Below are 57671 nucleotides of genomic sequence, written 5' to 3' on the forward strand. Positions count from 1 at the left end.
CCGGGTGCGCACCTGAGGGCTCTCGTCAGAGAGCCCTTTTTCGTTCAGAGGCGTCCTGCCGACTTCAGGGTGAGGTACGCGTCCGCCAGGGCGGGGGCCAGTTCGCCGGGGGTCGCGTCGACGACGGTGACTCCGTGCCGGCGGAGTTGTTCGGCGGTGCGATGGCGTTCCGTCTGGGCCCGTGCGGCGGCCGCGGCCTCGTAGATCGCCTCGGCGCTGCCGCGGGATGCTGCCATGCGGGCGATGTGGGGGTCGGCCACGGACGCCACCAGTACGGTATGGCGCTGGGTGAGCTGTGACAGAACGGGCAGGAGGCCCTCCTCGACGGGAGCCGCGTCGAGCGTCGTCAGCAGGACGACCAGAGAGCGGCGTGGTGCCGTACGCAGGACCGCTGCGGTGAGGCCGCGGGCGTCCGTTTCGAGGAGTTCCGGTTCCAGGGCGGCCATTGCGTCGACCAGGGAGGGCAGGACGTCTCGGGCCGTGCGGCCCTGGACGAGAGCGCGGACGCGGCGGTCATAGGCGAGGAGGTCGACGCGGTCGCCGGCGCGGGACGCCAGGGCGGCCAGCAGGAGAGCCGCATCCATGGCGGCGTCCAGGCGGGGCGCGTCGTCGACGCGGGCCGCGGAGGTACGGCCGGTGTCGAGGACGAGAAGGATGTGGCGGTCGCGTTCGGGGCGCCACGTGCGGACGGCGACCGCGGTCTGGCGGGCTGTCGCACGCCAGTCGATGGAGCGGGTGTCGTCACCGGGCACGTACTCGCGGAGACTGTCGAACTCGGTGCCTTCACCGCGTTGCAGGGTGCTGGTGCGGCCGTCGAGCTCCCGCAGGCGGGCGAGTTTCGAAGGCAGGTGCTTGCGGCTGGTGAACGGCGGCAGGACACGGACCGTCCAGGGGACCTTGTGGGCGCCTTGGCGGGAGAGGAGACCGAGAGGGCCGTAGGAGCGGATCGTGACGCGGTCGGCGTGGTGGTCGCCGCGGCGGGTGGGGTGCAGGCGGGTGATGACGCGGCGGCGCTCGCCGGCGGGCACCGTGAGGCGGTGGCGGGAGGCTGCGGTCTCGGTGCCCGGGTGCCAGCTGCTGGGGGGCCAGGCGTCGCGGAGGACGGCGCGCAGGGGGCGTGAGGAGGGGTTGGTGACGGTGAGGGTGATGTCGGCGGGGTCGCCGAGGCGTGCCGAGGTGTCGCCGGAGCGGGTCAGGAGCAGGCGTCGTACGGGGGCCGCGAGGGCGTAGTCGCAGGCGCAGGCCAGGGCCAGGGGCGCATTGACGGCGAGGATGCCTGTCCAGCTGGGTGCCCAGAGGCCGACGGGCAGGGAACCGAGGGCCGCGAGGAGGGCGGTGCGTCCGGTGAGGGCCATCAGCGGGGGGCCGGGACGTGGGTGAGGATCGCGTTGATCACGGAGTCGGCGGTGACGCCTTCCATCTCGGCCTCCGGACGGAGTTGGACACGGTGGCGCAGGGTGGGCAGGGCGAGGGCCTTGACGTCGTCGGGGATGACGTAGTCGCGGCCGGTGAGCCAGGCCCAGGCGCGGGCGGTGCCCAGGAGGGCGGTGGCGCCCCGCGGTGAGACGCCGAGGGCGAGGGAGGGTGACTCGCGGGTGGCGCGGCACAGGTCGACGACGTAGGCGGTGATGGCGGGGGAGATGGCCGTCTTCGCGACGGCGGTGCGGGCGGCCTCCAGGTCGGCGGCGCTCGCGACGGGGCGCACGCCGGCGGCGCGCAGGTCGCGCGGGTCGAAGCCCTCGGCGTGACGGGTGAGCACGTCGATCTCCTCCCGGCGTGAGGGGAGGGGGAGGGTGAGTTTGAGGAGGAAGCGGTCCAGTTGGGCTTCGGGCAGGGGGTAGGTGCCCTCGTACTCGACGGGGTTCTGGGTGGCGGCGACGAGGAACGGCTCGGGGAGCGGGCGGGGGGTGCCGTCGACGGTGACCTGGCGTTCCTCCATGGCTTCGAGGAGGGAGGACTGGGTCTTGGGCGGGGTGCGGTTGATCTCGTCGGCGAGGAGGAGGTTGGTGAAGACCGGGCCGGGCTGGAAGGAGAACTCGGCGGTCCGGGTGTCGTAGACGAGGGAGCCGGTGACGTCGCTGGGCATCAGGTCGGGGGTGAACTGGACGCGTTTGGTGTCGAGTTCCAGTGTGGCCGCCAGGGCGCGTACGAGCAGGGTCTTCGCCACGCCGGGGACGCCTTCGAGGAGTACGTGGCCGCGGCACAAGAGGGCGACGACGAGGCCGGTCACGGCGGGGTCCTGGCCGACCACGGCCTTCGCGATCTCGGCTCGCAGGGCCTCCAGAGAGGCGCGGGCCCCGTCCGGGTCCCCGGTGTTCCCGGCGTTGTCAGTGGTCGGGGCCATCATGGACGGCGTACCTCTCTTTCGAGGGCGTCGAGTCGGTCGGCGAGGGAGACGAGGGCCGCGTCGTCGCTGGGCGGCGGGCCGAAGAGGAGGGAGTTCAGGGGCTGTCCGCCGGTGCCGAGGTGGGCGGACAGGGCGGTGACGAGGGCTTCGGGCGTGTGGGCGCGGGCGGCGGGGACGCCGACGAGAGGGGCGAGGCGGGTGCGGGTGCGGGAGCGAAGAGCGTCAGCGGCGCGGTCGCGGGCGTCGGCCTGGTGGTAGAGGCGGGCGCGGCCTTCGACGGTTTCGCCGGCGCGGATCACGACGGGGAGCTTCTCGGGGACGAGTGGGCCGAGTCGGCGTGCCCGCCACGAAGCGGCGAGGGCTGCCGCGACGAAGAGTTGCAGTGTGCCCCAGAGCCAGCCGGACGGGATCAGGTCGAAGAAGGTCTTCTCGTCGTCGGCGGTGGCTGAGGGGTCGGACAGTGAGGGGAGGTACCAGACCAGGTGCGGGCGGGAGCCGAGGAGTTGCAGGGCGAGGGACGCGTTGCCCTCGTCGGCGAGTCGCTCGTTGTGCAGGATGTCGGGCGCGCCGAGGACGACGGTGTCCCCGTCTCCGGTGGTGGCGGGCAGGCGCAGCACCGTGGCGAGCCGGACGCTGGGGTAGCAGAGGTCGGCGTCGAGGCGGGTGGTGGTGTAGCGGATGCCTCCGGTGTCCGCGGCGCCGGCGCGGCGGGCGGCGGGCAGGTCGCAGTCGGGGGAGAGGGTGGAGGTGCGGCTGGTGACGGGGTCGGCGGTGACGCCGGGGGCGAGGCTGCCGACGGACGGGCTGCCGGGCGCGACGAGGACGGTCCGGCTGCCGGACGTGGCGTACGCGGTGTGCAGACGCGCCTGCTGGTCCTCCGTCAGCTGGTCGGGCTGGGCGACGAGGAGGGTGGTGTCGGGGGCGGCCGCGGCGCGGGCCTCGTCCAGGGTGGTGACCACGCGGGTGGTCACGCCCCGGTCGGCGAGGAGTTCGGCGACGGCCAAGCTGCCGTAGGGGGTGGCGGACCGCGGATCGAGGGCACCTTCACGCTCGCCGGAGCGTACGACGGCGAGGGCGACGGCGGCGGCCAGCAGCACGGCGACGGCGAGGACGACGCCTCGCGCGCGCGTCCACCTCTGGCGGGCGGTGGGGGATGCCGAGGTCGGGGACGCCGCCGGGCGGGGGGAGAGCGGGGGGCCGGTGGTGGTCACGGGGCGGCGTCCCCGTGGGCCCGGTGGGTGGTGGCGGTGCCGGTGGTGAGGTGGGGTCTGGCGCGTTCGAGGTCGTGGTCGAGTTCGGCGATGCGCCGGTACCGCGGTTCGTCGGCGGCGCGGCCGCCGTATGTGACCTCGTCGAAGTCGTGGGCGGCGGCGCGCAATCGGTCGGCGTGGTCGGGCAGGGCGCGGCTCGCCTCGGCGGCGGCCTCGTCGGCGGTGCGGCCGGGGCGGGCGTCGAGGAGTGCACGTTCCTCCAGGGCGCGGACGATCGCGCGCACGGTCTCCTGGAGGGCTTGGTTCCAGTTGCCCCGGGCGGCGTGCTCCCCGGCGGCCGCGCGGTGCTGGGCGGCGCTGCTCGGGCGGTGGCCGAACAAGGCGGTGGCGGAGACGGGCCGGCGGCGGGGTGTGCCCAGCCGCCACCAGAGGGCGGCCAGTACGGCGGCGACGGCCAGGACGACCACGACGAGGCCGACCGCGCCGCCGGGTGTCGCGGACGAGGCGGAGTCGAGCAGGTCGCCGACCCAGTCCCACAGCGTGTCGAGGGCCCGCTCGAACAGGCTCGGGGCGTCCTCGTGGTATCGCCGCTCGGCCAGTTCGCGGCGGGCGGCCTCCCGCGCGGGGTCGCGTGGGACGGTCAGGGGCGGTCCGTCGTCGTCGGCGGTCCCGGACAGCGGGCGCACGACGGAGAGAGGGCGCACGACGGACAGCGCGTGCGCGGTGTGGCCGGCGGGCAGGAAGGCGCTCAGGGCGAGGTCGGTGGCGTGGGAGAGCAGTGCCGTGGCCGTGTCGGACACGCCGGGCAGCGGCCCTGGGCGCGCGTCGCGGGCGGTGTGCAGCAGGGCCCGGACTGCTGTGGCGGCCGGGCCCTGCGCCGCCGGTGCGGCGGTGAGCACTCCCCCCGTCACGCTCACCGCATCAGCTCCGTGGACTCGGGCCGGCAGCGGCGGCGCCGGGGTTCTGGACGCCGGCGGAGCGGGCCAGGTCCAGGTCGAGGGCCTCGCGGCGGATGCGCTGGTCGATGTAGAGCAGCACCGTGACGCCGGCCGTGATCGGGAAGGTGATCGTCGACCCGATCACCGAGCCGATCCCGCTGATGACGAGGTAGGTCCAGCCCAGGTGGGCGTCGGTGTCGAAGAAGGCACCGACGCCTCCGTCGCCCGCGGCGGCGCCGGCGAGGGAGAAGGGCACGATGACGATCATGGCGACGAGGTTGGCGATGACCGCGGCGAGCAACTGGATGCCCAGGACGCGCCACCAGGAGCCGCGCACCAGCTTCGCGGAGCGGATCATCGCCTTGCGGATGCTCTGCTTCTCGAGCATCAGCGCCGGCGAGGCGAGGGACAGGCGGACCATCAGCCAGACCGCGACGACGAACGCGCCGATCAGGCCGAGGGCGGTGATACCCGCCCCCGCCTGACCGGCGCCCGCGAGAGCCAGGAGGATGCCCGGGAGCGCGCCGACCAGGAGGACACCGGAAAGGATCAGCACCAGCAGGGCGATCAGCCCGAACAGCCTGGGCAGCCGGGGGCGGGCGTCGCGCCAGGCCTCGGCGACCGTGACCGGCCTGCCGAGGACGGCCCGGCTGGTGACGGCGGTGAGCAGAGCGGTGGCGATGACATTGCCGATCACGGTGATCAGCATGACGGCACCCGAGCCGAACAGCGCGTCCCGTGCGGCGGCGAGCCGCTCGTCCAGGGTGGCGCCGGCGTCGTTGAGGGCTGCCGAGCCCGCGACGTCGTTGAGGACCAGACCCTGCAGCAGGACGACGACGCCCTCGATGACGACGGCCACGGTCAACGAGATACCGAGAACCGTGCGCCAGTGCGTGCGCATCGTGGAGACCGCGCCGTCGAGGATCTCGCCCACGCCGAGCGGGCGCAGCGGGATGACGCCGGGCTTGGCCGCGGGCGGCGGACCGCCCCAGCCCGCGCCCCAGCCGGAGGCGCCGTAGCCCGGAGGGCCGCCGGACGGGCCGTAACCGCCAGGGCCCGCCGGGGCGCCCCAGCCGTGGCCGCCCGCCGGGCCTGCCGGGGGCGGGCCACCCCACCCGGGGCCCGCGGCAGCCGGGGGCGTCGGAGCCTGGCCGGGCCCCTCCGGGCCCGCGGGCGCACTCCACTGCCCCGCCGGAGGCTGCTCCTTCGACCACTTCGAGCCCGGATCCGGCGACGCGGCCCCGGACCGCCCGGCGGACTGCTCGCCGGGCTGCTCCGGAAGCTGCGCGGCGTCGGGGCGCTCCACGGGCTCGGCAGGGCCGGACGGCTGCGGCCGCTGCCCGTCGGACGGGGCGGATCCGGGCGAGGCCCAGCCCGGAGTGTCGTTCATCGTCGCTCCTTCACGGTGCCCGTCCGCGGTCGCGGCGGCAGTTCCGCAGCCATCGTGCCATGGGCCGGTCATCAGGCAACCTGCCGCTGTCCGGCCTGCAGACCTTCAATAGTTCACCGGACAGGGGGCAGACTGGCCGCATGGCTGATCAGTACGCGCAAACCGGCGAGGGCGAGCGGCCCACCGAGATCCCGGTCATCCGCTGGGAGGAGCCACCCGAAGGCCCCGTGGTGGTCCTCCTGGACCAGACGAGACTGCCGGCCGAGGAGGTCGAGCTGGTCTGCACCGACCCGTCCGCGCTCGTGGAGGCGATCCGCTCGCTCGCCGTTCGCGGGGCGCCACTGCTGGGCATCGCCGGCGCGTACGGGGTCGCGCTCGCCGCCGCGCGCGGCTTCGAGGTCGAGGAGGCCGCGACCGCACTGACCGAGGCCCGGCCCACCGCCGTCAACCTCGCCGTCGGCGTGCGACGCGCCCAGACCGCGTACCGGACGGCGTACACCCGCGACGGCGACCCCCGGCAGGCCGCCGAGGCCGCACTGGCCGCGGCCCGGCAGCTGCACCGGGAGGACGCCGAGGCGAGCGCCCGCATGGCGGCGCACGGGCTGGCCCTGCTGAACGAGCTGCTGCCCGGCGGCGGGCACCGGATCCTCACCCACTGCAACACCGGATCGCTCGTCTCGGGCGGAGAGGGAACGGCGTTCGCGGTGGCCCTCAACGCACACCGGACGGGACGGCTGCGACGCCTCTGGGTGGACGAAACGCGTCCTTTGCTGCAAGGTGCTCGCCTGACGGCGTACGAGGCGGCGCGCAGCGGCATGGCGTACACCTTGCTGACGGACAACGCCGCGGGCTCCCTGTTCGCGGCCGGAGAGGTGGACGCGGTGCTGATCGGCGCGGACCGCATCGCGGCCGACGGTTCGGTGGCGAACAAGGTGGGCAGCTATCCGCTCGCCGTGCTCGCGCGCTACCACCACGTGCCGTTCATCGTGGTCGCCCCCGTGACGACGGTGGACCCGCAGACGCCCGACGGGGCGTCGATCGAGGTCGAGCAGCGCCCCGGCTTCGAGGTGACCGAGGTCACCGCACCCCAGGTCGCCGTGACGGGGCCCGGAGGCGGTACACCGGTGGCACCCCTGGGGACCCAGGCGTACAACCCGGCGTTCGACGTGACGCCACCCGAGCTGGTGACGGCGATCGTCACGGAGGAAGGCGCAGTGTCACCCGTGACCGCCGAAGCTCTCGCCGAGCTGTGTGCCAGGTCACGCCAGGTTTAACGATGAGCTAATGGGATGATGTCGTTTATGAAGGGAAGAGTCCTTGTCGTCGACGACGACACCGCACTGGCCGAGATGCTCGGCATCGTGTTGCGTGGTGAAGGTTTCGAGCCGTCTTTCGTAGCCGACGGCGACAAGGCGCTGGCTGCCTTCCGTGAGACCAAGCCCGATCTGGTGCTGCTCGACCTGATGCTGCCTGGGCGGGACGGCATCGAGGTCTGCCGTCTCATCCGGGCGGAGTCCGGCGTGCCGATCGTGATGCTCACGGCCAAGAGCGACACCGTCGACGTCGTCGTGGGCCTGGAATCCGGCGCCGACGACTACATCGTCAAGCCGTTCAAGCCGAAGGAACTCGTCGCCCGCATCCGCGCACGGCTGCGCAGGTCCGAGGAACCGGCGCCGGAACAGCTCGCCATCGGCGACCTGGTCATCGACGTGGCCGGGCACTCCGTGAAGCGGGACGGACAGTCGATCGCGCTGACGCCCCTGGAGTTCGACCTGCTGGTCGCACTCGCGCGCAAGCCGTGGCAGGTGTTCACCCGCGAGGTACTCCTCGAACAGGTCTGGGGCTACCGGCACGCCGCCGACACCCGGCTGGTGAACGTCCATGTCCAGCGGCTGCGCTCCAAGGTCGAGAAGGACCCGGAGCGCCCCGAGATCGTGGTGACCGTGCGTGGCGTCGGTTACAAGGCCGGACCGAGCTGACATGGCCGGGGACAGTGCCGTTTCGGCCCCCGGCCGGTCCGGGGAACGTCCGGGGCGGCCTGTCGGCCGGAAGAAGACCGGCACCCGCCGGCAGCGCCTCGCAGCGGGCGGACTGCTGCAGGGCGGAGTGCAGGGCAGCCCCGTCCTGAGGCTGCTGCTGCGCTGGGTGCGCCGCCCCCTGCTGCCGCTCATGCGGCTGTGGCGGCGCAACCTCCAGCTCAAGGTCGTCGCCACCACCCTGCTGATGTCCCTGGGCGTCGTGCTGCTGCTGGGCTTCGTCGTCATCGGCCAGGTACGCAACGGGCTCCTGGACGCCAAGGTCAAGGCCTCCCAGAGCCAGGCCACCGGCGGCTTCGCCGCGGCCAAGCAGAAAGCCGACGAGGCGGCGACCGCCGCAGCCGCCGACGGCGCCCCCTCGGACGAACGCTCCTCGCAGAACGTCATCGAGTGGATGAGCGCCCTCGTGTCATCGCTGTCCAGCGGCGGACAGGGCGCCTTCGAGGTCGTCACCCTGCCCCCCGGCGACGACAGCGGCGGCGGCCGCGGCCCCCGCACCTCCAACGGCGTCGCCCCCAACAAGAGCGTGCCCGCCAACCTGCGCGAACGCATCAACAGCGGAAACGGCGCCGCCCAGAGCTACACCCGCATCATCTACCTCGACCCCCACAAGCCGTCCCAGCCCGCCCTCGTCATCGGCAAACAGGTCAACGACCCCAACGGCGACCCCTACGAGCTGTACTACCTCTTCCCGCTCACCCAGGAGGAGAAGTCCCTCAGCCTCGTCAAGGGCACCCTCGCCACCGCCGGTCTCTTCGTCGTCGTCCTCTTCGGCGCCATCGCCTGGCTCGTCGTACGCCAGGTCGTCACCCCCGTCCGCATGGCCGCCGGAATCGCCGAACGGCTCTCGGCCGGACGCCTGCAGGAACGCATGAAGGTCACCGGCGAGGACGACATCGCACGCCTCGGCGAAGCCTTCAACAAGATGGCGCAGAACCTGCAGCTGAAGATCCAGCAGCTGGAGAACCTGTCCCGGATGCAGCGCCGGTTCGTCTCCGACGTCTCGCACGAACTGCGCACCCCCCTGACCACCGTCCGCATGGCCGCCGATGTCATCCACGAGGCCCGCGAGGACTTCGACCCCGTCACCAAGCGGTCGGCGGAACTCCTCGCCGACCAGCTCGACCGCTTCGAGTCGCTCCTCGCCGACCTCCTGGAGATCAGCCGCTTCGACGCCGGAGCCGCCCAGCTCGAAGCCGAACCCATCGACCTCAGAGAAGTCGTACGGCGCGTCGTCGGCGGTGCCGCACCGCTCGCCGACCGCAAGGGCACCACCATCCGCATCACCGGCGACCAGCAGCCCGTCGTCGCCGAGGCCGACGCCCGGCGCCTGGAACGCGTACTGCGCAACCTCGTCGTCAACGCCGTCGAACACGGCGAGGGCAAGGACGTCGTCGTCAAACTCGCCGCGGCCGGCGGAGCGGTCGCCGTCGCCGTCCGCGACTACGGCGTAGGGCTCAAGCCCGGCGAGGCCACCCGCGTCTTCAGCCGCTTCTGGCGCGCCGACCCGGCACGCGCGCGCACCACCGGCGGCACCGGCCTCGGACTGTCCATCGCCCTGGAGGACGCCCGCCTGCACGGCGGCTGGCTGCAGGCGTGGGGCGAACCCGGCGGCGGCTCCCAGTTCCGGCTCACCCTGCCCCGGACCGCGGACGAACCCCTGCGCGGCTCCCCCATACCCCTCGAACCCAGGGACTCGCGCCGCAACCGCGGACTCAGTGACGCCGGCCTGCCCCACGGCGGAGAGAAGACCGCCACCCTGCCCCTGAAGACGGCCGGCGAACACCTCTCACCCGCCCGGACACCGCTCGGCCCCCGCACCGCGGGTGCCGCCCCCACCGCCGACCCCACGGCGCTGCCCGGCAACGGCGCACGCGTGGTGCCCCGGCCCACCGCGACAGCACAACGACAGCACGGCACACCCGCCGCCGACGCGGCACACCAGGAGCCCCCCGACCGCGGCGACCGCGAGCACAGCGCGGCGGAGGCCTCCGACGACCAAGGGGAGGACTTCCGTGGGCGCTGACCGCCCGACGCGAGACCGGCGCGCCGCGGCCGGCGCCAGGCACGCCGCACGCGCCGCCGCATGCGCCGCGCTCGGAGCCGCACTGCTGGCCGGATGCGCCTCCATGCCCGACAGCGGCGACCTGCGCGGCGTGGAGTCCACCCCCAAACAGGACAGCCAGGTCCGCGTGTTCGCCCTGCCGCCCTCCGAGGACGCACCGCCCTCCGCGATCGTCCAGGGCTTTCTGGAGGCCCTGACCAGCGACGACCCGCACTTCTCCACCGCCAAGCAGTACCTGACCGGCGACGCGGCACGCACCTGGCGGCCCGAACTGTCCACCACCGTGCTCCTCGACGGCCCCGAGGCCGTCGCCGACCGCACCGGAGACCAGGTCGACGGCACCGACTACGCCTTCACCCTCACCGGCACCCGCCTGGCCACCGTCGACGCCCAGCAGTCGTACACCGCCACCCCCGGCGACTACAGCCAGGCCGTGCACCTCACCCGCGACAAGCGATCCGGGCAGTGGCGCATCGACGCACTGCCCCAGGGCGTCGTCATGGGCAAGTCGGACTTCCAGCGCAACTACACGTCCGTCGACAAGTACTACTTCGCCTCCAACACCACGGACGGCACCGCCCGCCAGCCCGACGCCGTCGCCGACCCCATCTACGTGCGCCAGCGCGTCGAGCCCATGACCCAGGTCGTGCGCTCCCTGCTCGGCGGCCCCGCCATCTGGCTGCGACCGGTCGTCCGCTCCAGCTTCCCCACCGGGACGGCCCTGCAGAAGGGCACCGACACCCTCACACCCGACGACCAGAACAAGCTCACCGTGCCCCTCAACGACAAGGCCGCCGGAGTCGGGCACGGCCGGTGCGACGAGATGGCCGCCCAACTGCTGTTCACCCTCAAGAGCCTCAGCCCCGCCGTCGAAGAGGTCGAACTGCGCGCCGGCGACAAGAGGCTCTGCTCGCTCAGCGCGGACCGGGCACGGCTCGTCGCCGACCGCGGCTCCGACGCCCGCGCGGACTACCTGTACTTCATCAACGGCGAGCACCGGCTTGTCCGCATGGCCAACACCGACAGCAGCCACAAGGCGGCCGAACCCGTGCCCGGCGCCCTCGGCCAGGGAATCCGCGCACTGCGCTCGGTCGCCGTCACCCGCGACGAGCACGTGGCGGCCGGAGTCACCCTCGACGGCAGCGCCCTCTACGTCGGCTCCCTGGTCACCGGCAGCACCCTCGGCGAACCCGCCCTGCGCAGCCACGGCGTCACCGAGAACGACCGCCTCACCACCCCCAGCTGGGACGCACAGGGCGACCTGTGGGTCGCCGACCGCGACACCGCCGCACCCCGGCTGTACGTCCTGCCCAAGGGCACCCGCGCCCCCGTCACCGTGCGCACCCCCGGTCTCGACGGGCGGATCGACGCCGTGAGGGTCGCCGCCGACGGGGTGCGGGTGGCGCTCGTCGTCGCCAAGAACGGCAAGCAGTCCCTGTTCATCGGCCGGATCGAACGCGACACCAAGAGCGGCGAGGAGGCGGCCGTTGCGGTCCAGGAACTGCGCTCCGCGACACCGGAGCTGGAGAAGGTCACCGCCATGTCCTGGGCGGGCGACAGCCGGCTCGTGGTGGCCGGACAGGAGTCCGGCGGCGTGGAACAGGTCCAGTACGTGCAGTGCGACGGCTCGATCCCCGAGGGCAGCACCCTGCCCGGGCTCACCGACGTGCAGAGCATCGCCGCGTCCGCCGACAGTGAGACCCCGCTGTTCGCCACCTCCGAGGACGGCCTGCTCTGGCTGCCCGGCGGCAGCGGCTGGAGGACCCTGAAGCAGCCGGCGTCAGCCGTCTTCTACCCCGGCTGACCTGCGAGGCCATCAGCCACCACCGAGCCCCCTGAAGCCTTTCCACAGGGGGCTCGGGAGTTTTCCACAGGGGTGGTGGCCCCCGCCGCCGCACGGCACATTGGACCCCGTGAACGGCGTACGGCAATGGTGGCAGGACCTCACCGACCTCATGCTGCCGGGCGAGTGCGGAGGCTGCGGACGCCCCCGCACCGTGCTCTGCCCCGCATGCCGGGCCGCGCTCGGCGGATCCCTGCCACGCCGGGTGCGGCCGGTGCCCGAGCCACCGGGACTGCCCGCCGTGTACGCGGCGGCGCCCTACACCGACGCGGTGCGCGCGATCCTGCTCGCACACAAGGAACGGGGCGCCCTGGGGCTGGGGCGGGCGTTGGGGGAGGCGTTGGCGGGGGCTGTGGGGGTGGGGGTCGGGGAGGGCGGGGAGGGGGAGGGGCCCCCGGCAGGACCCCCGAGCGCTCTCCTCCTGGTCCCCGTCCCCTCCGCCCCCCGCGCCACCCGTTCCCGCGGCCACGACCCCACTCGCCGGATCGCGCTCGCCGCCGCCGGTGCGTTGCGGCGGTCGGGGACGGCGGCGCGGGTGGCGGCGGTGCTGCGGCACCGGCGGCCGGTCGTGGACCAGTCGGGGCTCGACTCCCGGCAGCGGTTGGGCAATGTGGTGGGGGCGCTGGGGGTGACGGCGGCGGGCAAGCGGGTACTGGCCGGTGGGCGGGTGGTGCTGGTCGACGACCTGGTGACGACGGGTGCGTCGCTCGCGGAGGCCGCGCGGGCGGTGCGGGAGGCCCTGACGGATGTGTACGACGGGGCTGCGGGGGGAGGCGTAAAGGCGAGGTCCGCGGTGCTCGGTCCGGGCGCCGGGCAGGGGCCGCGGGGCCGGTGGCGAACCGCCGGCTCCGGCGGTCCCGGTGGCGGCGAACGGGCTGGTCGCGGCGGGATCGGCGTGGTGTGTGCCGCGGTGGTGGCCGTGTCACCGGATTCTTTCCTGAATAAACCGGAACTGAGTGTGAAGTCGCGTCGTTGCAGGTAATGAGAAGGGGAATTCACCTGAACGGAGGTACGCCGCGGTAGAGGGTGACGACATCCGTCCGGGCGAGATATGTTCGGTTGTGAGGGAAAGCCGCAGGCCACACCTCTCAAATCCGAATGCCGTGCTGTGGTGGTGGGTAATCACCCGCAGCATCGGGGGTGGAGATCGCGCCCGTGGGGGAGGAGGAGGTGGAAGTCACCGAGTCCGAGGCTCCGGTGCTCACCGGAGTCTGGTGCGAAAGGGAGATGCTCCGCCAGGGTTGCGGAGTGATCCGGGAACGGAGTTCTGCGTGGACATCGTCGTCAAGGGCCGCAAGACCGAGGTGCCCGAGCGGTTCCGCAAGCACGTGGCCGAGAAGCTGAAGCTGGAGAAGATCCAGAAGCTCGATGGCAAGGTGATCAGCCTCGACGTCGAGGTGTCCAAGGAGCCCAACCCCCGGCAGGCGGACCGGAGTGACCGAGTGGAGATCACGCTCCGCTCCCGCGGTCCGGTGATCCGGGCGGAAGCGGCGGCCAGTGACCCGTACGCGGCACTCGATCTGGCGGCGGAGAAGCTGGACGCCCAGCTGCGCAAGCAGCACGACAAGCGGTACACGCGGCGCGGCGCGCGTCGGCTCACGGCAGCGGAGGTCGCCGACCACGTCCCGGGTGTGGCGACGCTCAACGGCAACGGTCACGCCCTGGTGGGTGAGGAGCCGGAGGGTGTCCCCACCAAGAAGATCGGTTCGCTGGAGATCCAGGGCGAAGGTCCCCTGGTGGTCCGCGAGAAGACGCATGTGGCTGCCCCGATGACGCTCGACCAGGCCCTCTACGAGATGGAGCTGGTCGGACACGACTTCTATCTGTTCGTCGACTCCGAGACCAAGGAGCCCAGTGTCGTCTACCGGCGGCACGCATACGACTACGGCGTGATCCACCTCCGCACGGACACGATGGTCACGCAGGCGCACGCACCCGAGTCCGGGGGCGTGCTGGGCGGCTGAATCGCCCCGGTGACGGTTTGAGCGGTGCCCCTGGAGCGCGTGTGCGCCCCCAGGGGCACCCGTGTGCGCCCCCTTCGCGCCCCGCTCTGTCACCGTGGTGTCGTCCGGGCATGGAATCATGGCCGCAGCGGCCCAACCGGTGGGCCGTGGCCTTGCGTTGGCGCTGGCACTGGACCCACGGCCACAGCCTTCAGGGGGAGGAACGATGGTGGACAGCTTCGGACCGATGCGGGACGGTGACGCCGACGGTGGTGTCCCCGGCATGGGCCCGGGCGCGGGCACGGACACCGGTGCGGGTTCTTCGCGCGAGGAGCCGATCCGGGTCCTGGTCGTGGACGACCACGCCCTGTTCCGCCGTGGTCTGGAGATCGTCCTGGCTGCCGAGGAGGACATCCAGGTGGTCGGTGAGGCCGGGGACGGTGCGGAGGCGGTGGACAAGGCGGCGGATCTGCTGCCGGACATCGTCCTGATGGATGTCCGCATGCCCAAGCGGGGCGGGATCGAGGCGTGCACGTCCATCAAGGAGGTGGCCCCCAGCGCGAAGATCATCATGTTGACGATCAGCGACGAGGAGGCCGATCTCTATGACGCCATCAAGGCGGGGGCGACGGGGTACCTCCTGAAGGAGATCTCGACGGACGAGGTGGCCACCGCGATTCGCGCGGTGGCGGACGGCCAGTCGCAGATCAGTCCGTCGATGGCGTCGAAGCTGCTCACCGAGTTCAAGTCGATGATCCAGCGCACCGACGAGCGGCGGCTGGTGCCGGCGCCGCGGCTCACGGACCGTGAGCTGGAAGTGCTCAAGCTGGTGGCGACGGGGATGAACAACCGGGACATCGCCAAGGAGTTGTTCATCTCCGAGAACACCGTGAAGAACCATGTCCGCAACATCCTGGAGAAGTTGCAGCTGCACTCCCGGATGGAGGCGGTGGTGTACGCGATGCGGGAGAAGATCCTCGAGATCCGGTGAGGCGGGCCGGCGGGCGGCCGGTCAGGTGAGCAGGTGCGTGAGTTCCCGGGTGAGGGGTGCGCGCAGGGCTTCGTCGACGCGTTCGACGCGTACGTCGGTGCAGTCGACCCAGCCGGCGGCTTCGACGAGGGCCCGGGCGAGGGCGGGGACGTCCTTGGCGTGGCGGAGGGTGATCTGTCTGGCGACGAGGGTCCTGCCTTCGCGGGCGGGGTCGACGCGGCCGACGAGGTGGCCGCCGGCCAGGACGGGCATGGCGAAGTAGCCGTGGACCCGCTTGGGTTTGGGGACGTAGGCCTCCAGGCGGTGGGTGAAGCCGAAGAGGCGTTCGGTGCGGGCGCGGTCCCAGATGAGGGAGTCGAACGGGGACAGCAGTGTGGTGCGGTGGCGGCCGCGCGGGGGTGTGGCGAGGGCGGCGGGGTCGGCCCAGGCGGGTCTGGTCCAGCCTTCGACGGTGACCGGGACCAGGCCGGAGTCGGCGATCACGGCGTCGACCTGCTCGCCTTTGAGGCGGTGGTAGTCGGCGATGTCCGCGCGGGTGCCGACGCCGAGGGACTGTCCGGCGAGGCGGACCAGGCGGCGTAGGCATTCGCGGTCGTCGAGGTCGTCGTGGAGGAGGTGCTCGGGGACGGCGCGTTCGGCCAGGTCGTAGACGCGTTTCCAGCCACGGCGTTCGACGCAGACGACCTCGCCGTACATGAGGGCGCGTTCCACGGCGACCTTGGTGCCCGACCAGTCCCACCAGTCGCTGGTCTTCTTGGCGCCGCCCAGTTCGGTGGCGGTGAGGGGGCCTTCGGCGCGGAGTTGTTTGACGACCTGGTCGTAGACCCCGTCGGGGAGAGTGTGGTTCCAGTGCGGGCGGTCGCGGTAGGCGCGGCGGCGGAAGGCGAAGTGGGGCCATTCCTCGATGGGGAGGATGCAGGCGGCGTGGGACCAGTACTCGAAGGCGTGGGTGTCCTTCCAGTAGGCGTCCTCGACGGTGGCGCGGCCTATGGCGCCCAGGCGGGCGTAGGGGATGAGTTCGTGGGAGCGGGCGAGGACGGAGATGGTGTCGAGCTGGACGGCGCCGAGGTGGCGCAGGACGCCGCGGGCGCCGGCTCTGCGGTCGGGGGCGCCGAGGAAGCCCTGGGCGCGGAGGGCGATACGGCGGGCCTCGTCCGCCGAGAGCGTGGTCGTGGGGCGCGGGGTCGTCATGAGTTCGCACGATAGGCGCTGGGACTGACAGTGGGCGACGAGCTGGGGTTTTCCTGGTGAGGGCGGTAAGGGGTGGGGGAGGGCAGGCCGAGGTCGCGAGGGAGGAGGGAGGCGATCCAGGCGTCGGTGCGGGTTCCTTTGTTGGTGAGGGCGCTGCGGAGGGTGCCTTCGAGGCGGAATCCGGCGTTCTCGGCGACCGCGCGGGAGGCGGTGTTGCCGGCTTCGGCCCGCCATTCGACGCGGTCCACGGCGAGCCGGGTGAAGGCCCAGTGAGCGGCGGTGCGGGTGGCTTCGGTGGTGTAGCCGTTTCCGCGGTGTTCCTTGGCGGTCCAGTAGCCGATCTCGACGGTGCCGGGGGAGCGCACGGTGAGGCTGAGCAGCCCGGTCAGGGTGTCGTCGGGGAGGAAGACGCCGAAGGTGTACAGGGTGCTCGTGGCCCAGCCGTCGGGTGCCTGTTGTTCGATGAAGGTGCGGGCGTGTTCGAGGTGGTAGGGGGAGGGGATCGTCGTCCAGCGCCGGATGTCGGGGTCCTGGGCGGCCGTGTACACCGCGTCGGTGTCGTGCGGGGTGAGCGGGCGCAGGACGAGGCGGTCCGAGGTCAGGGTGACGGGGTCCATCGGGCGATTGTGCGCGGGGGTGTGCGGTGGCGCCATCGTTTTGCGGTGCGTGAGGGCGTGATCACAATTCGCGCAATTCGGCCGGTGGATGCGGCACCATTCGGGCGGCCCGTCCGTTGTCCTGTCAGAAGCGGTCGGCGAAGCGGTGATGGAGCGGTTGCGCGGCCGTGTGCGGTCCTCGTGGCGGCAGGCCTCCCGGCGCGGTGGGGTCCTCGCATACGATGGCCGTTGCTCAACAAGTCGAATCGAACCGACCGTCCCAGGCCCGACCGGCAAGGAGACCAACCCCCGTGTCCGTCCTCTCGAAGATCATGCGTGCAGGCGAAGGCAAGATCCTGCGCAAGCTGCACCGCATCGCGGACCAGGTCAACTCCATCGAAGAGGACTTCGTGGCCCTCTCCGACGCCGAGCTGCGGGCCCTCACCGATGAGTACAAGCAGCGGTACGAGGACGGGGAGAGCCTCGACGATCTGCTCCCCGAGGCGTTCGCGACGGTGCGTGAGGCCGCGAAGCGTGTCCTCGGCCAGCGTCACTACGACGTGCAGATCATGGGTGGGGCCGCCCTGCACCTCGGTTACGTGGCCGAGATGAAGACCGGTGAGGGCAAGACCCTCGTCGGCACCCTGCCGGCCTATCTGAACGCGCTGTCCGGCAAGGGCGTGCACCTGATCACGGTGAACGACTACCTGGCCGAGCGCGACTCGGAGATGATGGGCCGGGTCCACCGGTTCCTGGGCCTGAGCGTGGGCTGCATTCTGGCGAACATGACGCCGGCCCAGCGCCGTGAGCAGTACGCGTGCGACATCACGTACGGCACGAACAACGAGTTCGGTTTCGACTACCTGCGCGACAACATGGCGTGGTCGAAGGACGAGCTGGTGCAGCGCGGTCACAACTACGCGATCGTCGACGAGGTCGACTCCATCCTGATCGACGAGGCCCGCACGCCGTTGATCATTTCGGGTCCGGCGGACCAGGCGACCAAGTGGTACGGCGATTTCGCCAAGCTGGTCAAGCGCCTGAAGCGCGGCGAGGCGGGCAACCCGCTGAAGGGCATCGAGGAGACCGGCGACTACGACGTCGACGAGAAGAAGCGCACGGTCGCCATCCACGAGTCGGGTGTCGCCAAGGTCGAGGACTGGCTGGGCATCGACAACCTGTACGAGTCGGTGAACACGCCGCTCGTCGGCTACCTGAACAACGCCATCAAGGCCAAGGAGCTCTTCAAGAAGGACAAGGACTACGTCGTCATGGACGGCGAAGTCATGATCGTCGACGAGCACACCGGCCGTATCCTCGCGGGCCGCCGCTACAACGAGGGCATGCACCAGGCGATCGAGGCGAAGGAGGAGGTGCCGATCAAGGACGAGAACCAGACGCTCGCCACGATCACCCTCCAGAACTTCTTCCGCCTCTACAAGCGGCAGGACCACGCCGGCAAGGAGGTCCCGGGCCTGTCCGGCATGACCGGTACGGCCATGACCGAGGCCGCGGAGTTCCACCAGATCTACAAGCTCGGTGTGGTGCCGATCCCGACCAACCGGCCGATGGTCCGCGCTGACCAGTCGGACCTGATCTACCGCACCGAGGTCGCGAAGTTCGAGGCCGTCGTCGACGACATCGCGGAGAAGCACGAGAAGGGCCAGCCGATCCTGGTCGGCACCACCTCCGTGGAGAAGTCGGAGTACCTCTCGCAGCAGCTCAGCAAGCGCGGCGTCCAGCACGAGGTGCTGAACGCCAAGCACCACGAGCGTGAGGCGCAGATCGTCGCCCAGGCGGGCCGCAAGGGCTCGGTGACGGTGGCCACCAACATGGCCGGCCGTGGTACGGACATCAAGCTCGGCGGCAACCCCGAGGACCTCGCGGAGGCGGAGCTGCGTCAGCGCGGCCTCGACCCGGAGGAGCACATCGAGGAGTGGGCGGCGGCGCTGCCGGCCGCGCTGGAGCGGGCCGAGGCCGCGGTCAAGGCCGAGAAGGAAGAGGTAGAGGCGCTCGGCGGCCTGTACGTGCTGGGCACCGAGCGGCACGAGTCGCGGCGTATCGACAACCAGCTGCGCGGTCGTTCCGGCCGTCAGGGCGACCCGGGCGAGTCCCGGTTCTACCTGTCGCTGGGCGATGACCTGATGCGGCTGTTCAAGGCGCAGATGGTCGAGCGCGTGATGTCGATGGCGAACGTGCCGGACGACGTGCCGATCGAGAACAAGATGGTCACGCGGGCCATCGCGTCGGCGCAGTCGCAGGTGGAGACGCAGAACTTCGAGACGCGTAAGAACGTCCTGAAGTACGACGAGGTGCTCAACCGGCAGCGCGAGGTCATCTACGGTGAGCGGCGCCGCGTCCTGGAGGGCGAGGACCTGCACGAGCAGGTGCAGCACTTCATGGACGACACGATCGACGCCTATGTGCAGGCGGAGACCGCCGAGGGCTTCCCGGAGGACTGGGACCTGGACCGGCTGTGGAGCGCGTTCAAGCAGCTGTACCCGGTGAAGGTGACCGTCGAGGAGCTGGAGGAGGCGGCGGGCGACCGGGCCGGTCTGACCGCCGAGTTCATCGGTGAGTCCATCAAGGACGACATCCACGAGCAGTACCGGGCGCGGGAGGAGCAGCTCGGCTCGGAGATCATGCGTGAGCTGGAGCGCCGGGTCGTGCTGTCGGTGCTGGACCGCAAGTGGCGTGAGCACCTCTACGAGATGGACTACCTCCAGGAGGGCATCGGCCTGCGCGCGATGGCGCAGAAGGACCCGCTGGTGGAGTACCAGCGTGAGGGCTTCGACATGTTCTCCGCGATGATGGACGGCATCAAGGAGGAGTCGGTCGGCTACCTGTTCAACCTGGAGGTCCAGGTCGAGCAGCAGGTCGAGGAGGTTCCGGTCGAGGACGCCAAGCCGGTGGCCGACCTGGAGAAGCGGGACGCCGTGCCGGCGCAGGCGGGCGGGCGTCCGGAGATCCGGGCGAAGGGGCTGGACGCGCCGCAGCGCCGGAACCTGCACTTCTCCGCGCCGACCGTGGACGGCGAGGGCGGCACCATCGAGGGTGACTTCGCCGGTGACGAGGAGCCGGTGCGTTCCGAGGCGGACGGGCTCACCCGTGCCGAGCGCCGCAAGCAGGCCCGGGGCGGTCGGCGCCGCAAGAAGTAGGGCGTGTGGCGGCGCTCTCGGGTAGCGGGGCGCCGCTGCGGCGTCGTGGACGTGCTGAGGGGCCGGTCATCCCGTTGGGGGTGGCCGGCCCCTCGGCGTGCGGCCGGGGGTGACGGTTCGGACGTCCGGCCGTTCGGTCCCGCCGGGCTCGGTGGCCGGTTCCGCTGGGCGGGGCTGCCGGTCCCGCTGATGGTGCGCGATGGCCGGCGATGTGCGGTGGCTAGTCGTCGTGCGGGGCGGGGTGGCGGCGGGGGCCGCCGAGTTCCACGGCGGTGCAGCGCCAGCGCTGGTCGGGGCCGCGTTCCAGGCGGAAGGCCATGGCGCGCAGACGGTCGCCGGTGCCGATGCGAGCGAAGGCCTCCAGGGCGCCGGGGCGCGGTTCGTAGTAGCCGATGTCGCGGATGACGGGGCGCGGGCCATGGGCGGCGCGCAGGGGGCCGTGGGCGGCGAGGTGGGCGAGGTCGTCGTAGGCGGCGCCCATGGTGTGCCGGAGCATCGCGTGGACGGGGCTCCGGCCGCTGAGGACGGCGAGGAGTCGCTCGGCGAAGACGTCGGTGGGGCGCTGCTGGGGTACGGCGGGGCGGCGGGGCGCCGGGACCCTGGTCCCGGCGGGGGCCCGGCCGGGCGCGGCGGCGGGCCGGTTGTCGGCGGGCCGCGTCGTCGCGCGCGCGGGGCCGGCCGCCGGGCGCGCCGGCCTGCCACCGCCCGCCGCGGCGGGCGCCCGGCCTCCGGGGGCACGCGGGGGCGTTCCGCCCAGGGCGCGCGCGGCGGCGCCGGCGGCCGGGCCGCGCGCGCCCTGGCCGAGGGCGGCCGGGGGCGGGCTGTCCGTGCCGCCGCCCGGAGGGCTTGTCGGGGAGTGCGCGGAGGGGGGACGCGGGGCATCTTGGGGGCGGCTCCCGGAGGTGGCCGTGAGCGGGGCGCCAGGGCTGTCGGCGGAGTTGCGTGGTCCCGTATCCCCACGCGCGCCCCGGCCGCCGACGGGGGTGCCGCCGGGGGCGCGGGTGGAGGCGCCGTACGCGGGGCGCGGCCAGGGGGCGTCCGGGGCGTCGGGGGTGGGGCGTGCCGCGCGGGCGTGGGTGTGGGGCGGAGGGGGTGGGGCGGTGCCGCCTCCGGGTCCGGCCGGGGCGGCCCCCGGGGCGGCCCGTGAGGTGTCGGCCGGGGCGGCGGGGCCGGCCGGGTCGGCGCCCGGAGTGCGGGACGGCACCCCGGCGGGGCGGTTGTCGGTGGGCCGGTTGTCGGTGGGCCGGTTGGGCGGGCGGTGACGCCGGTGGGTCCTCGTCATGACCTTGTGCATGGTGATCCCCGTTCTGCTGAGCACGCTGCGCACCCGGTTGGTACCGGGGGGTAACTTCGCGATGGTGATCTTGTACGGGTTCGCAGGGTCCTGCGGCAAGGACACGGCGCGTCGGCGTCGGCGCAGCGGGGAATTCGCTTATCCGAGTGAGCGAGGCGGCGCGAGCCGCGCAACCGTGCGGCCTCGGCGGGTGAATTCCGGACGTCCGGTTGACGTGGGGGCGGGGGCGGGCCGGAACTCGAAAGGGGATCCCGCACGTATCCTGAGTCACCCGGAGCGCCCAGCGGGGTCTCCGCCCACGACGACCACGAAAGCGGCCAGCCATGCGCGTCTACGTCCCCCTGACCCTCCCCGGTCTCGCCGAGGCGCACAGGACGGGGGAGCTGGGGCCCGGGCCGCTGCTCGCCCACGCCGTCACGCCCGCGCTGCGCGAGTGGTACCTCTCCGACGACATCGAGGAACTGGAGTACGCGGCGCTGAGCCGGGCCGCGCTGGCCTCGCTGCGGCTGCTCGCGGCGGACCCGGCGGCCCCGCGCCGGCGGGTCGTGGTCGCGGTGGACGTGCCGGACGGCGCGGCGGCCGCCGACCCCGACCGCGGGTTGGATCCGGCCGCGCTCGGCGAGGTGCGGGTCGCGCAGGCAGTGCGGCTGGCCGAGGCCGCGTCGGTGCACGTCGACGCCGCCGACGCCGAGGCGGACGTCGCGGCCGCGGCGGGGGCGCTGCCGGCGGCGGACGGCGGTGACGACGACGCGCAGTTCGTGGTCGACGGGGCCGAGGACCACGAACTGCTGTGGTACGCCACACAGGAGATCGCGGGCCTGGTGGCTGCCGGGGAGTGACGGGCCGACGGGCCCGGCCCGCTCTGGTCTGACCGGCCCGCTCTGGTCTGACCGGCCCGCTCTCGACGGATCACCGGAATCCGAGTACCAGCATCGATGTCAGTGGCGGCGGGTAGGTTTGTCGCATGGGGAAGTCGGCAGCGGCCCACATCGTCTGGGACTGGAACGGGACCCTGTTCCACGACAACGAGGCCATCATCGGAGCGACGAACGCGGCTTTCGCGGAACTGGGCCTGGAACCGATCACGCTGGAGCGGTACCGGTCGCTGTACTGCGTGCCGGTGCCGAAGTTCTACGAGCGGCTGATGGGACGGCTGCCGACGGACGCCGAGTGGGAGGTCATGGACGAGGCCTTCCACCGCTACTACGCCGAGGAGCGGGCGCGGTGCGGTCTCGCCGAGGGCGTGGAGGTACTGCTCGCCGGGTGGCGGTCGGCGGGGCACAGCCAGTCGCTGCTCAGCATGTACGGGCACGAGGACCTGGTGCCGCTGGTGCGCGGGTTCGGGATCGAGCCGCACTTCGTACGCGTCGACGGGCGGACGGGACCGTCCGGCGGCAGCAAGGCGGAGCACATGGTGCGCCATCTCGGGGCGCTCGCCGGGGTGGACCCGGCGCGCACGGTGGTGATCGGCGACGCGGCGGACGACGCGTTGGCGGCGCGGCACGCCGGGGCGCGGGCGGTGCTCTACACCGGCGGTTCGCACAGCCGGACGAGCCTGGAAGGGGTGGGCGTACCGGTCGTGGACACGCTGGCGGAGGCGGTCGAGACGGCGGCGGAGCTGGCGGCCTGACCGTTCCTCCGCGGCGGGGGCGCCCGGCGGGAACAGAGCAGACCCCCCTCGCGCCCCCGACTCAGCTGACCGGTGCCTTCGCGCGCAGCACCGTGAGGAACTCGCGCATCCAGACCGGGTGGTCCGGCCAGGCGCGGGAGGAGACGAGGGTGCCGTCGACGACGGCCTCGGCATCCTGGAAGGTCGCGCCCGCGGTCTGCATGTCGATCTCCAGCGCCGGGTACGCGGTCACCCGGCGGCCGCTGAGCGCGTCCACGGCCGCGGTGAGGAGGGGGCCGTGGCAGATCTGCGCCACGGGTTTGTCGGAGTCGAAGAAGGACTTGAGGATCTTGCGGAGTTCAGGGTCGTTGCGCAGGTACTCCGGAGCACGGCCGCCGGGGACGACGACGGCGGCGTACTGGCCGGGGTCGACCTCGGAGAAGGCGAGGTCGGCGGGCCAGGTGTATCCCGGCTTCTCGGTGTAGGTGTCGAAGCCGGGCTCGAAGTCGTGGACGACGAACCGCAGCGTCTTGCGGGTGGGGGCGGCGATGTGCACCTCGTAGCCCTCCTCGAGAAGGCGCTGGTAGGGGTACAGGACCTCCAGGGACTCTGCTGCGTCGCCGGTGACGATGAGGATTTTCGCGGTCATGGTGCGGGACTCCTCCGTGGGTCGCGGGCCGTGGGCGGTGCCGTGGACCGTCCCGTGGGCGGTGTCGTGCGCGGTGCCGGCAGCCGTGCCCGGAGCCGTGCCGCGGACGCCGCCGCGGGCCGGGCTCCGCGCACTGCCAGGGGCAACGCGCCGGTTGCCGGCCCTCCTGCCGAGGGGCGCGGTCGCTTTCAGAGTGCGCCGACCGAGGTGGGCCCGTCGACCCCTGCCCCGCCGTCTCGCCGCCACCGCACATGTTCAGCCGCGGATCCCCTGTGCAGAACGTCAAAGTTCCGCCCCCTGTTTTGTACACATACGGCTCATGACGGGGCACCCGTAGGGAGCGATAGCCTTAGGGGCGTGATCAGCGCGATAGCTCGCGGGGGCGACGGTGCCCCTGCTCTGCGCCCGGCGTGTACGGACCGTCTCCGTCACCGGGCGGCGGTCGCTGGTCCTCACGGGCGGGTCGGGACCCTCAGGGGACCCCGGGCGCCGTACCCACCTCGGACGGGACCGGCGCCGACCGTGGCGCACCGGCCGCCGCGAGGTCAGGACAGGGCCGATGCCCGCCCGCTCATCTCCCCCCACGGCCCGGCGCCCGAGCGGAACGGACACCCCGCGCCGCGACGTCGTGCCGCAGGGGCAGAGACCGTACTTCTTTCTACGTCACGCAACGGCGCGCGACAGGAGCCAGAGGACAATGCAGACCAAGCTGGACGAAGCCAAGGCCGAGCTGCTCGAAAGGGCCGCCCGGGTCGCTGAGAACAGCCCGGTCGGGGGGCACCTACCGACCGGGACGACGGGCGAGGGCGCCCCGGACACCCCGGACACCGAATCCGTGCTCTCGTTCCTCCAGCGCTACTACCTGCACACCGCCGCGGAGGACCTGACCGACCGCGACCCGGTCGATGTCTTCGGAGCGGCGCTCTCGCACTACCGGCTGGCCGAGAACCGGCCGCAGGGCACCGCCAACGTCCGCGTGCACACCCCCACCGTCGAGGAGAACGGCTGGACGTGCAGCCACTCCGTCGTCGAGGTCGTCACCGACGACATGCCCTTCCTCGTCGACTCCGTCACCAACGAGCTGACCCGGCAGGGCCGCGGCATCCACCTCGTCATCCACCCGCAGGTCGTCGTGCGGCGGGATGTGACCGGCAAGCTCGTCGAGGTGCTCGGCACCCCGCCGCCGGCCGCCACGCTGCCCCACGACGCCCACGTCGAGTCCTGGATCCACGTCGAGACCGACCGGGAGACCGACCGCGCCGACCTCAAGCAGATCACCGCCGATCTGCTGCGCGTCCTGTCCGACGTCCGGGAGGCCGTCGAGGACTGGGAGAAGATGCGCGACGCCGCGCTGCGCATCGCCGAGGACCTGGAGGAGGAGTCCGTCCCGGGCGACCTGCCCGGCCCCGACATCGAGGAGGCCCGCGAGCTGCTGCGCTGGCTCGCCGCCGACCACTTCACCTTCCTCGGCTACCGCGAGTACCAGCTGCGCGAGGACGACTCGCTGGCCGCGGTGCCCGGCACCGGCCTCGGCATACTGCGCTCCGACCCGCACCACGCCGACGACGAGAGCCACCCTGTCAGCCCCTCCTTCGAGCGGCTGCCCGCCGACGCCCGCGCCAAGGCCCGCGAGCACAAGCTGCTCGTGCTGACCAAGGCCAACAGCCGGGCCACCGTGCACCGCCCCTCCTACCTGGACTACGTCGGCGTCAAGAAGTTCGACGCCGAGGGCAACGTCGTCGGTGAGCGGCGCTTCCTCGGACTGTTCTCCTCGGCCGCCTACACCGAGTCGGTGCTGCGCGTGCCGGTCATCCGGCGCAAGGTCGACGCCGTCCTCAAGGGCGCCGGCTTCTCGCCCAACAGCCACGACGGGCGCGACCTGCTCCAGATCATGGAGACGTACCCGCGCGACGAGCTGTTCCAGACGCCGGTCGACGAGCTGCGCTCCATCGTGACGTCGGTGCTGTACCTGCAGGAGCGCCGCCGGCTGCGGCTGTACCTGCGCCAGGACGAGTACGGCCGCTACTACTCGGCGCTGGTCTACCTGCCCCGGGACCGCTACACCACCGGTGTGCGACTGCGGATCATCGACATCCTCAAGGAGGAGCTCGGCGGCACCAGCGTCGACTTCACCGCCTGGAACACCGAGTCGATCCTGTCCCGGCTGCACTTCGTGGTGCGGGTCCCGCAGGGCACCGAGCTGCCCGAGCTCAGCGACCGCGACAAGGAGCGCATCGAGGCGCGGCTGGTGGAGGCCGCCCGCTCCTGGGCCGACGGATTCACCGAGGCGCTGGGCGCCGAGTTCGGCGAGGAGCGCGCCGCCGAGCTGCTGCGCCGCTACAACAACGCCTTCCCCGAGGGCTACAAGGCCGACCACACCCCTCGTGCGGCGGTCGCCGACCTGGTCCACCTCGAACAGCTCGACGAGCAGTGCGACTTCGCGCTCAGCCTGTACGAGCCGGTGGGCGCCGCACCCGACGAGCGCCGCTTCAAGATCTACCGCAAGGGCGACTCCGTCTCCCTGTCGGCGGTCCTGCCGGTCCTGAACCGGCTCGGCGTCGAGGTCATCGACGAACGGCCGTACGAGCTGCGCTGCGCCGACCGCAGCCACGCGTGGATCTACGACTTCGGCATGCGCATCCCCAGGTCGATGCTCGCCAAGGCGGCCAACGGAAGCGGCGACTACCTCGCCGACGACGCCCGTGAGCGCTTCCAGGAGGCGTTCGCCGCGACCTGGACCGGCAAGGCGGAGAACGACGGCTTCAACGCGCTCGTGCTGGGCGCCGGGCTGACCTGGCGGCAGGCGATGGTGCTGCGCGCGTACGCCAAGTACCTGCGCCAGGCCGGTTCCACGTTCAGCCAGGACTACATGGAGGACACCCTCCGTACGAACGTCCACACCACCCGGCTGCTGGTCTCCCTGTTCGAGGCGCGGATGTCGCCGGACCGGCAGCGGGCCGGCCACGAGATCGTGGACGCGCTGCTGGAGGAGGTGGAGGCGGCGCTCGACCAGGTGGCCTCGCTGGACGAGGACCGCATCCTGCGGTCGTTCCTCACCGTCATCAAGGCGACGCTGCGCACCAACTTCTTCCAGGAGACCGAGGACGGCACGCCGCACGACTACGTCTCCATGAAGTTCGACCCGCAGGCCATCCCGGACCTGCCGGCGCCGCGCCCGGCGTACGAGATCTGGGTGTACTCGCCGCGCGTCGAGGGCGTGCACCTGCGGTTCGGGAAGGTTGCGCGCGGCGGTCTGCGCTGGTCGGACCGGCGGGAGGACTTCCGCACCGAGATCCTCGGCCTGGTCAAGGCGCAGATGGTGAAGAACACCGTCATCGTGCCGGTCGGCGCCAAGGGCGGGTTCGTCGCCAAGCAGCTGCCGGACCCGGCGGCGGACCGCGACGCGTGGCTCGCCGAGGGCGTCGCCAGCTACCGGACGTTCATCTCGGCGCTGCTCGACATCACCGACAACATGGTGGCGGGCGAGGTCGTCCCGCCCACCGGAGTGGTCCGGCACGACGGTGACGACACCTACCTGGTGGTCGCCGCCGACAAGGGCACGGCGACGTTCTCCGACATCGCCAACGAGGTCGCGCAGTCGTACGACTTCTGGCTGGGCGACGCGTTCGCCTCCGGCGGCTCGGCGGGCTACGACCACAAGGGCATGGGCATCACCGCGCGCGGCGCCTGGGAGTCCGTCAAGCGGCACTTCCGCGAGCTGGGCGTGGACACGCAGAGCGAGGACTTCACGGTCGTCGGCGTCGGCGACATGTCCGGTGACGTGTTCGGCAACGGCATGCTGCTGTCGGAGCACATCCGGCTGGTCGCCGCGTTCGACCACCGGCACATCTTCATCGACCCGGACCCGGACGCGGCGACCTCGTACGCCGAGCGCCGCCGCCTGTTCGAGCTGCCGCGTTCCAGCTGGGCGGACTACGACACGGAGCTGCTGTCGGCGGGCGGCGGGGTGTTCCCGCGCAGTGCGAAGGCCATCGCGCTGAACAGCCACATCCGTGAGGCCCTCGGCATCGAGGACAAGATCGCCAAGATGACGCCGGCCGACCTGATGCGGGCGATCCTCACGGCCCCGGTGGACCTGCTGTGGAACGGCGGCATCGGCACGTACGTCAAGGCGGCCTCGGAGTCCCACGCGGACGTCGGCGACAAGGCCAACGACGCCATCCGCGTCGACGGCGCCGACCTGCGGGTGAAGGTCGTCGGCGAGGGCGGCAACCTGGGGCTGACCCAGCTGGGCCGCATCGAGTTCGCGCAGACCGGCGGCAAGGTCAACACCGACGCCATCGACAACAGCGCGGGCGTGGACACCTCCGACCACGAGGTGAACATCAAGATCCTGCTCAACGGGGTGGTCACCGACGGCGACATGACCGTCAAGCAGCGCAACAAGCTGCTCGCCGAGATGACCGACGAGGTGGGCGGGCTCGTCCTGCGCAACAACTACGCGCAGAACACGGCGATCGCCAACGCGCTCGCCCAGTCCAAGGACATGCTGCACGCGCAGCAGCGCTTCATGAAGCACCTGGTGCGCGAGGGCCACCTCGACCGGGCGCTGGAGTTCCTGCCCACCGACCGGCAGATCCGTGAGCGGCTCGCCGCCGGGCAGGGCCTGACCGGTCCGGAGACCGCCGTCCTGCTCGCGTACACGAAGATCACGGTCTCCGAGGAGCTGCTGGCGACCTCGCTGCCCGAGGACCCCCACCTGCGCGGGCTGCTGTACGCGTACTTCCCGACGGCGCTGCGCGAGCGGTTCTCCGAGCACATCGAGAGCCACCCGCTGCGCCGCGAGATCACCACGACCGTGCTGGTCAACGACACCGTCAACACCGGCGGTACGACGTACCTGCACCGGCTGCGGGAGGAGACCGGGGCCTCGCTGGAGGAGATCGTGCGGGCGCAGACCGTGGCCCGGACGATCTTCCGGCAGGCCCCGGTGTGGGACGGGGTCGAGGCGCTCGACAACCGGGTCGAGGCCGACGTGCTGACCCGGATCCGGCTGCATTCGCGGCGTCTCGTCGAGCGCGGCACGCGCTGGCTGCTGAACAACCGGCCGCAGCCGCTGGAGCTGGCCGAGACGGTCGACTTCTTCGCCGACCGGGTCGAGCAGGTGTGGACGCAGCTGCCGAAGCTGCTGCGCGGCGCGGACCTGGACTGGTACCAGCAGATCTACGACGAGCTGACCGGCTCCGGCGTCACCGACGAGCTGGCGACGCGGGTGGCCGGGTTTTCCTCGGCGTTCCCGACGCTGGACATCGTCTCCGTGGGCGACCGCATGGGCCGGGACCCGCTGGACGTCGCCGAGGTGTACTACGACCTCGCGGACCGGCTGCACATCACCCAGCTCATGGACCGCATCATCGAGCTGCCGCGCAGCGACCGCTGGCAGTCCATGGCCCGTGCCTCCATCCGTGAGGACCTGTACGCGGCGCACGCGGCGCTGACGGCGGACGTCCTGGCCGTCGGCAACGGCACTTCCACGCCGGAGCAGCGGTTCAAGGCGTGGGAGCAGAAGAACGCCGCGATCCTGGGCCGGGCGCGGGCGACCCTGGAGGAGATCCGCAGCTCGGAGACGTTCGACCTGGCCAACCTGTCGGTCGCCATGCGGACGATGCGCACCCTGCTGCGTACGCATTCCTGACCGTCGGCGTCGTGACGACGGGGGCGCCCCGGCCGTGTCGGCCGGGGCGCCCCCGCTCGTGTGTGGGCCGGGTGGCGGGTCAGGCCGCTTTCCTGCCGACGTTGGTGAACTTCTCGTACTCGCGCATGACCTCGTCCGTGGGGCCGTCCATGCGCAGTTCGCCGCGCTCCAGCCACAGCACCCGCTGACAGGTGTCGCGGATGGTGCCGTTGCTGTGGCTGACCAGGAACACGGTGCCTGCGTGCGCGCGCATCTCGCGGATGCGGTCGGCCGAGCGGGCCTGGAACCTGGCGTCGCCGGTGGCGAGGGCCTCGTCGATGAGCAGGACGTCGTGGTCCTTGGCGGCGGCGATGGAGAAGCGCAGCCGCGAGCCCATGCCGGAGGAGTAGGTGCGCATGGGCAGGGAGATGAAGTCGCCCTTGTCGTTGATCCCGGAGAAGTCGACGATCTCCTGGTAACGGGCCCTGATCTGCTCGCGGGACATGCCCATGGCCAGGCCGCCGAGGTGGACGTTGCGTTCGCCGGTCAGGTCGCCCATGAGGGCGGCGTTGACGCCGAGGAGGGAGGGCTGGCCGTCGGTGTAGATCCTGCCGCGCTCCACGGGGAGCAGGCCGGCGACGGCCTTCAGCAGGGTCGACTTGCCGGATCCGTTGGTGCCGATCAGGCCGATGGCCTCGCCCTTGTAGGCGACGAAGGACACGTTCTTCACGGCGTGCACCAGGCGGGTGCCGGAGGCCTTCTCGACCGGTCCGCGGCGCATGATGCGACTGAGCGCGGCGGTCGCCGAACCCCGGCCGGCGGACGCGCCGTTGACGCGGTAGACGATGTCGACGCCGTCGGCGACGACGGTGGGGACGGGCTCGTCGGGGTGCGCGGTGCTGTCAGCCACGGCCGTACGTCTCCTCAGCCTTCCAGAAGTAGATGAAGCCGCCGACGCCCGCGAGGAGCGCCCAGCCGGCCGCGGTCAGCCACACGTGGGGCGGCAGCTGGTCCGCGTGGAAGCTGTCGATGAGGGCGAACCGCATCAGGTCGATGTAGAGGGCGCCGGGGTTGGCCCGCAGCAGTTCCACGGCCCAGCCGGGCAGGTCGGCGTGGTTCCTGACGATGTTGTCGATGCTGAACATGACGCCCGACGCGTACATCCAGGTGCGCAGGACGAAGGGCATCAGCTGGGCGATGTCCGGGGTCCTGGCGCCGAGGCGGGCCATCACCATCGCCAGACCGGTGTTGAACACGAACTGAAGGGTCAGCGCCGGTACCACCAGCAGCCAGGACGGGGCGGGGGGCACCCCGACCGCGAACAGGATGACCAGCAGGGCGCACATCGAGAACAGCAGCTGCTGCAGTTGCTGCAGGCAGAACGAGATCGGCAGCGCGGCCCGGGGGAAGTGCAGGGCGCGCACCAGGCCGATGTTCCCGGAGATCGCCCGGGTGCCGGCGAGGATCGAGCTCTGGGTGAAGGTCCACACGAACACGCCGGTGACCAGGAAGGGGACGAAGTCCGCGATGCCGTCCCGGGTGCCCATGAGGACGCCGAAGATGAAGTAGTAGACCGCCGCGTTGAGCAGCGGCGTCATCACCTGCCAGATCTGGCCGAGCTTCGCCTGGCTGTACTGGGCGGTGAGCTTGGCGGTGGCGAACGCGGTGATGAAGTGGCGCCGCGCCCACAACTGGCGGACGTACTCCGGCAGGGACGGCCGGGCGCCGCTGACGGAGAGGCCGTGGCGGGCCGCCAGGGCGGCGAGGTCTTCGTGCGGGGGGTGGTGCGGGGGATCAAGGACCGTCGCAGGGGGCGGTGTGTCGAGGACCTGAGTCACATCCGCTGCTTTCGCTCGGTGGGGGAGGGGGCGCGCGTTTCTCTTCCCGTTTTCTTCCCGCGCTCTTACGTCGGGACGGGTCCGTATCGTCGCAACGGGAGCGTATGCCCGCCTGCGTCGGAACGCAACCGTATCGTCGTAACGCCCTATGCTGGGCGGCATGACGACGAACGCCGCGAACGCCGACGGACCCCAGCCACGTCCGCGCCGCCGGAGCCCCGCGGGTGCGGCCGTGCTGCGGGAGGACGTGACGCAGGCCATCCGGGCGGCCGTCTTCGAGGAACTGGCCGCCGCCGGCTACGCGCGGATGTCGATCGAGGGCATCGCCCGCCGCGCCGGCGTCGGCAAGACGGCCGTCTACCGCCGCTGGCGTTCGAAGCTGCACCTCGTCCTGGACGTGGTGTCGGCGATCGCCGTGCAGGGCCTGCCCGCCCCGGAGACCGGCAGCCTGGAGGGCGATCTGCGGATGCTGTACGAGGTGACGTCGCGGGCGCTGCGCCACCCCGTGGCCTCGCAGATCATCCCCGACCTGCAGGCCGAGGCGGCCCGCAGCCCGGAGATCGCCGAGGCCCTGCAGAAGGCGCTGCGGGACGGACAGGAGGGCGTCGCGGTGAAGATCGTCGCGGCGGCGCAGGGGCGCGGCGAGGTCCGTGCGGGCGCGGACGGGGAACTGGCCCTGGACCTGATCTCCGGCCCCCTCTACTGGCGCTCCGTCGTCATCCGCAGCCCCCGCCTGCCCAAGGACTACCTCGCCACCCTGGCCCGCACCACCACGGCCGCCCTCAAGGCGCTCTGACCCCCCACTCGGCACCGGCGCCAGCAGCAGCACCGGCGCCATCACCGGCACCAGCACCGGCGCCAGCACCAGCACCGGCGCGCCATCACCGGCACCGGCACCAGCACCGGCACCGGCGGCAGAAGGGCTCTAGACCAGTGCCGCCTCCGGATGGCGGCGGATCCAGCCCTCCCAGGCGGAGACGACCATGTCCTGGACGTCGTACTTGGCGGTCCAGCCCAGTTCGGTGGCGGCGCGGTCGGCGGAGGCGACGACGCGGGGCGGGTCGCCGGGGCGGCGCGGGGTGACGGTGGGCGGCCGGTCGTAGCCCGTGACGGCGTTGATCAGGTCGATCATCTCGCGCACCGACACGCCCTCACCCCGCCCGATGTTGAGGGTGAGGTGGCGGCCGGGCGAGAACTGCAGGGCGCGGGCGGTGGCCACATGCGCCTCCGCCAGGTCGACGACGTGGATGTAGTCGCGGACGCAGGTGCCGTCGGGTGTGGGGTAGTCGTCGCCGAAGATGCGCGGCGGGGCGTTCTCCGTGAGCCTCTCGAAGACCATCGGGACGATGTTGGAGACACCGGTGTCGGCCAGCTCGGGGCTCGCCGCGCCCGCGACGTTGAAGTAACGCAGTGAGGCGGTGGACAGCCCGGTCGCCCGGCCCACGGCGCGCACCATCCACTCGCCGGCCAGCTTCGTCTCGCCGTACGGCGACAGCGGCACGCACGGCGTCTCCTCCGTCACCAGCGCGTCGTTCCCCGCTGTGTGCGGCATGCCGTACACAGCGGCCGAGGAGGAGAAGACGAACGACGGGACGCCGGCGGCGACCACCGCCTCCAGCAGGACGCGCAGGCCCTCCACGTTCTCGCGGTAGTAGTGCAGCGGCCGGTCCATCGACTCGCCGATCCGTTTGCGCGCCGCCAGATGGACGACCCCGGTGACGCCGTGATCGGCGAGGGCGTCGGCCACGCGCCCGCCGTCCAGGATCGAGCCCACCACCAGCGGCACGCCCTGCGGAACCCGGTCGGCGGCGCCCGCCGACAGGTCGTCGTACACCACCGCCCGCTCGCCGGCCTCGGTCATGGCCCGTGCGACGTGGGAGCCGATGTATCCGGCGCCGCCTGTGATCAGCCAGGTCATCCGCGGTCGTTCCCCTCGTCGGTCGGCTTCGGTGGCCCCCCGGCTGCGGTGTTGCTCAGGGTCACAGTGAAGCAGGGGGCGCGGCGGCCCGCAGGGTCACGCCCCCGCGTGACGCGGCGCGGGACCGCCCGCTCACCCCGCCGTCCCCTCCGCGGCGGCCGGTGCGGCCGTCGGGGCCCCCGTGGCGTCCACCGCCGCGTCCAGCGCGGCGGTCAGCGTGTCCAGGCGCTCGCGCAGCGCGCGGATCTGGTCGACGTCGAAGCCGGTCGCCTCGACGATGCGGTGCGGGACCCCGGCCGCCCGCCGGCGCAGCGCCGTGCCCTCGGCGGTCGGCCGGACCACCACCGAGCGCTCGTCGCGGGCGCTGCGCTCGCGCACCACCAGACCGGCCGCCTCCAGCCGCTTGAGCAGCGGGGACAGCGTGCCGGAGTCCAGTCGCAGGTGGGCCCCCAGCTCCTTGACCGGCAGTTCGCCCTCCTCCCAGAGCACGAGCATCACCAGGTACTGCGGGTAGGTCAGCCCGAGGTCCTTGAGGATCACCCGGTAGACGCCGTTGAAGGCGCGCGAGGCGGCGTGCAGGGAGAAGCAGATCTGCCGGTCAAGGCGCAGCCAGTTCTGCTCGTCGAGGGGTGGCGGGGTCGCGCTCATGTCTCCAGGGTAGCGCTGCGCGCCATTCGGTTGTGTGCAATTTAATTGTGTGCTCTACTTGTGGTCGCACGGACCGCCCGGCCCGCCGGAACCCGGTCCGGACACTCGATCCATCCGGACACCCGGTCCGGACACCGACTCAAGAGGGATGGTTCATCCATGGACGCGCTCTACACCGCCGTCGCCACCGCCACCCACGGCCGCGAGGGCCGGGCCGTCTCCTCCGACGGCACGATCGACCTCGCCCTCGCCATGCCGGTGGAACTCGGAGGCAACGGGCAGGGCACCAACCCCGAGCAGCTGTTCGCCGCCGGCTACGCGGCCTGCTTCGGCAGCGCCCTCGGCCTCGTCGGCCGCCAGGCCAAGGTCGACGTGAGCGAGGCCGCCGTCACCGCCGAGGTCGGCATAGGCAAGCAGGGCGAGGGCTTCGGGCTGCAGGTGACGCTGCGCGTCGAACTCCCCGACACCGTGGACGAGCCGACCGGCCGCAAGCTCGTCGAGCAGGCCCACCAGGTCTGCCCCTACTCCAACGCCACCCGCGGCAACATCGAGGTCGACCTCGTCATCGAGTAGGCCGTGCCGGGGCGACGGGGGAACCCGCCCCGGCACCGACGGACCGGCCTCACCCGGGGGCGGCGGACGGGCTCAGCCCACGCGGGCCAGCACCTCCCCCGTCCGCTCGCTCCACGCCACCACCACCGCCTCGGCCGGCACCCGCTGCCACCGGGTCAGCAGCAGCCAGCGGATGTGGCGGCGCTCGGCGATGGCCGCGCGCTCCGCGCGGGTCGAGGCCGGCGACAGGTACGCGCGCATGTCCGCCAGCCGCCGCAGCCGCTCCCGTTCGTCGACGGCCGCGTCCGGCCAGGCCGGCGCGGCGAGGTTCGGCCCGTACCCGGCGATGGCGTGCATCGCGTAGTACCCGTCGGTGACCACCACCTCGCCGGGCCGGATGTAGCGGGCCGCCCAGTCGTACGCCGGCCAGTGCGGCGGCTGCTCGAAACCCACCGGGTCCAGGGCGCGCGGTACCACCGCACCCGCCTGCACCGTCCCGAACCCCAGCACGGCCGCCCCGGCCGCGGCCACGCCCAGCACCCGGCGCGCCGGACGCCACGGCCGGGGCGCCGCCAGCTCCACGGCCAGCGCGAACTGCGGCGCCACCAGCGTCAGACCGAGGATGCGGCCGTAGGTGTAGTGACCGCTGACCCAGCCGTACGTCACCACCAGCACGTCCAGCGCGAACATCAGCACCAGCGGATCCCGCAGCGCGGACAGCGCCGGCCCGCCCGGCGAGGCGGCCCGGCGCGCCCGCGCCCACAGGGCCGGCAGCCCCAGCAGCGCCAGCCAGAAGTGCCCGGCCAGGCCGTCGTAGAGCCGCCGGTGCATCGCGTCCACGCTGGTGTCGCCGGCCAGCGCGAACACGTCGAAGTAGGGCCAGCCGGCCGCCAGCACCACGGCCACCGCCCCGGTGAGCGCCCAGCGGCCGGCCACCGCCGCGCCCCACCCGCGCTGCCATCCGGCGACACACGCGAGCGCGCCCAGCACCGCCGCCACCGCCGTGATCGGGTGGACCAGCAGGATCAGCCCGTACAGGCCGCCCAGCCCCGCGTACCCGATCAGGCCGCGCCGCCCGCTCGGGCCGACGAACCGCACCCGCCGGGCGTCCCGCGCCCGCGCTCCGGTCAGCGCCCACGCCCAGAAGGCGAGGCCGATGGCGAAGGTGGACGGATAGCCGAGGTTGCCGGTCATCGACATCAGCCCGAGGAAGCCGCTCCACCAGGCCCGCTCGGTGCCCCACAGCAGGGTCATCGCGGCCAGCGCCAGTACCGGCGCCCACGGCCGGGGCGTCAGCACCCGCACGAACCGCCCGACGCCCGTCAGCAGCACCAGCAGGTTCACCGGGCCCGCCACCCGCAGCACCGCCCAGCCGGACAGCCCGGTCAGCCGGGCGAGGACGCCCTCGGCCACCGCGTACGGCGAGTAGTAGGGGCTGCCCGCGCCCGGCAGGTCCGCGGTGGGGTGGCGCGGATGCCACAGGTCGGCCGCGAGCCGTTCGACGACCGCGGCGTGCTGGCCGGCGTCGCAGCACAGCGGCACCCGCCAGTACGCCAGCGTCATCACCAGCAGGAACAGGCCTCCGGCGGCCTGGTACGGGCTCGGACGCCACCGGGGGCCGCCGCGCAGCGCCGTCGCACCGCGCACCGGCCGCCGGATCAGGACACCGGCGCTCACCGGACGGACCGCGAAAGGGAGGTAGGGCGCATTGGCCGTATGTTCCCGTCCCGGTCAACGGCCTTGCGCCCGTCACCTCAACGAGTGAGTCCGATCGGCCCGCTCCTGCGCCGGCACCACCACCCGGGCGCGCACCGCCGGCTCCAGCAGCAGCGGCAGTCCCAGCACCGGCAGCAGCCACGCCAGGACGATCAGCCGGTCGCCCCAGATGGTGATGTCGGGGTGCCCCGCCTGGGTGAGGAACCCGGTCGTGGCCGCGGCCGCCACGAACAGCCCCGCCGCGGGCCGCCGCGCCGCCCCCCACGCCCCGCCCGCCAGTGCCACCAGGAACAGCGGCTGCCACAGCTGCCGGCGCAGCCACTCCACCCAGAAGTGGCCCTCCAGCTCCAGCAGCTCCGGCCATGGCCGGGCCCGGTCCGGACGGGTGAAGTGACCGGTCAGCAGGTCCTGCACGCTCTCCGCGGTCGACGGGAGGTGCAGCAGCCGCGCCAGCAGCAGCGTGCCGAGGACCGCGCCGCAGCCCGTCAGCGCCAGCGCCCACGCCGGACGTGAGCCCCCGGCCCCCGCCCCACCGCCGCGCCCGCGGCGCCGCACGAGGAGCAGACCCGCCGCTGCCGCCAGGCACAGCCCGAGGAACAGGGCCTGCGAGTGCTTGACCGTGAACAGCGCCGCCAGGGAGCCGCCCACCAGCCACAGCCCCGCCCGCGCCCGGCCGGTCAGCGCCAGCGCGCACCCCCACACCGCCGCCAGCGTCAGCGCCAGCATCAGTCCCTCGGCCATCGGGCGCATCGCGGTCGTCCCGCACGGCAGCACGTAGTACAGGCCCTGCCCCGCCAGGCACACCGGCGCCGGCGCGCGCAGCGTCCGCAGCACCAGGAACGCCAGCAGCCCGCCCGCCACGGTCACCGCGACACCCGCCGCCCACACCCCCCACGTCACCCCGAACAGGGTGAGGAACGGTAGCAGGAACACCGGATAGCCGGGCCGCGCCTCGAAGATCCGCATGAAGCGTTCCCGGGTGAACGGCACGGTGTGCCCGCCGGTCTGCCCCGCCCGCAGCCGCGCCTCGACGCGGCGCCACCGCTCGGCCCGGCACTCGGCCATGACCCGCGCGGCGGGGTCGGGCCGACGGAAGCGGATCACGTCCACGCTCTGCCGCCGGGCCGCCCACGAGGCCCGCCCGGCGCACCCGTAGTTGATGGTGGCGGCGGCCACCGCCCGCTTGTCCCAGCCGCGCAGGGACAGCGCGTACGACAGGTAGTTGCCGCTGTCGGGGGTGTCCCGGCCGGTGACGTTCGCGAGCTGGAGCAGCGCGAACACGGTGGCCAGGAGCACCACCCAGGCGCGGGTGCGCGGGCGGATCCGCAGCCGTTTCACGTCGCCGCGAGGACGTCGCCGTCGACGCTCGGGCGCGGGCCCGGCACCGTCGCGTCCGGCACCGGCCACGACTCGCCCAGCAGCAGGGTCCGCACCACCCGCTCGGCGGCGCGGCCGTCGTCGAACGTGCAGAACCGCTGCCGGAAGGCGGCCCGCAGCCGGCCGGACTCCTCGTCCCGCCAGTTGCCGGACGCCAGCAGCCAGGCCAGCTCGCGGTAGCTGCGCGAGACATGGCCGGGCGGTTCGGCGGTGATGTCGAAGTAGGTGCCCCGGGTCGCCGCGTACGACGCCCAGTCGTCGGCGTGCACGACGATCGGCCGGTCCAGGTGCGCGTAGTCGAACATCAGGGCGGAGTAGTCGGTGACCAGCACGTCGGAGGCGAGCATGACGTCCTCCACGTGCGGTTCGTCGGTCGCGTCCACCAGAACGCCCCGCCGGTGCAGGTCGGACAGGCCCATGCCGCGCGCCGGGCCGGTCGCCAGCGACGGGTGGAGACGGACCACCAGGGTGTGGCCCTCGCCGAGGTCGGCGGCGAACCGGGCCAGGTCGATCCGGTCGACGTGCCCGCCGCGCCGGTACTCGCGCCGGGTCGGCGCGTACAGCACCACGATGTGGCCCTCCGGGACGCCCAGCCGGGCGCGGACCTCCTCGGCCCGGCCGGCCGGCGGGCGGACCAGGACGTCGTTGCGCGGGCTGCCCGTGCGCACCGAGGTGAAGTGGCACGGGTAGGCCCGCTCCCACACCAGCTCCGAGTGCTCGTTGGCGACCAGGCTGTAGTCCCAGCGGTCGGCGCGGCGCAGCATCTGCGGCACGTCGACGCCGAACCGGGCGCCCGGCCGGTCCAGCAGGTCCGCCGCCATGTACTTCAGCGGGGTGCCCTGGTGGGTGTGGACGTGGACGCTGCCGGGCCGCTTCACCAGCCCGCCGGGCCAGTTGACGTTGTTGACGAGGAACCCCGCGCGGGCGGCCAGCCTGCGGTACTCGGGCGAGTCCAGCAGGACGTGCTCCACGCCCTCGGGCAGCGCGGCGGCCGTCTCCGCGTCGCGCACCACCCACACGCCGCGCAACTGCGGGGCGATCTCCCGGGCCTTGTGGTAGACCGCCCCCGGGTCGCCGAGCACACCCCGGTGGGAGAACGCCGAGTACAGCACGAGCCGCGGGTCGGGCGAGCGGCGGGCCGGCAGCGCCGTGGCCGCGCGGCGCGCCCGCACCCCGGCCGCCGTCCGCACCCGGCCGCCCTGCCGCGCCAGCTCCCGCGCGGCCCGCCGTGCCCGCGCCCCGACCCGGTAGGCGGTGTAGCCGCCCTCCAGCACCCGCAGTTCCCGCGGCACCTCGGCGCCCTCGGGCCGGTGGGCGCGGAACAGCTCGGCGGTGCGCCGGAAGAACTCGCCCTTGTCGGCGGGCGGCAGCCGGTCCGGCTTGGCGAGGATGTCCAGGCAGTGCTCACCGAACTTGCGGTGCAGGTAGGGGCGCCAGCCGGCCAGCGCGGGCCGCGAGTCGACGAACGCGAACACCCGCTCGTACTGGTCGTGCACGTCGAAGTGCTTGCGGCTGGTGGTGGACAGGATGTTGCCCTGGCGGCGCTGCCGGTAGTGCAGGCAGATCCGGTCCAGCGTGGCGATCCGCTCGGCACTGAGCATCACCGGGAACGTCCACGGGGTGTCCTCGTAGTAGCCGGGCGGGAACTCGAAGCCGTTCTTCCCGACGAAGTCCCGCCGGTAGACCTTGTTCCACACCACCATCAGCAGGTCGAGGATCTCGGGGAACTCCTCGGCGGTGAACGGGTCGTCGCGTTCGGCCAGCACCTGGGCCAGGGCGTTGCGGCGGGTGCCGCCCCACCAGTAGGTGCGGGCGTAGTCGAAGACCAGCACGTCCGGGTCGCCGGTGGCGTCGAGCCGGTCGGCGAGGGCGCGCAGCGCGCCCGGAGTGAGGGTGTCGTCGCTGTCCAGGAAGAACAGGTAGTCGCCGGTGGCGTGGGGCGTCCCGGCGTTGCGGGCGCGGCCCAGACCGACGTTCTCCGGCAGGTGCAGCGCCGTCACCCGGGGGTCGCGGGCCGCGTACTCGTCGAGGATCGCGCCGCAGCCGTCGGGCGAGAGGTCGTCGACGGCGATCACCTCGATGTCCCGGTAGGACTGCTCCAGGACGGAGTCGAGGCACTCGCGCAGGAAGCCCTGCACCTTGAAGCAGGGGACGATGATGCTGAAGCGGGGCATGTCAGCTCCTGACCAGGGTCGTCGCGGCGGGGGCGGGGACGCGCTCGGCGAGCGGCAGCACCGGGTCGATCGCCTCCGGCGGCTCGCCGAGCAGCACCCGGCGCACGACCCGCTCGGCGGCCCGGCCGTCGTCGAACTCGCAGAACCGCTCCCGGAAGGCGGCCCGCAGCCGCGCCGACTCCTCGCCGGCCCAGCCGCCGTCACGGAAGAGCCGCGCCAGCTCCTCGGGGGTCCGGGCGACCGGACCGGGCGGGGACGCCATCAGGTCGAAGTACACGCCCCGCGTCTCCCGGTAGACCTCCCAGTCGTCGGCGTAGACGACGACGGGCCGGTCCAGGTTGGCGTAGTCGAACATGATCGACGAGTAGTCGGTGACCAGCGCGTCGGCGGCCAGGGCGACCTCCTCCGAGGACCGGTGCCCGGTGACGTCGATGACCCGGCCGCTGCCGCCCCGCGTGCCCCGGTCGTAGAAGTAGTGGGCGCGCAGCAGCACCACCACGTCCTCGCCGGCCGCCGCGCAGAACGCCTCCAGGTCCAGGCCGGTGTCGAAGCCGCTGCGGTAGTCGCGGTGGGTGGGCGCGTACAGCACGGCCGTCTTGCCGTCCGGGACGCCCAGCTCGCGGCGGATCCGGGCGACGTCCTCGGCGGTCGCCGTGTAGAAGACGTCGTTGCGCGGATAGCCGTACTCCAGGTGCTCGTACGAGCCGGGGAAGGCGCGCTCCCACATCTGGGTGGAGTGGGTGTTGGAGGACAGGTTGTAGTCCCACCGGTCCACCCGGCCCAGCAGCTTGGTGAAGCTGCCGGTCGAGGCGGCGACCACCGGGTACGTCGACTGGTCCACGCCCATCGTCTTCAGCGGCGTCCCGTGCTGCGTCTGCAGGTGCACACTGCCGGGCCGCTTGACCACGCCCTCCGCGAAGTTGGCGTTGTTCACCAGGTACTTGGCGCGGGCCAGCAGCCGCCAGTACCGCCGGCTGCCGATGACGGCCCGGTCGACGCCGTCGGGCACGGTGTGCTCCTGGCCGGGCTCGACGAGGAACACCGACCGGATGTGCGGAGCGAGTTCGGCGGCCTTGGCGTGGATCGCGGCCGGGCTGCAGGCGTAACCGCGTCCCCAGTACGCGCAGTACACCGCCAGGTTCGGGTCGATACGGCGGCGCAGCTGGCGCCGGTAGAACAGGCGGGTGCGCAGCCCCCGCGGGCGCGGCACGCGCCGGGCGGCGGCCGACACCGCCCGGTTGGCGCCGCGCAGCGCCCGGAACGCCGTGTAGGCGCCCGCCGCCAGCAGCCGGTGCTGCACGCCCAGACTGCCGCCCGGCCGGCGGAATCCGGCGGGCCGGTGGTGGCGGTAGAGCCGGCTCGCGCGGCGGAAGAAGGCCCGGCGCATACCGGCCGGCAGCCGGGTCGGATGGGCGGCCGTCCGCAGCACCGCCCCGAAGAGCTGCTCGAACAGCGGCCCCGACCGCTCGGCGGGCACCCCGAGCTCCGCCACCCGGGTGAGCACCAGCTCCACCCCGTCCAGCAGCTCCGCCTGGTGCGGACCCGGCTGGTTCAGCCGGCTGCCCTGCCGGCGCAGCAGGTGCCGTACGACGACCCGGCGCAGCACCGCCGCCCGCTCGGCGTGCAGCATCACCAGGGCGCCCAGCACCAGGTCGGTGAAGCGGCCGTCGGGGAAGGCCAGCCGGTGCTCGGCGAGGAAGGCCCGCCGGTAGACCGCGCTCCACGCCGGGAGCTGCACCCCGGTCAGCCAGGGCGCCTCGGCGGGCGCGAACGCCCCTTCGGGCGCCCTGGCCAGCAGCGGGGCGGCCGGGTTGGCGGGCTCGCCGTCCCACCAGGGGGTGCGCTCGTGCTCGAAGAGCAGCACGTCCACGGGGGCGCCGGTGCCCGGCGTGTCCGCGGTGGCCGGGGTGGCCGGGGTGGGTTCGGGCGCGGGGTCCGGGGCGCCGGTCTCGGTCAGCCGGGCGTCGAGCGCGGCGAGCGCGCCCGGCGCGAGGGTGTCGTCGCCGTCGAGGAAGAGCAGGTAGGCGCCGGTCGCCGTGCGCATCCCGGCGGTGCGGGCCCCGCTCAGCCCGGCGGCCGGCGGCGAGTGCACCGGCGCCACCCGGGAGTCCCGCTCGGCGTACCCGGCGGCGACCGACGCGGCCGGTGCGCCGGGGCCGTCGCAGACGGGGATCAGCTCGAAGTCGCCGAAGGACTGGGCGAGGACGGAGTCCAGCGCCAGGGACAGCCGGCCCGCGACGCCATGGGACGGCACGATGATGCTGAAGCGGGGCATTCTGATCTTTCTCTCGTCGTCCGGTAGGGGCTGGTCACGCCCTGCGGGTACGGCTGGGGCGGCCCGACGGACGCCAGGTGGAGGGCCGGCTCGGAGCGGGCCGGGAAGGACTGGGGGGCATGGGAACTCCCGGAGACGACAACGGTGTTCGGAGGCTCTCGGTGACGGTGCGCGGGCCGGCCGGATGCGGCAGCGTCGCGAGGGGGGAGCGCGCGGACGCCGGTGCGCCCACCGCCCGGTCCGGCGCGCCGGGGGCGCCCGCGCCCGCCGCGGCCGCCGTGCCCGCCGTCGGCACCGGCCGGCGCTCGGCCGACGGCACCACCGATCCCGGCCCGTGCGGCACCGCCCCGAGCATCACCCGCTGTCCGACCCGCCGTACGACCCGCCGTACGAACCGCTCGGCGGCCCGCGAGTCGTCGTACGGGCAGAACCGCGCGAGGGCGCGCGGCGCGCTCGGGGTGAGGGTGTCGTCGCCGTCGAGGCACACCGCGGAGTCGCCGGCCGTCCGCTCCGGCCCCGCCTCGCGCGCGCCTCCCCGGCCCACGTTCTCCGGCAGGCGCAGCGGCCGCACTCGCGCGCCGCGCGCCGCCCGCTCGCCGACGGCCTTCCCGCAGGCGTCCGGCCACCGGTCACCCGCGGCGGTCACTTCGAGATCCGCCCACGACCGGGCGCGCCCCGAATCCGGACACCCGCGCAGGTACGCCTGAACCGGGTACGCGGAGACGATGACACTGAACCTGGGCACGGCACATCCATGGGTCGGCGCGGGCGTTCGGCCCGGGAACGGCCAATGGAGTGACCTGGTTACGGACTCTGCGGCATACGGGGGAAGCGGGCGCACGGCGAGGGGCGCGCGCCCCTCGCCGTCCTCGTCACTTCACGGCGCCCGCCATCACGCCGGACACGAACTGCCGCTGGAACGCGAAGAACACGGCCAGCGGGACCACCATGGAGATGAAGGCGCCGGGCGCCAGGATGTCGACGTTGTTGCCGAACTGCCGTACCTGGGTCTGCAGGGCGACCGTGATCGGCTGGCTGTCGGCGTTGGTGAACACCAGGGCGACCAGCATGTCGTTCCACACCCACAGGAACTGGAAAATGGCCAGCGACGCGACGGCCGGCCCGGCCAGTGGCATCACCACCCGGGCGAACAGCCGCAGTTCGCCCGCGCCGTCCAGGCGGGCCGCCTCCAGCAGCTCGCGGGGGATCTCCGCGAAGAAGTTCCGCAGCAGGAACACCGCGAACGGCAGACCGAAGCCGGTGTGGAACAGCACCACACCCAGGATGGAGCCGAACAGTCCCAGGTTGCCGAACAGTTCGGCGATCGGGATCAGCGCCACCTGCACCGGCACCACCAGCAGCCCCACCACCAGCAGGAACCACCAGTCGCGGCCCGGGAACTCCATCCACGCGAACGCGTAGCCCGCCAGGGAGCCGATCACCACGACGAGCAGCGTGGCCGGAACGGTGATCATCACCGTGTTGACGAGCGAGTCGGTGATGTCGCCGTTGTCCAGCAGCTTCTGATAGCTGTCGAAGGTGAGTTGGGAGGGCTCGCTGAACACCTTCCACCAGCCGTCGGCCCCGATCTCCTCGGGCGCGCGCAGTGACGAGACCAGCAGACTGACGGTCGGCAGCAGCCAGAACAGAGCGACGACGATCAGGAAGGCCCGCACCGCACCGCCGTTGACCTTCTCGACGATCTTCCCGGCGAACGTCTTGGCCGTCATCGCCGCACCTCCCGCCGCAGCCGCCGGATGTTGAACCACATCACCGGGATGACCAGCAGCAGCAGGAACACCGCGATGGCGCTGGCGATGCCGGGCCGGTCCTCCGAGAAGCCCTTGCGGTACAGCTCCAGGGCGAGGACGTTCGCGTCGTCCTGGGAGGAACCCGGGGCGATGATGAAGACCAGGTCGAAGATCTTCAGCACGTTGATCATCAAGGTGACGGTGACGACCGCGAGGACGGGCGCCAGCAGCGGCACCGTGACCTTGCGGAACACCTGCCACTCGTTCGCCCCGTCCACCCGGGCCGCCTCCAGCAGTTCCCGCGGCACACCCGCGAGCCCCGCCGCGATCAGCACCATCGCGAAGCCGGCCCACATCCAGATGTAGGAGCCGATGATCGCGGGAGTGACCAGGGACGGACCGAGCCAGTCCAGACCGTTGTACGGCTCCTCGAAGTTGCTCGCCGGCAGCCGCAGCAACGCCCCGTCCGCCTCCTCCGGCAGCGTGAACGTGCCGTCGGCGGACGCCTTGGCCGACGCCACCACCTCGCCGTCCTTCACCGCCTCGATCCGCATCCCGGCGTAGCCGAGTTCGGAGGCGTCCGGCGCGTTGAGCTCGCCGACGCCCTTGCCGCGCGTGAAGTCCTGCCAGGTGGTGCCGGTGACCTTCCCCGGCTCGGCCCGCGCCGCCCCGGCCGGTCGCGCGCCGCCGGGCATGTTGCCGGGGGCCACCCCGACGAGCGGCAGCAGCACCGGCTGACCGGCGTGGACGGCCGTGCGGGTGACGAAGCCGCCGCCCTGCGCGACCAGCGGCGAGTCCCGTCCCGGATGCGCCTTCGGGAACGCCGACGCCTCCACGAACGTGTCGTGCACGCCCACCCACACCGCGTTGGCGACGCCCTTGTCCGGGTCCTGGTCGTACACCAGGCGGAAGATGATGCCCGCCGCGAGCATCGAGATCGCCATCGGCATGAAGACGACCAGCTTGAACGCCGTGCCCCAGCGCACCCGTTCGGTCAGCACCGCGAAGACCAGTCCGAGGGCGGTGGCGACCGTCGGCGCGAACACGATCCAGACGACGTTGTTCTTCAGGGCGGTGCGGATGCCGTGGTCCGTGAACAGCGCCTTGTAGTTGTCGACGCCGGTGAACCCGTCGCCGGACTGGTCGTAGAAGCTCCGGACGACCGAGTACCCGATCGGGTAGACCACGAGCGCGCCGAGCAGCACCAGGGCGGGCAGCAGGAACAGCGCCGCCACGATCCCCCGGGTGCCGGTCACGCTCTTGCGCGTACGAGGGGCGGGGGCCTTGCCGGCCCCCGCCGTCGCCGACGCCACGACGTCAGCTCCCGTACGCCTGCACCGCGGCCGCCTCCAGCTTCGCCTGCGTGCCCGCCACGTCCGACGGGTTCTTCAGGAAGTCCTGGAGGATCTTCCACTCGCCCTTGCCGGGCGTCCCGCCGAACGCCTGGGGCGTCTGGTCCGACATGTCGAAGCGGAAGTCGTCGCCCGACGCGACCAGTGCCTCGGCGATCCTGCGCTGCACGTCGTTCGGGTACACCGACGCGTCGACGTTCTTGTTCGGCGAGAGGTAGCCGCCCAGCTTCGCCTGGATCTGAGCCGCGTCCGGCGAGGCCAGCCAGGTCGCCAGCGCCTGCGCGCCCTCGGAGTCCTTCAGAATGACGGCCGCGTCACCGCCGGAGACCACGGGAGCGGCGCCGCCCACGCTCGGGAACGGGAACACCTTGGCCTGCTCGCCGACCTTCGCCTTGGTCTGCGCGATGTTCACCTGCACGAAGTCACCCTCGTACACCATGGCCGACTTCGGCTGCTCACCACCGGTGAAGGTGTTGCCGACGGAGTCCGTGAACGACGTCTGCAGCGCGCCGGAGCGGCCGCCCGCGAGCCAGTCGTCCTTGCCCCAGATCTGCGCCAGCGTGGTCAGGGCCTCCTTCACCGAGGGGTCCGTCCACTTGATCTCGTGCCGGGCGAGCTGGTCGTACTTCTCCGGGCCGGCCTGCGAGAGGTACACGTTCTCGAACCAGTCGGTCAGCGGCCAGCCGTCCGCGCCCGCCACGGAGAACGGGGTGACGCCGGAGTCGTACACCGTCCGCGCGGTCTTCAGCAGGTCGTCCCACGTCTTCGGCTCACTCGCCCCGGCGTTCTCCAGGACCGTGGCGTTGTACCAGACCAGCGACTTGTTGGCGGCCTTGTAGTACACGCCGTACTGCTTGCCGCCGACCTTGCCTATGTCCTGCCAGCCCTGCGAGTAGTTCTTCGTCAGCTCCGCGAGCGCCTTGTCGCCGAGCGGCTTGGCCCAGCCCTTGTCCACGGCCTGCTTGATCGCGCCGGGCTGCGGCAGCATCGCCACGTCCGGCGGGGCGCCGCCCGCGATCTTCGACCCGAGGAAATTGATGATCGGGTCCTGCGCGGGCACGAAGGTGACCTTCGCGCCGGTACGTTTCTCGAACTCCGCCAGGACCTTCTTGAAGTTGGCCTGCTCCGGGCCCGTCCACACGGCCGCGACCTCCAGGGTCGTGCCGTTCAGCCGGGGAAGGCTCACCCCGGAGTCCGTGGCGGGCGCGGTGCCGCGGGCGTCGCCGCCGGTGTCGTCGTCGTTGTCGCCGCCGCACGCGGTGAGCGAGAGCGCCAGCGCCCCCGCCGCCAGGACCGCCGCGGTCCGCACGGTCCGGCTCCTGTGGATGGTGTTGCTCGTCCTGCGCATCACTGCCCCGTTCTTCGTGCCTCGTCGAACGTTCGAGCGCTGTCCCGTGGGCTCTGGTCTACGCCGGGCACGGAAGGTCGGCAAGTGCGCGTGCCCTGTCAACCCGGGGATCGTGACCGCCTCGTGACGGGGCGTCGGAAAACGGGCGGTGCGAAGTCCCGGACGGCGGGTCCCGGTGCGGACCGGTGCCCCCGGGTGATGAGTGACCCCGCGACGGCCGTGCCGACGGGGCGGTGGGGCGGGGCCGCCGGCCGACTCGGTCAGCCGCCGACCGCCCAGCTCCGCAGCAGGCCCTCCAGGGCGTCCGCCGTGTCGTCGGACTCGGACCCGTCGTCCCGGGCCTGGGGCGCCAGCTCCACGTGCAGGAACGTGGCGTGCCGGCGTTGCGCCGACCGGCCCTGCACGTTGGTGGTGCCCTCCAGCGGGCAGCGCGCCGACCAGCCCCGGCACACGCGCAGCCCGTCCGCCTCCATGCGGTCGGCCAGCGCGGAGGCCTCGCCTACCCCACCGAGCGAGGCGCCCCCGGACAGGATGGCCTCGTAGGGGCGGTCGGACGACCTGGCGAATCCGTGGACCTGGAGGGCGGGCACGTCACGTTTCTGGAGTTCCAGGGCGACGGTGTGGAAGACGCTGTCCTCGCGGTGGGCGACGTCCGCGGAGCCGTCCCGCCCGGCCCGCCGGTGGGCACCGGCCAGGACCAGGGAGCCGCCAGGGGTGTCCTCGAGCAGCCGCAGGCCGAGCGACTCGGTGTTCTGGTCGGAGACCGGGTGGGGCACCTGCACGTTCCAGTGCACGGCCGAGTCCGCGGTGAGGTAGAGGCGGCCCCAGTGCGCGGCCCTGCCGTCGCGGGCGGCGGCGACCTCGTCGTAGCGGCGGCCGGAGCCGGTGTCGGTGAGGCGGGTCACACGCAGGCCGACGGGGTCCAGCGCGCGTTCGGCCCGGGCCGCGTCTCCGTCGAGCAGGTGACCCACGCCACGCGCGATCTGCTCGCGCTCGGAGGCGCTGGGCGGGTCGTACGGGCCGTCGGGGTGGAGCCCGGACGTGTACGTGAGGACGCGGTCGCGGAGGTCGACCAGTTCGTGGGCCCGCGGAGCCGACGGCTCCGGCTCGTCCTCCACCGCCGACTGGCATCCGGCCAGCGCCCATACCAGCCCCGCGACACAGAGAGCGAGAGTGAAACGTGATGTTCTTGTGACGGCCGAGGCGGGGGTGGCTTTACATCCTGTGTGAGCATGTCTCAGTGACATTTAGTAGGTCTTTCCGCATAGCTCGCGTGCTCATGGTCCTGGGCCTCATGGCCGGCCTGACCGCGGCCTGCGCCTCCGGTACACCGAAGGCGCAGGTCAAGCCGGGCGGACGAAGCTTCACCGTGGCCGCGGCCGGCGATGTGCTCATCCACCCCGAGCTGGTCGCCCAGGCGGCCAAGGATGCCGAAAAGACGGGCAACGGCAAGGACGGTCTGGACTTCGGACCGCTCATGGCCGGTGTGAAACCGATCATCAGCAAGGCCGACCTGGCCATCTGTCACATGGAGACACCCGTCGGTACGCCCGAGGGCCCCTTCGAGGGCTACCCCGAATTCCTCGTGCCACCGCAGATCCTGACGACCCTGAAGGATGTGGGGTACGACACCTGCTCGACGGCCTCCAATCACACGTACGACCACGGCCTCAAGGCCGTGCGGCGCACTCTGGACGCGATGGACAAGGCAGGTCTCGGGCACACCGGGTCCGCGCGGACACCGGAGGAAGCAGAACAGATCAACATCCGTGACGTCAACGGAGTCAAGGTCGCCCACCTCGCCTACTCCTGGGAGTCCTTCCTGAACCCCACCCCGGAGAAGGAGCGCTGGGCGTTCAACCGGATCGACACCCAGGACATCAAGGACGCCGAGGCCCGGGCCCGCAAGCAGGGCGCCGAGGTGGTGATCCTCTCGCTCCACTGGGGGCTGGAGCACTACAACGAGCCGAGCGTCCCCCAGCTGGAGCTGGCCGAGCGGATCACCAAGGAGACCGGCATCGACCTGGTGATCGGCCACCACGCCCACGTGGTGCAGCCCATCCAGAAGCTGAACGGCACCTGGGTCGCCTACAGCGTCGGCAACCAGGTGGCCCGGCACTCCTCGCCGACCGGGCTCACCGAGGAGGGCGCGATCGGCTGGTTCGAGTTCAGGGAGACCACCGACGGCGGCTGGGACGTCCAGGCCCGCTACCGCACCACGCTGGTCGAGATCCCGCCGGAGCTGGAGGACGGCGAGAAGGCGCCCGCGGACGCGGTCGAGGACATCCGGGTGGTGGACGTGCAGAAGGGGATCGACCACCCCGGCGACCTGCCCCGCAACCGGCTCGCCCGCTACCGGCTCGCCGAGGACCGGACCCGTGGCTTCCTCTACAACCGGGGCGCCCCCGGCGGAGACGGACTGGAGCGGCTCTCGCTGGGCGCGTGACGAACAGCACAGCCGTGGCGTACGAGCACAACCCTCGCCCGCCTCGGCAGTCATGGAAGACGGAAACGGCCGGCACGGCCGCGCACACGACGGCCTCTACGCGTGCTGAGCGTACGAAGAGGCGAAGGACTCACCGGTGACTTCAACCGAAGGCGGCGCACGCCCCGTGCGCAGAGGACGGCGGCGTGCCCGCAGACGCGCGGACATGCCGCTGCTGGGCGGCATACGGCCCCCGATCGCGCTGCTGTGCGTGCTGATCCTGGCCCTGGCCGGACTGACCGCCAAGGTGCTGGGCCCCACGGGCGAGCAGGTGGTGCCCGAGGCGGTGCTGTCCTCGCAGCGCTACTTCGCGGAGGACGGCGCCATCGCCCTGCGGGCCTCGATCGACGAGCGGGTCACCGACCTCGAGCGCACCGCGGCCACGCTGAACGCGGGCAAGCCCGTCGAGCCGGAGCGCATCCTGTCCGACCTGGGCACCACGTACCAGAAGTGGACCGGGACCACGATCGTGGACCTGGAGAGCGGGAAGGTGCTCGCCGCCCGCGGCGAAACCATCCCCATCGGCTGGCTGGACGAGGACGTCCTCACCGGTGACCACGCCCTGACCCCCCGTATGGTCCGCCTGGCCACCGGCGACGTACGGCTGATGACCATGGCGGTCCTCGAGGGGAAGGACCGGTCGCAGCACCTGCTCATCGCCTCCAACAGCCTGTCCGTGCCCGCCATCAACCTGGGCCCGTTCCGCTCCATGGCGGTCGTGGCCAGGGGCGGCGAGATCCTCGCCACGGCCGGCTTCGAACGGGCCGAGGCGCTCAACTCGGACCAGGAACGCAAGGAACTCTCCTTCCTTCACCAGCAGATGAGCCGGCTCGGCGAGCAGGCGGCGAAGAAGACCGAGCAGGACCCCGTCAGCGCCAGGGAGCCCGGCTCCCGCGGCTACCCCGGGGTCAGCGGAACACTGGTCGGCGACGACTACAACGGCCGTGTCGCCACGGTCGGCTACGCCTCCCTCGCCTCCTCCGACCCGGAGGAGAAGCGAAGCGTCGGCGCCGGACTCGGCCTCACGGTCGTCGCCCTGCTGCCGGTGGTGCAGCAGCAGGCCGACGGGCAGGAGCGGGGCCTGTACGGACTCGTGGCGGCCGGTCTCCTGGTGCTGCTCGGACTGCTGGCCGCGGCCGTGCTGTGGATGGCCGTGCAACGGCCCCTGCTGCGGCTGTTCCTGGAGTCCCGCCGACTGGCCCGGGGCGACCTGACGCGGTCCGTCACCGCGTCCGGCTGGGGCGAGGCGGCCCGGATCGGCGCGGCCCTGGAGCGGCTGCGCGGCCGGCTGAGCGGCTCCGAGGAGACCGCCGCCCCCGGCCGCAGGAGCCGCATAGGTCTGCGGGTCCCGCTGGCCCTGACCGCCGCCCTGCTCCTGCTGTGGTGCGTACCGGTCGGCCTGCTGCTCAACCGCACGGACGCCTCCGTCAGCGTGCCCGCCACCATGGTCAACGACCAGCGGGACCGCACCGACCTGATCGCCGACCGGGTCCGGCGCGCGCTCAACGAGGCGCAGGCCGACCTCGTCTCCACCACCCGCCTGATCGACGCGGAGGACCCCGGCGCCGCGACCAAGGTGCTGGAGGACGCCCTGAGCCGGCACGCCCGGTACGACGCCCTGTACGTCGTCGACGAGGACGGCCGGGTGGTCGCCCGGTCCGGCGGCGACCCGCACGCGTGGAACCGGGACGGCGACGAGGACGGGAACCGGGCGCTGATCCGGGTCGTGCGGGGCGGCAAGAAGCCGGTGGTCCAGGCATCGGCCGCGGTGCCGGGCCACAAGGGCACGACCCTGGTCGGCGAGGTGCGGGTGGAGTTCCTCAACTCGCTGCTGAAGCGGCCCGGCCTGGGAGAGGTCCGCGTGGTCGACTCCCAGGCGAGGACCATCGCCGCCAGCGACGGCTTCCTCGCGTTCGAGGGGCTCCCGCGCGACGCACTGACCGACCTGGTCACCGCGGGCAACCTGCGGGTCGGCCAGGGGCCGGTGGAGAACGGCCTGCTGATCCGCGAGGGGGGCTCGGTCACCGTCGCCGCGGCGGCTCCGTTCTCCGGCGGCGGCGTGGCGGCGGACATCGGCTGGTCGCTGGTGAGCTGGCAGAACGCCGAGCACTTCGAGATCACCCCCTACGAGCGCGAGGACCGCAGCGTGCTCGCCGGGCTGCTCGGGCTCGCGGCCATCGTCGTCTGCCTGGGCTGGATCCACCTGGTGGTCGTCCGGCCGCTGCGCGCCCTCGCGGCCTCCGCCGAGCAGCTCGCCGACGGCGACCTCAAGACCGTGCTCTACCCCCGCTACCACGACGAGGTGGGGGCCGTGGTCCGCAGCCTCGAACTGATCCGCCAGCAGTTGCAGGCCCGCAGACAGAACCAGGCGCGACAGCAGGCCGAACCCCGGTCCGTCGCCGGAGGAAGGTGACCCGTAGTGCTCTACCTCTACTTCGTGCTGCTGATCGGCGGGGTGTCCCTGCTGGTCGCCGGCATCGTGGAGCAGCGCAGGCACTACGCCGCCCTGCACGCCATACCCTCCCGGGTGCTGGTCAACGGCATCCGCGGCAAGTCCTCCATCACCCGGTTGTGCGCGGGCGCCCTGCGCGGCGGCGACCTGGTCACCGTGGCGAAGACGACGGGCACCGCAGCGCGGTTCATCCACCCCGACGCCACCGAGGAGCCGGTCTACCGCAAGTTCGGCATCGCCAACGTGGTGGAGCAGATCGGCATCGTCCGCCGGGCCGCCGCCTACCGCCCCGACGCGCTGGTCATCGAGTGCATGGCCGTCATGCCGGCCCTCCAGGAGGTCAACCAGAGCAAGCTGATCCGCTCCACGATCGGCGTGCTGTGCAACGTCCGCGAGGACCACCTCGCCGAGATGGGGCCGACCCTGGACGACGTGGCGCGCTCGCTGTGCCGCTCGATGCCGGAGGACGGCATCTGCGTGACGGCGGAGAAGGAACGTTTCCACATCCTCCAGGAGGAGGCGGACGCCCGTAACTGCCGGCTGATCTACGCCGACCCGGAGACCGTCACCGACGAGGAACTGCGCGGGTTCAGCTGGTTCACCTTCAAGGAGAACGTGGCGATCGCGCTGGTCGTCGCCGAACTGCTCGGCGTGGAGCGGCAGGTCGCCCTGCAGGGAATGTACGACGCTCCGCCGGACCCCGGTGTGCTGTCCGTGGAGCGCTACGTCACCCCGGCGGGCAGGCGGCTCGCCTTCGCCAACGTGTTCGCGGCGAACGACCCCGAGTCCACGCTGATGAACATCAACCAGCTCCTGGACCTCGGCGCGATCCGCCGTCCCGTGAACGTGGTGATCAACTGCCGCCCGGACCGGGTGGAGCGCAACGGCCAGATGGGCGAGATCATCCCCGACCTCCGGCCGGACAACGTCTTCGTCATCGGACACCCTTCGAAGAGCGCCATCGACGCCATTCCCGCCGAGTGGCGCAACCGCGCGGTCGACCTCGGGGGCGAGCGGCGCTCGGCGGACGAGTTCATGCCCGCGATGCTCGACCGGATGTCCGACGGCTCCTCCCTGGTCGCCGTCGGCAACATCCACGGACAGGGCGAGGAACTCCTGGAGTACCTCGCCGAGCTCCCGGCCGACGACACCGACCCGGAGCCCGTGCCGGCCGAGGCCGCGGCGGCCCCGGCGCGGCCCCAGCGCCTGGACCCCTACGCCTCGTACCCCACGGCCTACGAGGAGCGCTACCAGGCCTCGCAGACCCAGGAGATCCCGGTGATCCGGATCCCGGCCCAGCCGGCGCACGGTTACCACCCGGACGTGCCGGGGACCTACGGCGACGGCGCGCAGGCGTACGCCGGCACCCCGGCGCAGGCCGGCCCGCACCCCATGACCCGGGGGCAGGCCCCGGACGGCGCCTCCCCGGACCGGGCGGCGTACGGGACGACGGGGCACGCCGGAACCGGCGCTTTCCCGGAGCGGGCCGGATACGACAGGGCCTCGGACGGGTCTGCCCACGGCATGTACACCGAGTCGGTCGCGCAGGGCACGGGCCCGGAGCGGGCCGCGTACACCACGGCCCCGGAACGGTCCGCCCACGGCTCGCCCGCCGAGCCGGCCGGAAGCGGCGAGGTCCCGGAGCGGTCCGCGTATGCAGAGGGCACGGACCGTTTCGCCCGAGGCGAGGCCTCGGAGCCGCCCGCGTACGGCGAGGTCCCGGAGCGGCCCCACGGCCACGGGCTGCGCCCCGCCGGGGAACCCTCGTCCACGGGCGGCGGCTCGTGGTTCACCGCCGAACAGCCTGCCGCGGGCCGCCGGCGGCAGGCACCGGAGAGGTTCGCCGACGACGACCGAGGCGGCCCGCCGCATGCCTGACACCCGCGCGGCTGCCGGGGCCGTGCCGGCCGAAGCCGGCTGCCCCCCGCCCCGACCCCGCACTCGCATCCCCGCCCGGAGAATCCGTTGACCACCGCCGCCCTGACCCCCGAGATGGCCGCCCTGGGCATCGCCATAGGCCTGTTCTTCTCACTGCTGTGCTACCTCACCACCAACCTGTCGCCCGGAGGCATGATCACTCCCGGCTGGCTGGCGCTCACGTTGATCGAGGACGTCCAGCGTGCGGCCATGGTCGTCGGTGTCACCGCTCTGACCTACGGCGGCACGAAGATCATGCAGCGGTTGGTGATCCTCTACGGCAAGCGGCTGTTCGCCGCCGTGGTGCTGCTGGGCGTGCTGCTGCAGGCCACGGTGATGATCGTGCTCTCCCTCGAGTTCCCGCTGATGTACGGCAACCAGACCCTCGGCTTCATCGTGCCGGGCCTGATCGCCTACCAGATGGTGCGCCAGCCCAAGGGCGCCACCTTGCTGGCCACCGGAACCGTCTCCCTCATGGCCTACATCGTCGTCGCGGCCGGCCTGCTGCTCGGCGTCATGCCGACCGTCTGAGAACCCAGGAGCAAACGATGGCAGGGAAGAAGAAGACGCGTCCCCTCGTCGGCGCACTGGTGCTGCTCGCGCTCGTGGGGACCTCCGGCTACCTCACCATGGAGCTGCGCAAGCAGGAGGACCCGGGGATCACCGAGGTGCGCAACGTCGGCATCCTCAAGGGCGGCTCCAGCGCCTCCGCGGACACCGGCGAGGAGACCTGGTCCCGGCTGCAGAACCCGGCGCGTTCCGTGCTGCGCGGCGCCGACGGCCGGATCAAGGGCGTGTTCACCGACGGTGCGCTGACCGCGACGCTGACCGGTCCGGCGCGCACCTTCCAGGAGCCCGCCTCGACCGCTTCCAAGGTGTCCACCACCGACTGGGTGCGGCTGATGCCCGAACCGTGGTCCAAGGGCGCGGAGAAGGAGAAGTGGTTCAAGGACTGGTACGCCGAGTACGCGACGAGCGAGAAGGACGACATCTTCGCCTTCGCGTTCGACTACGTGGCCGGCGCCCCGGAGAAGAAGGACAAGCAGGGCGTCGTCTACGCCGGTGACGCGAAGTTCGGTCCCCTGAACCCCAACGGCTCCGCAGGCAACGACCTGCGCCTGGAGCAGTCCGACTTCTACGACTACCTCGGCGTCCCGTACCCCTTCCGGGACGGCGTCGTGGGACGGCCGGAGAGCATGCGGGCCCGGTCCATCGACTGCTCCGGGTTCATCCGCATGGTGTGGGGCTACCGCGCCCGCTACCCGCTCATGTCCTCGGACGAGTCCGGCGACGGCCTGCCCCGTACCGCCAACGGCATGGCCCGCTCCGGCGAGGGCGTGGACGTACTGCCGCTGACCGGCATCTCGGCGAAGGACCGCCCGTCCGCGATCGACCAGCTGCAGCCGGGCGACCTCGTCTTCTTCAAGCTGGACACGCGCACGGGCGAGCGCCTCGACCACGTCGGCATGGTCCTCGGGCACGACACGGAGGGCCACCTGATCTTCGTGTCCAGCCGCGAGGAGGTCGACGGGCCGACCATCGGCGACATCGGCGGAGTCTCCCGGCTGGACGGCAACGGCTACTACGCGAAGACGCTGCGCAGCGCCAAGCGGCTGTGAGCCCGTTCTCCGACCGGCCGTGAGCCCGTTCTCCGACCGGCCGTGAGCCCGTTCTCCGACCGGCCGTGAGCCCGTTCTCCGACCGGCCGTGAGCCCGTTCTCCTCCGGACTCCGGGACAGGAACCGGCGGAGTCAGCGGAGCAGGGGAGGCACCAGGGCCGCCGACACCTCCCGCGCGGCCCGCTCCAGCGCGCTCGCCAGCAGGGCCAGGTCGGTCGGCCCGTTGCCCAGCTCGCGCACCGGGCGGCGGGCCGGCGGGTCGCCCATGCGGTGCCACTCCAGCGGGACCACCGTGGGGCGCAGGGTGGCCGTGCGGGGGATACGGCCGGTGACCCGGCCGCCCTGGAAGCCGGTGACGCCGCCGTCCGGTCCCGTCAGCCGCCCTCGGCCGGGCGAGGGCTGGTCCGGGCCCCCGGGGGCGGGCGCGTCGAGCGCGACCCGCAGCGTCGCCCGGCGGGCCGGCTCCCACTCCGCCGTACGGCCGCCCGGCCCGGCCGCCGCCACCAGGTGCACGCCGAGCCGCGCGCCCTCGCGGGCCACCGCCTCCAGCGCCCGGGTCACCGAGCCCGCGGCCGGGCGGCCGGGCGAGCCCAGCGCCGGACTCAGCAGCGCGTCCAGGTCGTCGACCACGACCACCAGCCGGGGCAGCGCGGGCGCCGCCTCGGCCCGCTGCCGGGCCGCCGCGCCGGGCCGCAGCCGCAGGGTGGAACTGGGTGGCGAGTCGAGGTCGGCGGCACCGGCCGGACCCGTGCCGTCGGCGGCGGGCCGGGTGCCGGTCGGTCCCGCGGCGTGCGGGGCGCGCTGTGCGCCGATCCGCCCGGACACCTCGCGGTGCCGGTGCCACTCCGTGAAGTCGGCCCGCCCCAGCAACTCGGCCCGCCGCTTCAGCTCGGCGCTCAGCGCCTGCGCGAACTCCCGCATCCGCACCGGGTCGTTGGCCGTCAGGCGCGTCGTCACATGCGGTACGTCCGTACAGACCCCGAGGCCGTCGCCGTGCCCCGCGCCGCCCTTGCCGACGCCGTCCCGGCCGTCCACCAGGACCATCGCCAGCCGGTCCGGCCGCTCGGCGGCGGCCAGCGACGCGACGAGCGCCCGCAGCAGTTCCGTACGGCCGCTGCCGGGCGGGCCCTCGATCAGCAGGTGCGGTCCGTCGGCGGCGAGGTCCACCGCGACCGGGCCGCGCGGACCGGCGCCGAGCACGGCCGTCGCCCTGCCGCCGAGCGCCCGGGCGTCGTCGGCGGCGTCCGCCCAGCGCGCCATCAGCGACGCCGGGGTGGCCCGGGCCAGGCCCAGCTCGTCCAGCAGCCGGGCCGCCGGGGGCAGCGGCGCCGACACCCGAGGGCGCCGCTCGCCGCCCGCGCCGTCCGGTCGCAGCGGGGCCAGCGCCCGCGCGAACCGTTCCGCCCAAGCGGCCGACACCGCGTCCACCGAGCCGAGCGTGCCGTGGCCCACCGGTCCGGCCGGCTGCCCCGGCGACCCGCCGCGGGCGACCCGCAGCAGCCGCAGCGCCGTCGCCACGTCCCCGCTGAGCAGCGCCACCGCGCCGCACTCCCGGAACACGGGCACGGCCGCACAGGCGGCCTCGTAGGTCTCCGACACCGGGGAGGCGGCGGACGCGGACGGGGTCTCGGCCAGACACACGACGTGGATCCCGGCCCGGGGACCGTCCAGCGCGAGCCGCGCCACGGCCGAACGCAGCGCGGACGTGCCGGGGTCGCCGTCCACCACGAGCACGGCGTACGGGCCCGGGGTGTCGTCGGCGGGCGCGTGGTGGGCGGTTGGGTGGTGCGGGCTGGCAGCCGACGCCGCCGGCCCCGCCGGTGCGCCCTCCGTGTGCCCCTCGGACGGGCGGTGGGCGTCGGACGCGGACGGCCGGGACGGCCGGTCCGCGAGCCGCCGCAGCAGTTCGTCGGTGCGCGCGGCGGCCTGTTCGCGGTCGTAGGAGAGGAGCAGGCGGCAGTCCTGGCCGTGGCCGGGCCGCAGATGCGGGAGCCAGCCGAGCCAGCCCCACTCCGCGGTGCGCTCCTCCACGGGGCGCGCGGGGTCCGAGCTGAGCAGCACGATCTCCAGGGTGTCCGGGGAGTGCAGCGCGGCGAGCTGCGCCAGCACCGCGCGGGCCAGCCCCGACAGCCGCTCGCGCGGCCCGGCCAGACCCAGGGAGCCGACTTCGCGCAGGCCCGCCGTCACCGGCACCGCGGGCAGCAGTCCCGAACCGTCGGGCGCGGGCCGGTCGGCCGCGCCGAGCCGCACGGTCAGCGCCTCCGGGTGACCGGGGGCGCGCTCCCACAGCCGGGGGCCCGGGCCGAGCGCCGTCAGCAGCAGGCCCGCCAGGTCGGGCCAGGTCTCGGGCAGGGCGGCGGCCGTCGTGGCGGGTTCGGTGGCTGCCGGGGCGACGGCGTCGCCGTACGCGGCCGCGCCCTCGGCGTGGTCCGGTGCGCCGGGCCGCCCGCCCGACCGTCCGCCGGCCAGCCGCCGCGCCCACGCGGACAGACCGCCGCGCCTGCGGGCGGGGGCCGCCTCGGCGCCGTCCTGCGGATGGGCGCCCCGGGCACCGTCGGAGGACACGGCGAACGGACCCGGCCCGGAACGGCCCCCGTGGGTGTCGCCCGGGGCGGCGGGGGCGGGGCGGGACTCGACGGCGGCCTGGGGGAGGGGACCGGCCGTGGACGTGGGGGCCGACGCGGCGGCGGGGGTGGGGGCGGGGCGGTCTGCCGAGCCGTTGCCGAGCTGCCGGGGGAGGCGGGGGTCGCGAGGGAGGCGGGGGTCCCCGGGGAGCGGGAGCTCCGTCACGGGGGCGTGCGCCGCAGGGGCGCCGTTCTTCGCGACGGGGTGGCTCTCGGCGGTGGTGCGGCTGCGCGGGGCGGGGTGGTGCGCCCCGCTGGGCTGGTCGGCGTCGGGGCGCCCCGGCCACCCTCGGGCGCCACCACCGCGGTCGTCGGAGCCGACGGTACGGCCCGAGCCGTCGGTGCGCTCGGAGCCGGTGGTGGGATTGGAGTAGGCGGTGGGACCCGTGTAGGCGGCGCGGTCGGCCGGGGCGCAGCGGTCACCGTCGGTGCGGTCGCCCGGGGCGTGGCGGTCACCGTCGGCGGGGTGGTGCGCGCCGGGCCCGCCGTTCTCGATGGACGGGGCGAGGCCCTGACCGGGGACTCGGCTCGCTTCCGGGGCGTGGGGCGGCCGGTCGCCCCTGGGCGCCCCGGGGACCTGCGGCGCCCGCGAGGCGTCCCAGTGCACCGTGCCGCGGGCATGACCGGTCGGCCCCGAGGGGCCACCCCGCCCGCCGGACGCGGCCGGGGCGGCCCCCGCCGCGTCGGCGCCCCGCGCCCTGCCGCCGTCACCGGCCCCCGTCGTGCCGC

At 73.0% G+C, this 57671-nt stretch carries 41 protein-coding genes (1 of these 41 running past the window's edge); 18 read left to right on the top strand and 23 right to left on the bottom strand.

Features of this window, described 5'->3' with window-relative positions:
- Positions 1-44: 44 nt before the first annotated feature.
- From AC3ET3_RS18835 to AC3ET3_RS18855, 5 genes are all read right to left on the bottom strand, one after another.
- Complete coding sequence (locus AC3ET3_RS18835) at positions 45-1355, bottom strand: DUF58 domain-containing protein (protein WP_432133357.1); 1311 nt, start codon at positions 1353-1355, stop codon at positions 45-47.
- A complete protein-coding gene (locus AC3ET3_RS18840) occupies positions 1355-2347 on the bottom strand; it encodes an AAA family ATPase (RefSeq protein WP_435612513.1) in 993 nt (330 codons plus the stop codon). Before AC3ET3_RS18840 ends, AC3ET3_RS18835 begins: the two co-directional genes overlap by 1 nt.
- Positions 2344-3558: a DUF4350 domain-containing protein gene (locus AC3ET3_RS18845; protein WP_435612514.1), complete on the bottom strand. Its 1215-nt coding sequence runs from the start codon at positions 3556-3558 to the stop codon at positions 2344-2346. The genes AC3ET3_RS18840 and AC3ET3_RS18845 overlap by 4 nt, the downstream gene beginning before the upstream one ends.
- The gene (locus tag AC3ET3_RS18850; RefSeq protein WP_432158799.1) at positions 3555-4298 is read right to left on the bottom strand and encodes a DUF4129 domain-containing protein; all 744 of its coding nucleotides are present in this window, start codon (positions 4296-4298) and stop codon (positions 3555-3557) included. The genes AC3ET3_RS18845 and AC3ET3_RS18850 overlap by 4 nt, the downstream gene beginning before the upstream one ends.
- 181 nt (positions 4299-4479) lie before the next feature.
- A complete protein-coding gene (locus AC3ET3_RS18855) occupies positions 4480-5886 on the bottom strand; it encodes a glycerophosphoryl diester phosphodiesterase membrane domain-containing protein (protein ID WP_435612515.1) in 1407 nt (468 codons plus the stop codon).
- Positions 5887-6026: 140 nt separating this feature from the next.
- Here AC3ET3_RS18855 and mtnA point away from each other — a divergent pair, with 140 nt between their 5' ends.
- The 7 genes from mtnA (at position 6027) to AC3ET3_RS18890 (ending at position 14764) form a co-directional block, all read left to right on the top strand.
- The gene (gene mtnA / locus AC3ET3_RS18860; protein ID WP_432158793.1) at positions 6027-7160 is read left to right on the top strand and encodes an S-methyl-5-thioribose-1-phosphate isomerase; all 1134 of its coding nucleotides are present in this window, start codon (positions 6027-6029) and stop codon (positions 7158-7160) included.
- Positions 7161-7175: 15 nt separating this feature from the next.
- Positions 7176-7865 carry a two-component system response regulator MtrA gene (gene mtrA / locus AC3ET3_RS18865; protein WP_015659998.1) on the top strand — a complete coding sequence of 230 codons (690 nt, stop codon included), beginning with the start codon at positions 7176-7178 and terminating at the stop codon, positions 7863-7865.
- A gap of 1 nt (position 7866) precedes the next feature.
- Positions 7867-9948, top strand: a complete 2082-nt coding sequence (gene mtrB, locus AC3ET3_RS18870; RefSeq protein WP_432133352.1) for an MtrAB system histidine kinase MtrB — start codon at positions 7867-7869, stop codon at positions 9946-9948.
- The gene (locus AC3ET3_RS18875; RefSeq protein WP_432133351.1) at positions 9938-11791 is read left to right on the top strand and encodes an LpqB family beta-propeller domain-containing protein; all 1854 of its coding nucleotides are present in this window, start codon (positions 9938-9940) and stop codon (positions 11789-11791) included. Before mtrB ends, AC3ET3_RS18875 begins: the two co-directional genes overlap by 11 nt.
- Before the next feature lie 109 nt (positions 11792-11900).
- A complete protein-coding gene (locus tag AC3ET3_RS18880; protein ID WP_435612516.1) occupies positions 11901-12812 on the top strand; it encodes a ComF family protein in 912 nt (303 codons plus the stop codon).
- Positions 12813-13101: 289 nt separating this feature from the next.
- The gene (gene hpf / locus AC3ET3_RS18885) at positions 13102-13794 is read left to right on the top strand and encodes a ribosome hibernation-promoting factor, HPF/YfiA family (RefSeq protein ID WP_432158795.1); all 693 of its coding nucleotides are present in this window, start codon (positions 13102-13104) and stop codon (positions 13792-13794) included.
- 205 nt (positions 13795-13999) lie between these two features.
- Positions 14000-14764 carry a response regulator gene (locus AC3ET3_RS18890; RefSeq protein WP_432133349.1) on the top strand — a complete coding sequence of 255 codons (765 nt, stop codon included), beginning with the start codon at positions 14000-14002 and terminating at the stop codon, positions 14762-14764.
- Positions 14765-14785: 21 nt separating this feature from the next.
- On the opposite strand, the gene AC3ET3_RS18895 is transcribed toward AC3ET3_RS18890, so the two are convergent.
- A complete protein-coding gene (locus AC3ET3_RS18895; protein WP_432133348.1) occupies positions 14786-15955 on the bottom strand; it encodes a winged helix-turn-helix domain-containing protein in 1170 nt (389 codons plus the stop codon).
- Positions 15952-16572: a GNAT family N-acetyltransferase gene (locus AC3ET3_RS18900; protein WP_435612517.1), complete on the bottom strand. Its 621-nt coding sequence runs from the start codon at positions 16570-16572 to the stop codon at positions 15952-15954. The genes AC3ET3_RS18895 and AC3ET3_RS18900 overlap by 4 nt, the downstream gene beginning before the upstream one ends.
- A 290-nt stretch (positions 16573-16862) precedes the next feature.
- Between AC3ET3_RS18900 and secA the strand changes: the two genes are divergently transcribed.
- Positions 16863-19709: a preprotein translocase subunit SecA gene (secA, locus tag AC3ET3_RS18905; protein ID WP_432158796.1), complete on the top strand. Its 2847-nt coding sequence runs from the start codon at positions 16863-16865 to the stop codon at positions 19707-19709.
- Between the two features lie 220 nt (positions 19710-19929).
- Here secA and AC3ET3_RS18910 read toward each other — a convergent pair whose 3' ends face one another.
- Positions 19930-21027 (bottom strand): Rv3235 family protein, encoded by a 1098-nt coding sequence (locus AC3ET3_RS18910; protein WP_488191832.1) that lies wholly within the window; start codon positions 21025-21027, stop codon positions 19930-19932.
- A 299-nt stretch (positions 21028-21326) separates the two neighbouring features.
- Here AC3ET3_RS18910 and AC3ET3_RS18915 point away from each other — a divergent pair, with 299 nt between their 5' ends.
- Both AC3ET3_RS18915 and AC3ET3_RS18920 read left to right on the top strand, forming a co-directional pair.
- The gene (locus tag AC3ET3_RS18915; RefSeq protein ID WP_432133344.1) at positions 21327-21842 is read left to right on the top strand and encodes a DUF6912 family protein; all 516 of its coding nucleotides are present in this window, start codon (positions 21327-21329) and stop codon (positions 21840-21842) included.
- 125 nt (positions 21843-21967) lie between these two features.
- Positions 21968-22633, top strand: coding sequence for an HAD family hydrolase (locus AC3ET3_RS18920; protein WP_432133343.1), 666 nt, complete (start codon positions 21968-21970; stop codon positions 22631-22633).
- A gap of 61 nt (positions 22634-22694) precedes the next feature.
- Here the strand turns inward: AC3ET3_RS18920 and AC3ET3_RS18925 are convergent, their stop codons facing one another.
- Positions 22695-23261: a DJ-1/PfpI family protein gene (locus tag AC3ET3_RS18925; RefSeq protein WP_432133342.1), complete on the bottom strand. Its 567-nt coding sequence runs from the start codon at positions 23259-23261 to the stop codon at positions 22695-22697.
- A gap of 697 nt (positions 23262-23958) precedes the next feature.
- Between AC3ET3_RS18925 and AC3ET3_RS18930 the strand changes: the two genes are divergently transcribed.
- A complete protein-coding gene (locus AC3ET3_RS18930; protein WP_435612519.1) occupies positions 23959-28917 on the top strand; it encodes an NAD-glutamate dehydrogenase in 4959 nt (1652 codons plus the stop codon).
- 79 nt (positions 28918-28996) lie between these two features.
- Here AC3ET3_RS18930 and AC3ET3_RS18935 read toward each other — a convergent pair whose 3' ends face one another.
- On the bottom strand, positions 28997-29806 hold the full coding sequence (locus tag AC3ET3_RS18935) for an ABC transporter ATP-binding protein (RefSeq protein WP_435612520.1): 810 nt from the start codon (positions 29804-29806) through the stop codon (positions 28997-28999).
- The gene (locus AC3ET3_RS18940; protein WP_432133339.1) at positions 29799-30734 is read right to left on the bottom strand and encodes an ABC transporter permease; all 936 of its coding nucleotides are present in this window, start codon (positions 30732-30734) and stop codon (positions 29799-29801) included. The genes AC3ET3_RS18935 and AC3ET3_RS18940 overlap by 8 nt, the downstream gene beginning before the upstream one ends.
- A gap of 160 nt (positions 30735-30894) precedes the next feature.
- Here AC3ET3_RS18940 and AC3ET3_RS18945 point away from each other — a divergent pair, with 160 nt between their 5' ends.
- Positions 30895-31530, top strand: a complete 636-nt coding sequence (locus AC3ET3_RS18945; RefSeq protein ID WP_432133338.1) for a TetR/AcrR family transcriptional regulator — start codon at positions 30895-30897, stop codon at positions 31528-31530.
- A gap of 129 nt (positions 31531-31659) precedes the next feature.
- On the opposite strand, the gene galE is transcribed toward AC3ET3_RS18945, so the two are convergent.
- Entirely contained in the window at positions 31660-32652 is a 993-nt protein-coding gene (gene galE / locus AC3ET3_RS18950; protein ID WP_432133337.1) for a UDP-glucose 4-epimerase GalE, read from the bottom strand.
- Positions 32653-32784: 132 nt separating this feature from the next.
- Positions 32785-33300, bottom strand: a complete 516-nt coding sequence (locus tag AC3ET3_RS18955; RefSeq protein WP_432157351.1) for a MarR family winged helix-turn-helix transcriptional regulator — start codon at positions 33298-33300, stop codon at positions 32785-32787.
- 159 nt (positions 33301-33459) lie between these two features.
- Here AC3ET3_RS18955 and AC3ET3_RS18960 point away from each other — a divergent pair, with 159 nt between their 5' ends.
- Complete coding sequence (locus AC3ET3_RS18960) at positions 33460-33873, top strand: organic hydroperoxide resistance protein (RefSeq protein ID WP_432133335.1); 414 nt, start codon at positions 33460-33462, stop codon at positions 33871-33873.
- A 72-nt stretch (positions 33874-33945) separates the two neighbouring features.
- Here the strand turns inward: AC3ET3_RS18960 and AC3ET3_RS18965 are convergent, their stop codons facing one another.
- The 9 genes from AC3ET3_RS18965 to AC3ET3_RS19005 all read right to left on the bottom strand — a co-directional run bounded on the left by AC3ET3_RS18965 (position 33946) and on the right by AC3ET3_RS19005 (position 46963).
- On the bottom strand, positions 33946-35529 hold the full coding sequence (locus tag AC3ET3_RS18965; protein ID WP_432133334.1) for a hypothetical protein: 1584 nt from the start codon (positions 35527-35529) through the stop codon (positions 33946-33948).
- A gap of 72 nt (positions 35530-35601) precedes the next feature.
- The gene (locus tag AC3ET3_RS18970) at positions 35602-36891 is read right to left on the bottom strand and encodes a hypothetical protein (RefSeq protein ID WP_435612545.1); all 1290 of its coding nucleotides are present in this window, start codon (positions 36889-36891) and stop codon (positions 35602-35604) included.
- 11 nt (positions 36892-36902) lie between these two features.
- A complete protein-coding gene (locus tag AC3ET3_RS18975; protein ID WP_435612521.1) occupies positions 36903-39119 on the bottom strand; it encodes a bifunctional glycosyltransferase/CDP-glycerol:glycerophosphate glycerophosphotransferase in 2217 nt (738 codons plus the stop codon).
- Position 39120: 1 nt separating this feature from the next.
- The gene (locus AC3ET3_RS18980; RefSeq protein WP_435612522.1) at positions 39121-41394 is read right to left on the bottom strand and encodes a bifunctional glycosyltransferase/CDP-glycerol:glycerophosphate glycerophosphotransferase; all 2274 of its coding nucleotides are present in this window, start codon (positions 41392-41394) and stop codon (positions 39121-39123) included.
- A gap of 34 nt (positions 41395-41428) precedes the next feature.
- On the bottom strand, positions 41429-42139 hold the full coding sequence (locus AC3ET3_RS18985) for a glycosyltransferase family 2 protein (protein ID WP_435612523.1): 711 nt from the start codon (positions 42137-42139) through the stop codon (positions 41429-41431).
- 127 nt (positions 42140-42266) lie between these two features.
- Positions 42267-43124: a carbohydrate ABC transporter permease gene (locus tag AC3ET3_RS18990; protein ID WP_435612524.1), complete on the bottom strand. Its 858-nt coding sequence runs from the start codon at positions 43122-43124 to the stop codon at positions 42267-42269.
- Positions 43121-44401 carry a carbohydrate ABC transporter permease gene (locus tag AC3ET3_RS18995; RefSeq protein ID WP_435612546.1) on the bottom strand — a complete coding sequence of 427 codons (1281 nt, stop codon included), beginning with the start codon at positions 44399-44401 and terminating at the stop codon, positions 43121-43123. The genes AC3ET3_RS18990 and AC3ET3_RS18995 overlap by 4 nt, the downstream gene beginning before the upstream one ends.
- Before the next feature lie 61 nt (positions 44402-44462).
- Entirely contained in the window at positions 44463-45845 is a 1383-nt protein-coding gene (locus tag AC3ET3_RS19000; RefSeq protein ID WP_435612525.1) for an ABC transporter substrate-binding protein, read from the bottom strand.
- 260 nt (positions 45846-46105) lie between these two features.
- Positions 46106-46963 (bottom strand): hypothetical protein, encoded by an 858-nt coding sequence (locus AC3ET3_RS19005; protein WP_432157346.1) that lies wholly within the window; start codon positions 46961-46963, stop codon positions 46106-46108.
- Positions 46964-47124: 161 nt separating this feature from the next.
- Between AC3ET3_RS19005 and AC3ET3_RS19010 the strand changes: the two genes are divergently transcribed.
- From AC3ET3_RS19010 to AC3ET3_RS19030, 5 genes are all read left to right on the top strand, one after another.
- On the top strand, positions 47125-48291 hold the full coding sequence (locus AC3ET3_RS19010) for a CapA family protein (RefSeq protein ID WP_435612547.1): 1167 nt from the start codon (positions 47125-47127) through the stop codon (positions 48289-48291).
- Positions 48292-48496: 205 nt separating this feature from the next.
- Positions 48497-50743: a HAMP domain-containing protein gene (locus AC3ET3_RS19015; protein WP_435612548.1), complete on the top strand. Its 2247-nt coding sequence runs from the start codon at positions 48497-48499 to the stop codon at positions 50741-50743.
- A gap of 6 nt (positions 50744-50749) precedes the next feature.
- A complete protein-coding gene (pgsB, locus tag AC3ET3_RS19020) occupies positions 50750-52660 on the top strand; it encodes a poly-gamma-glutamate synthase PgsB (protein WP_435612526.1) in 1911 nt (636 codons plus the stop codon).
- Positions 52661-52747: 87 nt separating this feature from the next.
- Positions 52748-53230: a poly-gamma-glutamate biosynthesis protein PgsC/CapC gene (locus AC3ET3_RS19025; RefSeq protein WP_432133324.1), complete on the top strand. Its 483-nt coding sequence runs from the start codon at positions 52748-52750 to the stop codon at positions 53228-53230.
- 17 nt (positions 53231-53247) lie between these two features.
- On the top strand, positions 53248-54318 hold the full coding sequence (locus tag AC3ET3_RS19030; protein ID WP_432133323.1) for a C40 family peptidase: 1071 nt from the start codon (positions 53248-53250) through the stop codon (positions 54316-54318).
- 132 nt (positions 54319-54450) lie between these two features.
- Here the strand turns inward: AC3ET3_RS19030 and AC3ET3_RS19035 are convergent, their stop codons facing one another.
- Positions 54451-57671, bottom strand: the 3' portion of a protein-coding gene (locus tag AC3ET3_RS19035) for an FHA domain-containing protein (protein ID WP_435612527.1). The gene runs 937 nt beyond the window's last position; only the last 3221 of its 4158 coding nucleotides appear in the window; the start codon falls outside the window, past its right edge; it ends in the stop codon at positions 54451-54453.

The organism is Streptomyces sp. bgisy159, assembly GCF_057707805.1.

What these genes read in the sequence shown, in the direction of transcription:
- AC3ET3_RS18990 (WP_435612524.1), bottom strand. Translation starts at nt 43,124, where the DNA reads ATGACGGCCAAGACGTTCGCCGGGAAGATCGTCGAGAAGGTCAACGGC.
- AC3ET3_RS18960 (WP_432133335.1), top strand. Translation starts at nt 33,460, where the DNA reads ATGGACGCGCTCTACACCGCCGTCGCCACCGCCACCCACGGCCGCGAG.
- AC3ET3_RS18855 (WP_435612515.1), bottom strand. Translation starts at nt 5,886, where the DNA reads ATGAACGACACTCCGGGCTGGGCCTCGCCCGGATCCGCCCCGTCCGAC.
- AC3ET3_RS18930 (WP_435612519.1), top strand. Translation starts at nt 23,959, where the DNA reads ATGCAGACCAAGCTGGACGAAGCCAAGGCCGAGCTGCTCGAAAGGGCC.
- AC3ET3_RS18975 (WP_435612521.1), bottom strand. Translation starts at nt 39,119, where the DNA reads ATGCCCCGCTTCAGCATCATCGTCCCCTGCTTCAAGGTGCAGGGCTTC.
- mtrA (WP_015659998.1), top strand. Translation starts at nt 7,176, where the DNA reads ATGATGTCGTTTATGAAGGGAAGAGTCCTTGTCGTCGACGACGACACC.
- AC3ET3_RS18840 (WP_435612513.1), bottom strand. Translation starts at nt 2,347, where the DNA reads ATGATGGCCCCGACCACTGACAACGCCGGGAACACCGGGGACCCGGAC.
- AC3ET3_RS18835 (WP_432133357.1), bottom strand. Translation starts at nt 1,355, where the DNA reads ATGGCCCTCACCGGACGCACCGCCCTCCTCGCGGCCCTCGGTTCCCTG.
- AC3ET3_RS18900 (WP_435612517.1), bottom strand. Translation starts at nt 16,572, where the DNA reads ATGGACCCCGTCACCCTGACCTCGGACCGCCTCGTCCTGCGCCCGCTC.
- AC3ET3_RS18955 (WP_432157351.1), bottom strand. Translation starts at nt 33,300, where the DNA reads ATGAGCGCGACCCCGCCACCCCTCGACGAGCAGAACTGGCTGCGCCTT.
- AC3ET3_RS18920 (WP_432133343.1), top strand. Translation starts at nt 21,968, where the DNA reads ATGGGGAAGTCGGCAGCGGCCCACATCGTCTGGGACTGGAACGGGACC.
- AC3ET3_RS18895 (WP_432133348.1), bottom strand. Translation starts at nt 15,955, where the DNA reads ATGACGACCCCGCGCCCCACGACCACGCTCTCGGCGGACGAGGCCCGC.
- AC3ET3_RS18980 (WP_435612522.1), bottom strand. Translation starts at nt 41,394, where the DNA reads ATGCCCCGCTTCAGCATCATCGTGCCGTCCCATGGCGTCGCGGGCCGG.
- mtrB (WP_432133352.1), top strand. Translation starts at nt 7,867, where the DNA reads ATGGCCGGGGACAGTGCCGTTTCGGCCCCCGGCCGGTCCGGGGAACGT.
- AC3ET3_RS18945 (WP_432133338.1), top strand. Translation starts at nt 30,895, where the DNA reads ATGACGACGAACGCCGCGAACGCCGACGGACCCCAGCCACGTCCGCGC.
- galE (WP_432133337.1), bottom strand. Translation starts at nt 32,652, where the DNA reads ATGACCTGGCTGATCACAGGCGGCGCCGGATACATCGGCTCCCACGTC.
- AC3ET3_RS18925 (WP_432133342.1), bottom strand. Translation starts at nt 23,261, where the DNA reads ATGACCGCGAAAATCCTCATCGTCACCGGCGACGCAGCAGAGTCCCTG.
- AC3ET3_RS19010 (WP_435612547.1), top strand. Translation starts at nt 47,125, where the DNA reads ATGGTCCTGGGCCTCATGGCCGGCCTGACCGCGGCCTGCGCCTCCGGT.
- AC3ET3_RS18915 (WP_432133344.1), top strand. Translation starts at nt 21,327, where the DNA reads ATGCGCGTCTACGTCCCCCTGACCCTCCCCGGTCTCGCCGAGGCGCAC.
- AC3ET3_RS19015 (WP_435612548.1), top strand. Translation starts at nt 48,497, where the DNA reads ATGCCGCTGCTGGGCGGCATACGGCCCCCGATCGCGCTGCTGTGCGTG.
- AC3ET3_RS18890 (WP_432133349.1), top strand. Translation starts at nt 14,000, where the DNA reads ATGGTGGACAGCTTCGGACCGATGCGGGACGGTGACGCCGACGGTGGT.
- AC3ET3_RS19030 (WP_432133323.1), top strand. Translation starts at nt 53,248, where the DNA reads ATGGCAGGGAAGAAGAAGACGCGTCCCCTCGTCGGCGCACTGGTGCTG.
- mtnA (WP_432158793.1), top strand. Translation starts at nt 6,027, where the DNA reads ATGGCTGATCAGTACGCGCAAACCGGCGAGGGCGAGCGGCCCACCGAG.
- AC3ET3_RS19000 (WP_435612525.1), bottom strand. Translation starts at nt 45,845, where the DNA reads ATGCGCAGGACGAGCAACACCATCCACAGGAGCCGGACCGTGCGGACC.